This window comes from Ruegeria sp. H6 (assembly GCF_056532975.1).
Map to the genome: position 1 here is coordinate 338,555 of NZ_JBQFOA010000002.1, position 55,630 is coordinate 394,184.

Consider the following 55,630-nt stretch of genomic DNA (forward strand, 5'->3'; position numbering starts at 1 on the left):
AGCTCACCGCCCGAGGCGATCTTGTTCAGCGGCCCTGCTGGGGCGCCCGGGTTCGTTGCCACGGTGAACGCAACCGTCTCGGTGCCTTCGGGGCCCGGGTCGCCGGGTTCCAATGTGGTTGTGAAAACCGCGCGCTCCATCTTCAATGGGGCAAGCTCTGCCATCACCGCGCTATCCAGCAGGGTTGCCGCCTTGCGACGTAATGCGCCAAGGGAACGCGCCGCCTCGTCATAGGCCTGTTGCGCCGCGTCCACAGCGGCGCGCTTATCGGCGATATCCGCGTCTCCTGCATCTAGCTGGCCCAAACGGTCCCGCAAGGTCTGCGCGAAACTGCCCAGCTCATCCGGGGTAACATCATGCTTTCTGGCAAGCGCGCGTATCGCGAACAATCGCTCTTCCGCGGCCTCAAGTTCAGCCGGGTTGAATTCCAGCGCCTCAAGACAGGCGCCTACACCATCCTGCGCCTCGCCCAGCTCGATCAGGGCACGACCCAGAGCCGCAATAGGTTCTTCAAGCTGGCCACCTGCGCTTTCGCTCACGCCTTCAAGCCACCGGACCGCATCAGACATTGCACCCTCGGCGCCATCTCCGCCCAAAAGGGCAAAGGCACGGTCAACGTCATCGCGAATGCGCTCGGCGCTTTGCATCATGCGACGGCGGGCATCCAGTTCGGCGTCTTCGCCGGGTTGTGGATCAAGCTTGTCCAACTCGTCCACTGCATGGCGCAGGAATTCCTCTTCACTGCGCATCGCATCCAGCGCAGCTTGCGCTTCGGCCAGTGACTTTTGCGCTTTGGAAACCGCTGACCAGGCGGCCCGTGTCTTGGCAACATGCGGCTCTGCGCCCGCATAGGCATCCAGCATCGCGCGATGCCCGCGCGGGTTCAACAGCCCCCGGTCATCATGCTGGCCATGCAGTTCGATCAGCGTCTCGGAAAGGGCGCGCAGCACCTCGCCCGAGCAGCGCCGGTCATTAACCCACGCGGTCTTGCGCCCTTCGGCTGTGTTCACCCGCCGCAGGATCAGCTCATCCCCGCCGGGCAGGCCAGCCTCGTCCAGTATCGCACGGGCCGGGTGGCTTTGGGGCAGTTCGAACTCGGCCACAACCTCGCCCTGTGCCGCGCCCTGCCGAACCAGTTCCGCTCGACCGCGCCATCCCAGAACGAACCCAAGCGAATCCAGCAAAATGGACTTGCCCGCCCCGGTTTCCCCCGTCAGCGCGTTCAATCCCGGTTGGAAGGTCAATTCCAACCGGTCAATGATCAGCATGTCGCGAATATCGAGGGAACGCAGCATCGGGTCGTCAGCACCCCAAGCCAGTTACAGCCATTCACCCTTGACCGTCTGGCGGTAGATCGTTGAAAGCCAGTTGTTTCCTCGGCTCTTCAGATCAAGGCCACGGGACGTCAGCAAGGTATAGCTGGCATCGTACCACTCGGTCGATTGGTAGTTATAGCCCAGAATCGCACCGGCGGACTGGGCCTCATCAAAAAGGCCAAGGGACAGGTACGCCTCAACCAGACGGTGCAAAGCCTCGGCGGTGTGTGACGTGGTCTGGAAATCTTCGACCACAACCCGGAACCGGTTGATCGCGGCGGTGTAGTGATCCTGACGCAGGTAATAGCGCCCGATCTCCATCTCTTTGCCCGCCAGATGGTCAAAGGCCAGATCGAACTTGAGCACCGCCGACGTCGTATATTCGCTGTCGGGATAAACTTCGATCACTGTCCGCAGCGCCTGCAGCGCCTGAAAGGTCAGCCCCTGATCGCGGCCCACTTCGTCAATCTGATCATAGTAGCTGAGCGCCAGCAGATACTGGGCATAGGCTGCGTCTTCATCCGTTGGATAGAAGTCAATATACCGCTGCGCGGCGGCGCGGCTTTCGGCATAGTTCTTGTCGGAATGGAACGAGAAGGCCTGCATGATCAAGGCCCGCTTGGCCCAATCGGAATAGGGATAAAGGCGTTCCACCTCTGAAAAATACCATGCCGCGTCGTCTGATCGATTCTGCGACAGTTCGTATTCCCCGCGCGTGTAAATCTGCTCCGGCGTGAACCCTTCAAGGTTCTGGGAACGATCCGCGCCTGTGCGGCCAAAAAGGCCACCAGCGTTGCCACACGCCGTCAAAGTTGCCGCCAGAAGAATCGCACCTGCGAGTCTGACTGCCTCTTTGCTGCCAACCATTCCGCCCATCCTTGTCGATTTACTTAACGGGGAACGCCCCGGATCGGAGCTTGGTTTAGCACATAAAATTGCAGTGCAAAACGCCTTATGCGCTCTCTGTCGGAAATGTCGCCAGAGTTGATCAGGTTACGCGACCTGAGGGATTTCGCTGCGGATCAGGCCCTGGCCCGGCAGACGCTCGGCTTGTTCAGCGGTGCACAGGACGGGACGCACGGCGCCCGGCGTTTCGAACAGCTTGCGCAGCAAGGTGTTCGTCATCGAATGGCCGGACTTGTCGCCGGTGAAATGACCAAGGATCGGCCCGCCCGCCAGATACAGATCGCCCAACGCGTCCAGCATCTTGTGGCGCACGGCTTCGTCCGCGTGACGGAACCCACCCGGCGTCAGCACTTCGTCACCCTGAACCACGACAGCGTTGTCCAGTGTCCCACCCAGGGCAAGACCGTTTTCGCGCATCGCCTCGACATCAATACGACGGCAGAACGTGCGGCTGTCGCAAAGCTCGCGCGCGAAGGATCCATTGCGCATGTCCAGGGTCTTGGTCTGGCTGCCAATGGCACTGTCTTCAAAGTCGATATGGAATTCGATTTTCAGGCCATCGCAGGGTGCAATCGACGCCTGCGCGCCTTCACGCTCGACGGTGATTGGTTTGAGCACCTCATAGGCCAGCACCGGGCTGGCCTGACGGCGTACGCCTTTGGCCATGATGCCACGCACAAATTCCACGGACGAGCCATCCATGATCGGTACTTCGGGGCCATCAATTTCGATCAGCGCATTGTGGACACCGCAACCGGCCAAGGCTGCCATGATGTGTTCGACAGTCGACACAGAAACGCCCGCGTCATTGACCAGACGCGTGCACAGCTGCGTGCGTTCAACCACGTCATAGATCGCAGGGATCAGCGCATTGCCCAGCTCAATATCCGTCCGCTTGAACCAGATGCCATGCCCCGCCGCAGCAGGTTTCAGCACCATGCTCGCCGGTTTACCGCTATGCAGTCCGGTACCCGAAAACGTGACTGAAGATTTGAGCGTATTTTGCAATTTGGGCCTCAGAGAGTGGTGTCCAGCCTACGTCTGGCTGTGTTGCCCCATGAATTAAGGAAGCGTTAGTCAAGGCTCAACTCACTCTTTGCAACCGAATGAAACATGAATGTGACATTTCGGCAGAACCCTGCTTACCATTAATTAAACCATTGTTTTACAAATGAAAAGAGCCGCAGCATGGCGGCTCTTCAAGATCATTTTGTTATCGGAATCAGTTGGCCTGACGCCGCAAAAAGGCGGGTATTTCGATACGTTCCTGATCCGGATCGACATCATCCGCCGCAGGTGCCGTAGCGTCAGTTGCCCGCAATTCCGGCTGCTGACGGACAGGCTGCGCCGGTGTATCGGCGGCGTGGCCGGTCATCCGGTCGATCAGACGGTTGAACCCAAAGCGGGGCCGTTCCTCTTCGACTTGTGGCTGTGGCGCGGGTTCCTGCGGTCTCTCCGCAGCCAAACGTTGGCGGGCGTTGGGCACATTCTGGACCGCCGCCTGCAAGCGCTGCATCGCCGCCGGAGAGGGCGTACCCGGTGCCGGTGAACGCGGCGCTACATATTCTTCTGCCGCAGGCTCAACCGCCTCGGGCTGAGGTTCAAATTCGGCCACTTGCGGCTGATACGCCGGTGGAGGCAAGCCGTCATCGTCCTGCTCAGCTACAGCTGGCTGTTCGAACCGCGCATCCTGACGCTCTCGATCTTCCATCGATTCAAACAGGGTCGGCGCAATTGTGTCCTCCTGCTCGGCCTCGGGCGCATCAGGCGCCTCTGCGGCGGGCGCTTCCTCGGCGGAAACCGTGTTGGTCAGCGGGGCCGCCATGGAACGACGCGCAACCGGCACATCGGTCTGGACGTCGCTGGCATCGATGCCCGTTGCCACGACTGATACCCGCATTCCGCCTTCCATGGCGGTATCCAGCGTCGAACCGACGATGATATTCGCCTCTGGGTCGACCTCTTCGCGGATACGGTTGGCTGCCTCGTCCAGTTCGAACAGGGTCAGATCGTCGCTGCCGGTGATGTTGATCAGAACGCCCTTGGCGCCTTTCAGGCTGATTTCGTCCAGCAGCGGGTTGGCGATTGCCTTCTCGGCCGCCTGGATGGCGCGGTCTTCGCCGGTCGCCTCGCCGGTGCCCATCATCGCCTTGCCCATCTCGTCCATCACGGCGCGTACATCGGCAAAGTCGAGGTTGATCAGGCCGGGACGCACCATCAGATCGGTCACGCCTTTGACACCCTGATAGAGGACGTCATCCGCCATCGAGAACGCCTCGGTAAAGGTGGTCTTTTCATTGGCCAGACGGAACAGGTTCTGGTTTGGGATGATGATCAGCGTGTCGACAACCTTTTGCAGCGCATCAACACCGTCCTCGGCCTGACGCATGCGCTTGGCCCCTTCGAACTGGAAGGGTTTGGTGACCACGCCAACAGTCAGAACACCCAATTCACGCGCGGCCTGCGCGATGATCGGCGCAGCGCCGGTGCCGGTGCCACCGCCCATGCCGGCGGTAATAAAGCACATATGTGCGCCCGCCAGATGATCCACGATCTGTTCAATGCTTTCTTCGGCCGCTGCGGCACCAACGGTTGGGCGGGCCCCTGCGCCCAGACCTTCGGTCACCTTCACACCCAGTTGCACCCGCGCGGATGAGCGGCTTTGCTGCAGCGCCTGAGCGTCAGTGTTTGCAACGACAAATTCGACCCCGTCGAGTTGCTTTTCAATCATGTTATCGACAGCATTGCCGCCCGCGCCGCCAACGCCAAATACGGTAATCCGAGGCTTGAGTTCATCATGCCCGGGCATCGAAAGATTCAATGTCATGCTCTGTCCGCCTGTTTATAAGTTGCCGCAAAATGCGGTGTTTTTTGACCTATCCACATATGATTTTACCCAGCCTATCGCCAAACGTCACGCCAAAAATCACCAGATTCCACAAAATGTGGAGGAAATAAGGCGGAAAATCACGTCATTTCGCAGCAGGCGCGAAATCTAGCGGCCAAGCGCCGAGACGACACAACACACAAGCACCCACCTCAGCCTTTCAGAGGGTGAGTCGCGGTGTTTCTTCATTTTGTTTCACTGGCGGAAAACTGCTCGGGTCCTGCCGCCGGGCCTCTGTCGGGCCTTGTGGATATCTTTAGGGATAAATTCTTAACCTGCAACCCAGTATTCATCCGATCGGGGCGGCAGGACAATTCAGACCGTCCTCGGTAATGCTCTCAACCCGTTGGATTTCGGTATAGGCAAAGGTTGCCAGCCAGACCACCAAACTGTCCTCATAGATGTACGGCCACCAGCAGGCCTCTTCCCCTTCGGATTCATTTTCGTACAAAAAGCAAACCTGGCCGTTCGGCGTTGTAATCTGACCATAGACGCATCCCTCGCCCGCCTGTCGCCAGACTGACAGGGTCTTGCTGAGGAATTCTTCCGTCCCCACCAACTGACCGTCGGGGTAGCTGTGAAAGGATACTGTCTTTCCTTCGACCGCGCTCAGGAAGGCTTCGGGCGTGATGCGTGTCTGGCCGAAAGCCGCGGCTGCACACAAGCTGAAGGCAGCCGCAAGGATCGCTTTACCAATTGTCACGGAACCAACGCACCGCACGTTTGAAGGGGCGCGCCGAATAGGTATCGACGGGAATTTCGAAATCCCACCACTCATCCTGCGGATGCGCCGCGAACAGGCTGAGCCCAACGGCAGATGAAAAACCCGGCCCCGTGGCAGATTGCGGCAAGCCATGCACGCGCAGTGGACGGCCCAGGCGCACACGCTGGCCCAGAATGCGAGTGGCCAGCCCGTCCAGTCCCATGATCTGACTGCCACCGCCGGTCAAAACGATCTGTTGACTGGGCAAATGGTCAAACCCTGCTGCGTCCAAACGAGCACGCACCTCTTCCAGAATCTCTTCCACCCTTGGCCGCATGATCCCAATCAATTCGGCACGGCTGACAGTGCGACGGTCGTGTTCCCAATCACCGGTATCGCCACCGATATCGATCAGGTCGCGGTCGTCAGCCCCGGTGGCGTGTACCCCGCCATTGAAGGTCTTGATCCGTTCCGCCACGGCAGCCGGAACCCCAAGCCCCATCGAAATGTCCGAGGTCACATGGTCGCCGCCCATCTTGACACAATCGGCGTAGATCATGTGTTTCTTCATGAAGATCGACACGCTGGTCGTGCCGCCGCCCATGTCGATACAGGCGGCGCCCAGTTCCTGCTCGTCCTCGACCAGCGCGGAAATGCCCGACACATAGGCCGAGTTTGCAATGCCCGCCAGTTCCAGATCGCAGCGCTTGATGCAACGCACGATGTTCTGGATCGCCACCGCATCGACCGTCAGCATGTGCATATCCACGGCAAGGCTTTGACCCAACTGCCCGCGCGGATCAATCAGGCCCGAGCGGTTGTCGAGCGCGAAGTTCACCGGCTGCGCGTGCAGAACATCACGGCCCGCGCCATAGTCGGGCACATCACAAGCGTTCAGGACACGGCCAACCTCGGCCTCGGTGACAAGCTGCCCCTCCAGATCGACCTGCGCATCAAGGCCATAAGACCGGGGATTTGCGCCCGAGAAACACGCGATTACGTGATCGACGCGAATATCGGCCATCTTCTGTGCGGCTTGCAGAGCGGTGCGGATGGCGCGTTCGGTTTCCTGCATGGCGGTGACTTCGCCGAATTGCACCCCGCGCGAGCGCGTGGTGGCCGCCCCGATCACCCGGAACCCGGTCTGACCGGCCATCGACCCGATCGAGCTATCCTCGCTCAACCGCCCAGTGCCGTCGAAACGCAAAACAAGGCAGGCAATTTTGGAACTGCCAACATCCAAAATGGCCACAACACCGCGTTGCATTGCCTGTCTGCGCATTTGGCGCATTGCCCTTTGGGACTGATAAAGATCGGTCATCATGGTCTTACTGCTCGTCACTCACTGTCACTTTGGTATTCCACCACTCTTCGCTGGCGGTTTTGTTCATTCTGATGGTTGGCCTTGATCCGATGCGCATGTCGACTGCGGCGACATCACGCTCCAGCAGGTCCTGCACCTCGTTCACGGCCAACACACGTTCTAGCGCGCGCACCGGGCGCTCGGTCGGCAGCATGATGCGCTGTTTGCGGTCCAGAACCAGATCCCAGCGCCGCTCGCCCACGCGCACAAGGCCGCGGACCCGGTCGCCAAGGCTGCGCGCGGTGGTCAGGATTTCGATGGCTTCGGGAACATGCTTGTCGGCGCCCTTGCCTGCGATCAGCGGCAGATGCCCGTGATCGGCCCGCGCCGTCACACGTTCGACATGCGCACCGGTTTCATCCAGCAACTCAATCCCGTCGCGCGTCCGCCAGAGGATGACCGGCTGACGTTCGACCACATCGACCTGCAAGATGCCCCCAGGGCGGATGCGCACGGTGGCCGTTTTTACAGGGTCCAGCCCGGTGATCGTGTCGCGGATCTGTTCCACATCCAGATCCCAGGAACTGAGCGGGAAATCCAACGGCACAACTTCGCGAATATCTTCGGACAAACCCGACCCGGCGCCATCGATGGCCATCAGATTGACCATGAATTCGGGCCGTTCCTGAATCGATGTCTTGATGCCTGCGACATAGGTCGAAACCGCTTCGCGACGGTCCTCCGAGCCAAACCAGATCGCCACGGCCCCCATGATTGCGCAGATCGGCAGACCCAGTCTGACCCCCCTGCGAAATCCGGGCGTCAGCATCAGGCGCTGGAACCGGTAGCTCAGGCGTGACGGAGTTGGGTCGCTGCGCCCGGCAGAGCGACCAAACAGCTTCAGGCGGAGTTTGGGCTGCGAACCAGATACTTCTACGGTGGCCGACTGAAATTCAGCATCCTGCCCGGCCACAGATTTGGACCGGTGAATGACCGGAGCGCGGGTGGCGGTCAACGGTCGCATGAGGCGTCCTCCACCATCCAGGCGCAAAGCCGGCCGAATGTCATACCACAATGCGCCGCTTGTTCGGGTGCAAGCGAGGTTGGTGTCATACCGGGCTGGGTGTTGGTTTCCAGCAGGAACAGCCCGTCGGCCCCCAGCGCATCATCCCAGCGATAATCCGTGCGGCTGACACCACGACAGCCCAACGCGTTATGCGCCTTCACCGCATAGTCCATGCAGCGGTCAAAGATTTCCTGCGGAATGTTTGCAGGCAGCACATGCCAGGACCCGCCCGGCTTGTACTTGGCGTCATAGTCGTACCAGCCGCCATCGGTCATGATCTCGGTCACCGTCAAAGCTCGGTCGCCCATGACAGTCACGGTCAGTTCGCGGCCTGCTACATATTTCTCGACCATGACATGTTCGGGCATGTCATCGGACAGTTGCGGCGGGCCGTTGGCGTTTTCATGCACAATATAGATGCCGACGCTCGAGCCTTCGTTGTTGGGCTTGGCCACGTAAGGCGGCTCCATCACATGGGCCTCGACCACCTCAACCTTTGGGGCGATCACGCTGGGAACGACCGGCAGACCTTCGGCCTGATAGACCTCTTTGCTGCGCTGTTTGTCCATCGCAAGGGCCGAGGCCAGAACGCCGGAATGCGTATAGGGGATGCGCATCCATTCCAGCAAACCCTGCACGCAGCCATCTTCACCCCAGCGGCCATGCAGGGCGTTGAAAACCACATCCGGCTTGATGTCCAATAGGCGCGCATAGAGGTCGGGACCTGCGTCCAGCTCGACCACTTCAAAGCCTTCTCCCACAAGGGCGGCTGCGCATTCGCGCCCGCTGCTGAGTGACACCTCGCGTTCCGACGAGGGGCCGCCCATCAATACCGCCACTTTGGGGCTTGTCCTGCTCGACATACCCAACGTGCGCCTCAATGTCCCCGGACCTTATGTGGTGGTCCGTACTGCGTTTATGCCTTTGATCCGTCGCCGTTAATTGCCTGATTTTGGTCTGACGGTTGGGGCTTTATTCTGTCAACGGATCACCGACCCGCATGATTTCCCACTCTAGCGTGATGCCGCTTGTTTCGTAAACCTTTTTTCTGACCTCTTCGCCCAGACCTTCTAGGTCTGCAGCGGTTGCGTCACCGGTGTTGATCAGAAAATTCGAATGCTTTGGGCTCATCTGCGCGCCGCCTTTACTGGCCCCGCGCATGCCCGCGTCGTCAATCACTTTCCACGCCTTGAGATCATGAACATCATCGGCGCGCCCGGTCGAGGAAAACCCGGCCGGGTTACGAAACGTCGATCCAGCGCTTCGATCCCTGGTGGGCTGCGTCTCGTCGCGCTTCTTCAGCTGGGCGTCCATACGGGCGTTCAGTTCGGTCGGATCGCCGCTTGGTCCTTCGAAAGTGGCCGAAACCAGCACCGCGCCAGGGGGCAGATCGGATTGGCGATAGCGAAAGTTGAGGTCTTTGGGCGTCAGGTCCAATACCTCACCTTGCCGCGTGACGATGGTGGCCTTTTGCAGAACGTCTGCGGTGTAGCTGCCATAGCAGCCTGCGTTCATCCGTACCGCCCCGCCGATGGAGCCGGGGATGGTGCGCAGGAAGGTCAGATCAACCCCCGCATCCGCTGCCTTGCGCGCCACATGCGCGTCCAGCGCGGCGGCCCCGGCGGTGACGGTGGTACCGTCGATGGCGATAGTGTTGAACCCGCGCCCCAGCCGGATCACCACGGCGCGCAGACCGCCGTCGCGGACGATGAGGTTTGAGCCGACGCCCATTGGGAAGACCGGGATATCTGAGGGCAGATCGCGCAGAAACGCCTGCAGGTCTTGCGCATCGGCGGGCTGAAACAGATAATCCGCAGGTCCACCAACGCGCAGCCATGTCAGATCGTTAAGCGCACGGTTTTCAGTCAGTTTGCCGCGTGGGGTCGGAAGCTTCGTCATTCCGGTTAGATCGCGGATTTGGCACGGCATGGCAAGCCGTATCGGTCAGGACGCCGGGTGGAAAAATTTGCGCACCCAACGCCCCAGATAGATCATCGGCCAGCGCAGAACCGACATGCCTGCGGCCAGAACAACCAGACCGATCCACGGGCCGTTCTCATAGGTGACATAGCCCAGAATTGGGATGCCCACTGCAATCAGGAAATAGGCGCGTTTCCAGTGGTTGTCTTTGCTGGGGATCATCGCCAGCACATTGGCGGTCAGCCCCCAGAGACCAGCAAGAACGATGGACCAGCTCATTCCGGGATCTCCTTGCCTGTCCATTTACGCCAGTAATAACGGATCGGATTTCGATACATCGACGCAAAGCCTGCAAGGGCCAGTATTCCGATAAGCCAGCCAAAGTCGTATCCGATCCAGATGATCAGTGCCGGAGCGCTGGCAAATAGCACCACGCCCGGCGGAAATTGCAGACGCATCGGCAGCATCGCAACGATGGTCGAGGCGAACACCCAGCCGCAAGCGATTATGAGCGACCACGCCACCGGTCTAACTTGCCTTGGCCATCAAACGGTCGGGCAGCCCATTGGCCCAGGCGCTGATCGTACCGGCGCCGAGGCAAACGACCATGTCGCCGGGCCGGGCCTGTTCCCGCACCAACCGTTCCAGATCGGCCTCGTCCAGCAGGGCGCGCGCATGGCGGTGACCGTGGCGGATCAGGCCTTGCACCAGCGAATCCCGGTCTGCGCCTTCGATCGGGTCTTCTCCGGCGGCGAAAACATCGGCAATGGCAACCACATCGGCATCGTTGAAACAGGTGCAGAAATCATCGAACAAGTCCGACAGACGTGAATATCTGTGCGGCTGATGCACCGCGATCACCCGGCCCTCGCTGGCCTGACGCGCGGCTTTGAGCACTGCGGTGATTTCGACCGGGTGGTGACCATAATCGTCGATGATGGTGACGCCGCCCACTTCTCCGACCTTGGTGAACCGCCGGTTCACGCCGCCAAAATTGGCCAGCGCCTCGCGAATTTCCGAGGCCTTCATCCCCAGATGCCGCGCCACTGCAACCGCCGACAACGCGTTCGAGACATTGTGGTCGCCGGGCATCGGCAAGGTGCAGCCTTCGATCATTTTGTCTTCGTATTGAAGATGGATGTCGAAATGCGCCACACCGCCTTTGTAGGTCAGGTTCACCGCCCGCACGTCGGCCTGTGCGTTGAACCCATAGGTGCGCACGCGGCGGTCGGTGATCCGGCCCACCAGCGTCTGAACTTCGGCGTGATCGGTGCAGCAAACGGCAAGCCCGTAGAAGGGTAGGTTCGAGACGAACTCGTAAAACCCATCCCGCAAGGTGTCGAAATCGCCCCAATGCTCCATATGCTCGGGGTCGATATTGGTGACTACGGCGATGGTCGCGGGCAGGCGGTTGAACGAGCCATCGGATTCGTCAGCCTCAACCACCATCCACTCCCCCTGCCCCATCCGGGCATTCGAGCCATAGGCGTGTATGATACCGCCATTGATGACGGTCGGGTCGAAATCGCCCGCCACCATCAGTTCGGCCATCATGGTGGTGGTGGTGGTTTTGCCATGCGTTCCGGCGATGGCGATGTTTGACCGCAGGCGCATCAGTTCCGCCAACATGTCGGCGCGCCGCACCACGGGCAGGCCCTGCGCGCGCGCCTCATCCAGTTCCGGATTGCCCGGCTTGATCGCGGTCGAGACCACAACCACTGCGGCGTCCTGCAGGTTCTCGGCGCGTTGGCCTTCGAAAATCTCGGCCCCCAGCGCGGCAAGACGGTCGGTGATTTTGGACGCTTTCAAATCCGAGCCCTGAACCTGATAGCCAAGGTTCAGCAGCACCTCGGCAATCCCCGACATCCCAATCCCGCCGATGCCAACAAAGTGGATCGGTCCGACATCCTGCGGCAGTTTGGTTGCTGGGTTCATTGGATCTCCTTCTGCGCCAGTTGCTCGACCAGCGTCACCAGACGCTCGGTCGCGTCCGGGGCACCGACCGAAAGCGCGGCATGGGCCATTTTCTGTGCGGCTTCGAGGTTGGTGAGAACCGTGGTCATTTGCTCTGACAATGCGGCAACGTCAAGGACGTTTTCAGGGATCATGATTGCGCCACCCGCCTGCACCAGACCACGCGCATTTGCTGTCTGATGATCCCCCGCTGCTGCCGCGAACGGGATCAGGATCGACGGCCGACCAATTACCGAGATATCGGCGACCGATGACGCGCCGGACCGCGAGACAACCAGTTGCGCCTCGGACATGCGACGCGGCACGTCATCAAAGAAAGGCTGCACATCCGCGGCAATACCATGTTCCGAATAAAAGGCTTTGACCCGTTCGCCATCCTCATCCCGTGCCTGATGCGACACGCGGAGGAAACCGCGCATCAGCTCGGGCAGCGCAGCAATCGCACCCGGCACAACATCGCTGAGGATACGTGCGCCTTGCGATCCCCCCATCACCAAAACGGACATCGGGTAATCCCCGGGCGGGATATAAGGCGCAGCGGCGCGTTCCAGAACTGACTCGCGCACCGGGTTGCCTGTGTGGACACCTTTGGCTCCGTCCGGCAGGTCTGTGGGCCAGACGCCGCAGGCCACTTGCGCGACGCGGGTGGCGAACAGCTTGTTCACGCGGCCCAAAACGCCGTTTTGTTCATGGATCATGCGTGGGATTTTCAATAGCGTCGCCGCGCCCAGCGCAGGGATCGAAGGGTAGCCCCCAAACCCCACAACCACATCCGGCTTGTCGCGCACCATCTGCATGGCCATTCCAGTGACACCCGCCGCAATCTTGGGCCCGGCCATCGCCTTGGCTGCCAAGCCGCCGCGGGCGAAGGTGGCAGACGACGCCTCGATGATTTCAACGCCTTCGGGGAAGGCCCCGGTATAACGCGCACCGCGCGGGTCCGTCGACAGGCGCACGCGCCATCCCTTTTGCAGCATGGCCTCGGCCAGGGCCTGCGCAGGGAACATGTGCCCCCCGGTGCCCCCCGCTGCGATCAGAAGATACGGCATCAACCCCGTCCGCGCAGAATATCGCCCAATTCGCCCTGCGGGCGCGAGCGTGTGAAGGCCAGCAGCATCCCAACAGCGATGCCCCCGGCAATCAGGGACGAGCCACCATAGCTGACAAATGGCAATGTCATGCCCTTGGCAGGAAGCAGACGCACGGCAACACCCATATTGATCATCGCCTGAACACCGAACATGCAGGCCAGACCGGTCCCTGCCAAGCGGATGAACATGTCACGTTCCCGCATCAACCGCATCAGCGAACGCACGACGATCAGCGAATAAAGCGCGATGATGATCAAGACCAGAATCAGGCCGTATTCCTCGGCCGCGACCGCAATAATGAAATCCGTATGCGCATCTGGCAGGGACCATTTCACCTGCCCCTCACCCACGCCCACACCAAAGAGACCGCCCTCGCGGATTGCGTTGGTCGCATAACCAAGCTGTGTTGTCGGGTCGAGGTCCTGGTTCAGAAAGCCATCGATGCGGCGGGCGAAATGCTCAGAATTGGTATAAGCGAACATTCCCCCCAGCACCACGGCACCCGCCATGGTCACAAGCAACAGCATCGGCGCGCCAGCCACAAAATACATCACGCCCCAGCCGAACAAGATCAGGCAGGCCTGACCAAAATCGGGCTGCATCACAAGCATTGCCACAATGGCCATGCACAGGGCAAAGGACCACAGGCGACCCGGCGGGCCGTTGATCTCTTGCGACGCGGCCAGCAGCCAGGCTGCGACAACCACGAAGCCTGGCTTTAGAAATTCTGATGGTTGAAGCGAGGCAAACCCGAGCGAATACCAGCGCACCGCCCCTTTGCCGAAATCCGTGCCGAAGACCGGCAGAAAGGCCAGTGCAACAAACGCGCCCATAAATCCCAAAACGGCCAGCCGCCGCACCAAAATGGGCGACATCATCGAGGTCAGCAGCATCGCCACCAGAGCCAGCCCGCCAAAAAGTGCCTGACGCTCGACATAGTGGAAAGGATCGAACCCGTTGCGCCCTGCCAAAGGCGGCGACGAGGCCAGACCAAGCAGCAGGCCAATCACGAACAGGATCAAAACACAGGACATCGTCCAGCGATCAATCGTCCGCCACCACTTTGGAAGAATCGGTTCGCCGCGCTGGTCCTGGACCGCGCCATACACCATCTCAGTCATGAGATACCGCCACTATCTGCCTCGTTCACGCCCCGTTTTCGGGGTCTGATTGAGACTCTACAGCGATTTTGGCGTTTGGGCTAGGGAAATAAGGGCAAAATCGGAAATTCTACGCTGTCGCGCGTGCGCCGATCAAAGCCGCGGCTTTGCCGCCGGTTCGCGACCTGCGTCTCCGGAATTCGGCTCTCCTTTGGGTTCGATCAACAGCACTTTGACCTCGTGCTCGGCCCGTGGGCGGTGCACAATACCCTTTGGCACCACAAACAACTCTCCGGCCCTGACGGTTTTTGAGGGTTCGCCTTCGATATCCATTGTCATCTCGCCTTCGATGACAAAAAAGAAATCATCCGTCGTGTCGTGCTTGTGAAAAGGAAACTCCCCTGAGAATTTCACAACCATCACGTCGTTCTGATTGTAGTCGGCCACCACATGCGGGTCCCAATGCGTCGAAAACAGGGACAGTTTTTCTTGTAGATTCACGGGTTTCATATTCTCTCTCCAAATTGCCTGTTCTGCCTCAACTCGGGCCCGGCACGCGGCTGGCCTTGAAACAACCTCTGACCTTGGGCGACCGGCCCTTTGCAGCATACTGCCCTTGCGTTGGCAACCAATCCACGTCATGCGCATCTGATGAGCTATGACACGATCATCCTTGGGGCCGGTGCCGCCGGCATGATGTGCGCCGCCCATTGCTGCGGGCGTGTTCTGGTGATTGATCATGCAAAAGCCCCGGGGGAGAAAATCCGTATCTCGGGCGGCGGGCGCTGTAATTTTACCAATTTATATGCCGAACCCGGCAATTTCCTGTCACAAAACCCGCATTTCTGCAAATCAGCGCTGGCGCGCTATACGCAATGGGATTTCATTGAACTGGTTGGGCGGCACGGTATCGCCTGGCATGAAAAGACGCTGGGGCAACTTTTCTGCGATGGGTCCTCGAAACAGATTGTCCGGATGCTGCTGGACGAGATGGAGCGTTCAGGCGCCGCGCTTTGGCTGCAGACCAGCCTGCGCGACCTGCGAAAAACCGATAATGGCTTTGCGCTAGAGGTTGAACGCGATGGGAAACGTATTGACCTGACCTGCGAAAACCTTGTGCTGGCGACCGGCGGCAAATCCATCCCGAAGATGGGTGCAACCGGGCTGGCTTATGACATTGCGCAGCAATTTGGGCTGCAGGTCACTGAAACGCGTGCAGCACTGGTGCCTTTCACCTTTTCAGATGGTAAATTCAGCCCCCTGTCTGGCGTTTCGCTGCCCGCTCGCCTGTCAAATGCCCGCACCAGTTTTGACGAGGCCCTGCTGTTCACCCACCGCGGCCTCAGCGGCCCATCGGTGTTGCAGCTGTCATCCTATTGGCGCGAAGGCGAAGAGATCCGGGTCAACCTGATACCCGACCTGCCCCTGTTCGATCTGCTGCGAAACCAGCGCCAGCAAGGCGGCCGCAAGGCACTGACGACGGAACTGGCCAATCATCTGCCCGCGCGATTGGTCGATTATCTGAAGCGCCACATCCCGATGTCCGGCAACCTCGCCGACCAATCCGATGCGGCCCTGACCGAGCTGGTCACAGCCCTGTCCGAATGGCAGCTTACCCCATCGGGCACCGAAGGCTATCGCACCGCCGAGGTGACGCTGGGCGGGATCGACACTGATGGCCTGTCGTCAAAAACGATGGAGGCCAAGGATATCCCTGGCCTCTATGCAATTGGTGAAGCGGTGGATGTCACCGGCTGGCTGGGTGGCTACAACTTTCAGTGGGCCTGGTCCTCGGGCTATGCCGCCGGAACCGCCATTGCCGCCCGTTAACCTACGACGTTGTAACCGCGCCCACGCATACAATTGCGCACGATGACTTCCTGGTTCTGGGTGTTCTGCAGCGCGCTTGCGCCCGCCCCCACCAATGCACCGGCCACGGCTGTGCGGCCCAGATCGCTGGCACTGTCGTCGATGATCGCCTTGGTCCCGGCTGCGCCAACCGCACCGATTGCTGCGGCACCCGCAGTGCGTTCATTCACAACCCCCTGCGACTGCGCCAAAGCCTGACACTGCGCCAGATCGGCGTTGTAGTTGGGTCCGACCGGACCATCGATAACCGGCTGATAATTCGCACCCACGCTGCCGCAGGCACCAACCGCCAGCACGGCGGGCAGGATCAAAGAGAGTTTACGATATGGCATATCCATGACCTCATGTTGAATTTCCGAAAAACAAAACCAATAATTCTGTAGCGTCAAGCTGATAGGGTGTCAGCTTTGCTGAACCGGCGGTCAATTGCAACCGGGCGCTTGTCCCAGACGTCTTTGCACTTCGGCGACAAAGTCATCGCCGCGCTTTTCGAAATTGTCGTACTGGTCAAAACTTGCCGCCGCCGGGGCCAGCAGGATCGTGTCCCCTGGCTGGGCATCGGCCATAGCCTGCTCGACCGCCGTGGCCATGGTAGTACAGACCCTTGCGTCCATATCCAACTGCATGGCAAATCCCGCGGCCTCTCGCCCGATGACATATGCGGTCAGAACGTTTTCGGCTGCGTCATTGAGGGCGGCCAGACCGCCCTCTTTCTCCAACCCGCCGCAAATCCAGCGTATACTGCGAAACGCCCCCAATGCTTTGGCGGCGCTGTCCACGTTGGTGGCCTTGGAATCGTTCACGAACATGATGCCATCGGCTTCGGCGATGATCTGGCTGCGATGCGGCAGGCCGGGATAGCTGTCCAACGCGTTCTCGATCACACGCGGCGCAATTCCCAAAGCGCGACAGGCCCCATAGGCCGCGCCGGCGTTCTGGTGGTTATGTGTGCCGGGCAGACCTTTGATCTGGCGCAGGTCAATTGACCCGGTCTGCCGCCCCTTGCGGTATTCCGACAAGTACCCCTTGCGCGCAAAGACCTGCCATCCCGGGCCGGCCAGTTTGCGATCCACCGACAGACGGATCACCCGGTCATCCGCGGGCCCCTCGGACAGTTGATCTGCCAAAAACAACCCTTCGGTTTCATCCACGCCGATGATCGCCCGATCCGGGCCACCTTCGACAAACAACCTGCGCTTTGCCGCGAAATATCCACCCATCCCCCCATGCCGATCCAAATGATCGGGGGACAGGTTGGTGAAAACAGCAATGTCCGGCGTCAATGCGCGGGCCAGCTCGGTCTGGTAACTGCTCAGCTCCAGCACAACGACCGAGCCATCCTCGCCGGGCTCAATATCCAGCACTCCGCGCCCGATGTTGCCAGCCAGTTGCGAGGGCCGCCCAGCCTCGGTCAGGATATGATGGATCAACGCCGCTGTGGTCGATTTACCGTTCGACCCGGTGACCGCGATGATCCGGGGCGGAGTTTCCAGCATGTTCCATTCCGGCCCGGCAAACGACCGAAAGAACAAGCCGATATCGTTGTCCACGGGCACCCCGGCTTGCAGCGCGGCCAGAACAACCGGATTCGGGTCCGGGTAAAGATGCGGAATTCCGGGCGAGACAATCAAAGATGCGATGTCATCGAACATCCCGTTTCGCCGCAGGTCAGCGCAGGTGAACCCCTCGGCCTCGGCGGTCTCTCGCGCGGCTGGGTTGTCATCCCAGCATATCGCCTCGGCACCGCCTGCACGCAATGCCCGCGCGGTTGCAAGGCCCGACCGGCCCAATCCCAGAACCGCAACCTTGTGCCCTGAAAACCCTTTGACCGGGATCATCTTGCGTACCTTCCTGTCTTGATCTTGGAATGCACACTGCACCGAAGAAATTGACGATGGCAAGGGCGAGATCAGGCTCGCGCCGTGGCGCGAGCCGGGCCCAACAGGTGGCAGGCGGGCCGCAGGCCAGCCGAACCTGGCGGGAGCGCTAGCGAACCTTCAGCGTCGCCAGCCCGATCATCGCCAGGATCAGCGAAATGATCCAAAACCGGATTACAATGGTGGGCTCTGCCCAACCTTTTTGCTCATAGTGGTGATGGATCGGCGCCATCAGGAACACACGCTTTCCTGTTCGTTTGAAGTACAGCACCTGAATGATCACACTCAGCGCTTCGACCACGAACAGGCCCCCCACAATGGCCAAAACCAGCTCGTGCTTGGTGGCCACCGCGATGGCGCCCAATGCGCCGCCCAAAGCCAACGATCCGGTATCGCCCATGAACACCGCCGCCGGAGGGGCGTTGTACCACAAAAAGCCCAGCCCCGCGCCGAAAAGCGCGGAAGTGAAAATAAAGATTTCGCCGGTCCCCGGCACGTAATGCACATCCAGGTATTCGGTAAAGTCCACGCGCCCGACCGCATAGGCGATCACACCCAGAGTAGACGCTGCGATCATCGCTGGCATGATGGCCAACCCATCCAACCCGTCCGTCAGGTTCACCGCGTTTGCAGCCCCCACGATCACGACAATCGAGAACGGGACATAGAACAGCCCCAGATTGATCAGTGTATCCTTGAACACCGGCAGCGCCAGCTGGTTCTGCAAAGCCTCAGGGTGGTGCAGCGTGGCCCAGAACGCCGCCAGAACAGCGATCAGAATACCAAGTGCAAGGCGCATTTTTCCCGAAACGCCCTTGGTGTTCTGTTTGGACACCTTGGCGTAGTCATCCGCAAACCCAATCGCCGCATAGCCCAGCGTGACGAACAGAACCATCCAGACAAAGGGATTATCCCACCGCGCCCAGATCAGGGTCGAGGTCACCAGCGCCCCAACGATCAGCAGCCCGCCCATCGTAGGCGTGCCCGCCTTGGACAGGTGCCCTTCGGGGCCGTCATCGCGAATTGGTTGTCCTTTGCCCTGCTTTCTGCGCAGCACGTTGATCAGCGGTTTTCCGAACAGAAAGCCAAAGATCAAAGCCGTCAAAAAGGCGCCGCCCGCGCGGAACGTGATATAGCGGAAGAGGTTCCAAAAATCCCCTCCGTCCGACAAGGCGGTCAACCAATACAGCATTACAAAACCTTTCTCACACGGGCTCTTGGGGGGCGGGCGCGTCCCCTTGCCTCAATTTGCGCAGGCCGTCAACAATATGGGCCAGCGCCATGCTCAGCGAGCCTTTGGCCAGCACGATATCGCCTGCGCGCACCAATTGCGGCAGGTGTTTGGCCATCTCTTCGCTGCTTTCGAACCACATCCCGCGTCTTGTGTCGGGCAGCGCATCGTGCAGCGATTTCATCAACGGTCCGATGCAATGCACCTGATCGATCCGCTTGATGGCATCGATGCCCGCAAGGTCCGAATGCATCGCGTGTTCCTGCACACCCAACTCTTTCATGTCACCAAGGAACGCCACGCGCCGCTGGCCCTTGGCTGCGGCCAGCACGTCCATCGCAGCCTGCATCGAGGTCGGATTGGCGTTATAGCTGTCATCCAAAAGCTCGATCCGGCCCCCATCCGCCAAAGTCAAAGTCTCGCGCACGCCCCGCCCGGTGACCGGAGACCACTGCGCAAGGCCCGGAATTGACCGCTCTGGCGGCACGCCCAGTTCTGCGCAAGCCGCAATCGCGCCCAGCGCATTCATTGCGAAATGGGTCCCAGCCGACTGCACGTCAAAGGTAATGCGAACGCCCTCATGCTCGGCGACGGCTTGCAGGGCGGTGCCGGATTGCGCCACGTCTGTCAGAACGAAATCCTTGGCGGTGCGGCCAAAATCCACGATCCGCGCGCCTTTGGCTGTCGCGGTCTGACGCAAAATATCGGCGTGCTGCGTATCCGCGTTGACGATGGCAACGCCGTTCTCAACCAACCCGTCGAACAGGGCGGCCTTTTCATGCGCAATCCCCGCGACGGACTCAAACGCCTCAAGATGAACGGCGGCAACAGTGGTGATCAGAGCCACATGCGGGCACGCCTGCTGCGCCAGAGGAGAGATCTCGCCGGGGTGGTTCATCCCGATCTCGATCACTGCAAATTGCGTGTCATGCGGCATACGCGCCAGGGTCAAGGGAACTCCCCAATGGTTGTTATAGCTGGCCACGCTGGCATGGGTTTTGCCTTGGGTGGCCAGGATCGTGGCCAACATCTCTTTGGTGGAGGTTTTGCCGACACTGCCCGTCACGCCGATTACGCGGGCGTCAGCGCGCGCCCGCGCAGCCCGACCCATCGCCTCAAGCCCGGTCAGAACATCATCTACAACTAATAGCGGCGCATCCTCGGGCACGCCGTCCGGAATGTATGCGACCAGCGCAGCCCCGGCCCCTTTTTCCAACGCCTGCGCCACAAAATCGTGCCCATCCCGCGCGGCCTTGAGCGCCACGAACAGGTCGCCCGGTTCAATGGTCCGCGTATCGATGGACACTCCATCAACTTGCCAATCCGATGTTGCGCGGCCACCAGTCGCTGCCGCGGCCTCCTGCGCGGACCAAAGCGTCATGCGACCCTCCCGTCCAGCGCGGCCACGGCGATACTTGCCTGTTCGGCGTCGTCAAAGGGCAAAACCTGATCACCGACAATCTGCCCGCTTTCATGGCCCTTACCAGCAATCAACAAGGCATCGCCGGGCTCCAGAGCATCTATGCCGCGCAGGATGGCTTCGGCCCGATCACCCACTTCGGTGGCCTCGGGCGCGCCCTCCATCACCGCGGCACGAATGGTGGCCGGATCCTCGCTACGCGGGTTGTCGTCAGTGACGAAAACGATATCCGCGTTCTTTGCGGCGGCCTGCCCCATCAATGGGCGCTTGGTGGCATCGCGGTCGCCGCCCGCACCCACGATGGCAATCAGACGCCCCATCACATGTGGGCGCATCGCCTTGAGCGCGGTGGCCACGGCGTCAGGCGTATGCGCGTAGTCCACAAAAACCGCAGCCCCATTGTCCCGCGTGGCGGCAAGCTGCATCCGACCACGTACAGTGGTCAGATGCGGCAAAGTCTCGAACACATGCTCGGGATCATCCCCGGCGGCAATGACAAGGCCACAGGCCAGCAGGATGTTTTCAGCCTGAAACCCTCCGATCAAGTTCAGACGGGTTTGGAAGGTTTTGTCCCTCCATGAGAACCTAAGATCCTGACCCGTTGCATCAAACCGTTGATTCAACAGGCACAAATCAGCGGCTCCCAGCCCGACAGTCAAAACCAACTGACCCCGGGCTTCTGCGATCCTGCGCACTTCGGCCCCTTTAGGATCGCTGAGGTTGACGACTGCGGTCCCATCCTCGGGCAGGACCCGATCGAACAGGCCCGCTTTGGCCGCAAAATACGCCTCGAACGTTTCGTGGTAATCCAGATGATCCTGCGTGAAATTCGAAAACCCGGCCGCTGTCAGGTGCACACCATCAAGACGCCGTTGCTCCAACCCGTGCGAGGATGCCTCCATCGCCGCATGGGTCACGCCATTCTCTGCCGCTTCTGCCAGACATCTGTGCAGTGTTATCGGCTCGGGCGTCGTATGAGCCAAAGGCGCGGTCCATGCGCCTTCGACACCGGTTGTGCCCAGATTGACAGCTGCATGCCCCAGTTCGGTCCAGATCTGACGGACGAAAGTGGCAACCGAGGTCTTTCCATTGGTGCCTGTGACGGCCACGATGGTTTGCGGTTGTGCCCCGAACCAAAGCGCGGCAGCCCCGGCAAGCGCTTGTCTCGGGTCTTCGACAACAACCAGTGCCACGTCAGAGGCATTCAATTCCTGCGCCGCGATATCGGCCCCTTCGGCATCGGTCAAAATCGCCGCCGCGCCCATGCGCAACGCATATTGAATGAACTCGCCCCCATGCACCCGCGTGCCCGGCAAGGCCGCGAACAGGAACCCGTCCTGAACCTCTCGGCTGTCAATTGCGACGCCTGCGATCTCGGGGTTCGCACCCCCGCGCGCGGTCAGGGCCAGTTGGCTAAGTTTCTTTGACCGATTGCCCATGACCCACCTCTTGTCTGACGGCCTAATTCGAAGTCAGCGTTATAGCAGCGCCCGCTTCAGGCTCAAGCCGGGGGCGCAGGCCCAGCAAGGGGGCAACGCGCCCGATCAGCTCGGCCGCAACTGGCACCGCCGTCCAACCCGCCGTTCTGCGCTTTTCGCCGTATGCAACAATCGACGGCTCATCCAAAGTCACGATCAGAACGTATTTTGGATCCGACGCCGGAAAGAGCGTCGCGAAAGTAGCAATAACCTTGTCGTCGTAATAGCCGCCGCGCGGTTTGGGCTTGTCCGCCGTGCCTGTTTTGCCAGCCACTTCATATCCGGCAACCTCGCCAAAGCTCGCGGTGCCGTCGGTGACCACCTTGCGCAGCATCCTCTGTGCCTGACGCGCTGTGTTTTCCGACATCACGCGGGGGCCATATTGAGGCCCGTTCCGGCGCAGGATCGTGGGGCTGACATAATGTCCGCCATTGGCAATTGCGGCATAACCCGCCGCCAGATGCATCGGACTGGTCGACAGACCATGGCCATACGAGATCGTAACAGTGCTGAGCTCGCCCCATTTCTTGGGTTTCAGCGGCTCACCCCCTGCAGCTTCGACAATTTCGAAAGGCGTGCGTTCGAACATACCAAGGGATTCAAGGAAATCCTGCTGCCGCTGCGCGCCGATCTGCAAGGCCAACCGCCCCGTTCCCCGGTTCGAGCTGTGGACAATCACATCCGCAACACTGATCTTGCCGTAGTTCTTGTTGTTAAACTCGCCAATCGGAAAGCGCCCGATTTTCATCGGACCGGTCGTGTCGATAATCGTCTCGGAGTTGACCAATCCCAGTTGAACGGCCTGCGCTGCGGTGAAGATCTTGAACACCGATCCCAATTCGTAAACGCCCTGAACATAGCGGTTGAACAGCGGGCTGTCCGACGGATCAAAGCCCGAAGTGGGCGGGCGCGGGCGGTCATTGGGATCAAAGGACGGCAAGGAAGCGGCCGAGATGACCTCGCCCGTGTGCGCGTTCATCAAAACGGCTGAGGCACCCTTGGCGTTCATGATGTTCATGCCGCCGAAAAGCACCTGTTCCACTGCGGCCTGAATTGTCAGGTCCAGCGACAATTGCAGCGGCTTGTTGCCATTGGCCGGGTCGCGCAAATAGTCATCGAACTGCTTTTCAACCCCGGCCACGCCGATCACCTCGGCAGCACTTACGCCTTCACGGCCAAAGCCCGAACCGCCCAGAATATGCGCGGCCAAACGACCATTGGGATAAAGGCGCATTTCACGCGGGCCAAACAGGATACCCGGATCACCGATGTCATGGACGGCCTGCTTTTGTTCAGGCGATATCCGTTTCTTAATCCACAAGAACTTGCGTCCACCGGTGAAGTCCTTGATCAGGCGCTCTTTTTCCAGGTCCGGGAAGATTGCCACCAACTGATCCGCCGCCGCGACCGGGTCGATCATCAATGGCGGCTGGGCATAGACCGAATAGGTTTCCAGATTGGTGGCCAGAATGCGCCCTTCTCGATCCACGATATTGGCGCGCTGCATGGCGATGGCTGCTCCTTGGGCGCTGGCCAGCGGTTCCTGTGCCTCAGATGTGGCAAGCATTCCCATGCGCACGCCCACCACGGCAAAAGCGCAGAAGAAAAACAGCCCCAGCACCAAAAGCCGCCCTTCGGCGCGGGCCCGAGCGCGGTCTTTCATATCTTCATGGCGTTGGCGGATATTCTCACGCTCAATCGCCTTAGGGTTTTCACCCTTGGCGCGGGCGTCCAATATCCGGGCCAGAGGTCTGAGCGGTGTGCGTGTCATGGAACTTGCACCTCGATCACGGCCTGTGCGTCGGTGATGGATTGCAGCTCCAACGGATCAACGATCGGCAGATCTGGGTCTTCGCCATAGGAAATCCGATCCGCGCGCCCGAATTGTTCGGCCCGCAGGGGCAGCAGGCCCAGACGTTCGAAATTCAAATCAGCCAGCTCCCGCAGTCGGTCAGGCCGGTTAAGATAGGCCCATTCGGCGTTCAAGACAGCAAGCCGCGCCTGCGCCGCGCCGATGCTTTGCTGCAGGGATTGCGTTTCCTTAACGACCTGCTGCGTGCGATAATTTTCCTGATAGGCCCACAGCGCCAGCCCGAATACGGACAGTGCGGTCAACACATACAAAACACTCTTCATCTGGACCTTTCCCCCACTTGCGGCATCCCTATGGCGCGGGCATCAATCTCGCCCGCCGGGGCATCTGTACGAATGGCAACACGCAATTTGGCCGAACGCGCGCGCGGGTTTTCCTGCAACTCCTGCTCATCCGGGCCAACAGCCTTGCGTGTCTTTAGTGTGAATTGCGGTTCGTCCTGCTGCGTCTCAGGCGCATAGCGATTGGCGCGCCCGGTTTTCCCGGCCCGGGACTGCAGGAACCGCTTGACCATGCGATCCTCGATGGAATGAAAGGTCACCACTGCCAATTGCCCGCCAGGCTTAAGCGCGCGTTCTGCGGCCATAAGACCCTGAAACAACTCTTCATATTCCGCATTCACCGCGATACGCAGCCCTTGGAAACTGCGCGTCGCCGGGTGTGACTGACCGGGCTTCGGGCGCGGCAGGCAGGATTCAATGATGTCGACCAATTGCAATGTGGTCTCAATCGGTGCCTCAGCGCGCGCCTTCAGGATCGCCTTGGCAATGCGTCGGCTGGCCCGTTCTTCGCCAAAATGAAACAAGATGTCGGCCAGTTGCACCTCGGTCGCGGTGTTGACCAAATCTGCGGCGCTTTGCCCCTGCTGGCTCATCCGCATGTCCAGAGGGCCGTCTTTCATAAAGGAAAAACCACGCTCGGCCTGATCCAGCTGCATGGACGAGACGCCCAAGTCCAGGACAACGCCGTCCAGGTCCTGCGCATATTCATCCATCCGGGAAAAGACACCCGGCTGCATCACCAGACGGTCGCCATAGCCTTTGGCCCAATCCGCAGCCATCTCAAAAGCCAACGGGTCGCGATCCACACCGATGACGCGATCCGCCCCAGCGGCCAGCAATGCGCGTGTATATCCGCCCGCACCAAACGTGCCATCCAGCCAGGTCCCGGACACAGGGTCGACCGCTGCCAAAAGCGGGCGCAGCAAGACAGGGATGTGGGGTTTATCTGAGGACGCGCCGGACATGCCGTCACGCATCTCCGATGCCATCGAGGAATTCCATCGGGTCAACGCCCTTTGGGTATTCCTCGTTCCATTCTTCTTCTTCCATCAGGGCCTGAGCATCGTAGGTCTCAGGCTTCCAGATCTGGAATGTATCACCGGCGGCAATAAAGAAGGCCTCACCCTCCAGCCCGATCTTGTCACGCAGCTTGGCTGGCAGAACAAGACGACCGGTCTCATCTACGGTTGTCGGGAAAGATTGCCCGTGAAACATGCGCTGCAACATCTTGCGCTGGGTCGATGCCCTGGGCAGCGCATCAATCTTGGCGTCGACCTCATCGATCGCCTCCATCGAGTAACACTCGAGGAAGTTCCGGTCGGGCCCGCCATAAACGATCACAAGTTCCGGCGTGCCACCGGATTGCCAATTGGGGTCAGAGGCCTCAAGCACACGGCGAAACAGGGCCGGGATAGACACCCTGCCCTTTGTATCCACCTTATGGCGGCTTTCACCTCTGAACCTGCGCGCCAAAACGACTGTCCCTTTCGCTTGCGCCCCACCTTGAATTCACGTTCCCCCCCGGAAGAAAAACGGCGGGTTGATCTGCTGCCACTGATCAACCCGCCGCATTGGCCCGCTATGCGGGATGTCCAGCTGCGCGCGCCACCTGGGGGGATGTCTGCTCGCCCGCGCGCCGGATCTGTTGATTGATGAAAGCGAGATGCCTGTATGAAACCTGTACTTGTATTCTTGGTTTGGGGTCGTTTGGTGCCCCGTCTGCCTCGTCCTCATCGGATGAACAAGGGATGCCATGGGAAATTATGGAAATCAAGGGAATTTTTGGGAACACGACGAATGTCAGCTGCTCGCAAATAATAATACCACAGTGAGATTCAACGCAAAAAGGGGCACAAATAGGTTCAGCGTGAGAATGAAGCACAATATATGCCAATCAGCCGACCATCCCACGGTTTCCCAGATGAATGAAATTTTTTTACTGCGCATGCCAATCAACAGCCGAGTTTCCCGCAAAATCACCACGAATCGCGTATTCTGAAAATATGTGCGCGCGCGGAATGAGGCTCTTCCCATGCTTTCCCATACGCCGCCTCGATCGCGTCCAGCATCGCAATTCGTTGACTGATTCACCGGTTCCGACCGAACCGCGCGATCTCAATCCGCTCAAATAATACGCGAATCCGCGTAAATGGTCGGCATTGGATCTATTGTGTGAAAACGCCCACGAACCCGGCTGCGCCAAAAGCGCTCTGAAAACCTGTATTTTCAAGGCAAATTTGGCCTTTGGGAAAAAATCCCGTCAATCCATGCGCTTGCTGCATAGCAGCATTGACGACACGAGCCATTGTGCATTCGCAGCATTTGCCTATCTTCAGTCTCAAGCAAACGCCGCAACACTTTGGCTGCGGCTGGAATGGATGAACAAGATGGCAATGGTACAAACACAATCCGCAATCAAAAACGCACCGGCGTTCAAGTTTGCGTCGATGATCGAAAACGTCAAAACCCGCTATGTGCGCCACCGCGTCTACCGTCAGACAGTGAACGAACTGTCGGCCCTGTCGAGCCGCGATCTGGCGGACCTGGGGCTGCACCGGTCGATGATCCGCCGCGTCGCCAAACAAGCGGCCGAGGACTTCAGCGCACAATAAGCGCACGAAACACCGAGATCAGGTCCTACTCCTCCCTTTGGATCTGAAATCAGCGACAACGTCTCTCCTCCTCCCTGACGTTGTCGCACCCAATACCGGCCAAATCACGCCGGATCTGCATACATCGGGGCTCTCCTCCTCCCGGCTCCGATGTTGAAAGAGCGCGGCGACGTCTCCTCCTCCCTGACGTCGCCGCGTCTTCCCCATACCGGGCTCAAACCCGGGTTCAGATACTTCGGGGCTCTCCTCCTCCCTGCCTCGGAGTTGAAAAGAACGGCGGTTCCCCTCCTCCCTTGGAACCGCCGTTTTTCGTTTTCCTGCACCGAATGTAAGCTATGCTTGTGAACGATTGCTCAGGAGACCGTCATGCCCGCTTATTTCGTCGCCCAAATCACCATCCACGACCCGGATGGGTATCAGGCTTATCTTGAAGGGTTCATGCCGATCTTTGTCCGGCATGGTGGCCGGCTGCTGACGGTTTCTTCGAAACCTGTTGAAGTGATCGAAGGCACGTGGGCCGAGGACGGCATTGTTTTGATGGAATTTCCGGACATCACCGCGGCTCGGGCCTGGAAAGACGACCCCGATTATGTCGAACTGGCCAAGATCAGGCAAAAGACGGCCACAGCCAATCTTGTGCTGGTCGAAGGACTTTAGCGCCTAGAACGGCACATCGTCCTTGTTGGTCAAGAACCGCGAGACAACCTTTTTCGTCCCCGCCTTGTCAAAATCAACCTCGACCTTGTCGCCCTCGATCCCGATCACGGCGCCATAGCCGAATTTCTGATGAAACACCCGCTCGCCCAAGGTGAAGCTGGCCAATGCGGTGGCGTCGATTACGGTATTGCGGGATTCGCGGGGTTGCGACATGCCATATTGGCCCTGCCGGGCCTGCATGCGCTTCCAACCCGGCGAGTTATAGACATTCGCCTCGGCCGCACGGGTTTCAATACCGGCGGTGGTCTGCCCGCCGCCATAAAGACCCGGAGGCGTCAAGACCTCCACATGATCCTCGGGCAATTCGTCTATGAAACGCGACGGCATCGAATTTTGCCACTGGCCGAACACGCGCCGATTGGCGGCAAAAGATATCGTACAGACCTCTTCCGCCCGCGTGATGCCGACATAGGCCAGCCGCCGCTCTTCTTCGAGGCCCTTGAGCCCGGATTCATCCATCGACCGCTGCGAGGGGAACAATCCGTCCTCCCAGCCCGGCAGGAACACGGCGGGAAACTCCAGCCCCTTGGCCGCGTGCAGGGTCATGATCGAGACTTTGGCCCCATCGCCATCCTGCTCATTGTCCATCACCAGACTGACATGTTCCAGAAACCCCTGCAGGTTCTCGAAATTGTCCAACTGGTTGACCAGTTCCTTAAGGTTCTCCAAACGCCCCGGCGCCTCGGGCGTCTTTTCATTCTGCCAATGGGCGGTATAGCCGGATTCGTCCAACACGATCTGCGCCAGTTCGATGTGGCTGTGCTCGGGTTCGCCATAGCGGATGGGCGATACGCCATTGTCGATCACCGTATCATCATCCACCTCGATCCGAGGCCCGCGCGTCATCGCGTTCCAGCGCGCCAAACCGTCGATCAACTCGCGCAGAGCCTTGCCGCCCTTACCCTTGATCAAACCGTTTTCGACCGCGATCCGCGCCCCTTCGACCAGAGACACTCCGTTTTCGCGCGCGACCACCTGAATCGTCTGTTGCGCCTTGTCGCCCAGACCGCGTTTGGGCGTGTTCACGATCCGCTCGAACGCCAGATCATCCTCGGGGCTGACCACGAGCCGGAAATAGGCCATGGCATCGCGAATCTCCATCCGCTCATAGAACCGAGGGCCTCCGATCACCTTATAAGGCAGACCGATGGTCAGAAACCGATCCTCGAACGCGCGCATCTGGTGCGAGGCGCGCACGAGAATGGCGATTTCGTTGAATGAATAACTCTCAACAGGGCTAGCCAGTACTGACTTGTACATGTTGGAAGCATTTGGATCGTCTCTTAACAAACGTTTCACAAGGTTTTGGACCTTAAGCTCGGAATAGGCAGACCCTGTCTCAAAAGCTTGGCGTACAAATTCTTGGCGTGTTAATCTTCCCAAACCGGCTTTTGCGCGCCGGTCCAACTCTTGCTGAAAAGTTTGCGAACGTGGGTTGTTTCTTCTCTTTGCCTCTGGTGCTCGACCAGAAATTAGATCTTCAATTTTTTCACCAATACAACGGGCTTCTTCCTCACCGTCCCAACGCCCCGCTAATTGGACTTTCTCCCCCCATTCTTCCGCCGTCCAAAGTTCCTTGCCCAGGCGGCTTTCATTGCCGCGAATGACATTGGAGGCAGCGGCCAAAATATGCGGGGTCGAGCGGTAGTTCTGCTCAAGCCGGACCACATGCGCACCGGGGAAATCCTTTTCGAAGCGCAGGATGTTGCCCACCTCGGCCCCGCGCCAGCCATAGATCGACTGATCGTCATCGCCCACGCAGCAGATATTCTTGTGCCCCCCGGCCAGCAGACGCAGCCAGAGATATTGCGCAACGTTGGTATCCTGATATTCATCCACAAGGATATAGCGGAACCAGCGTTGGTATTGCTCCAGGACGTCCGGGTGGGCTTGGAAAATCGTGACCATGTGCAGCAGCAGGTCGCCGAAATCCACCGCGTTCAGTTCTCGCAGGCGGGTCTGGTATTGGGCATAGAGCTCAATACCCTTGTGATTGAAAGCCCCCGCGTCAGCTGCGGGCACCTTGTCGGGTGTCAGGGCCCGGTTCTTCCAATCGTCAATGATCCCCGCCAACATCCGCGCGGGCCAGCGTTTGTCGTCGATGTTCGCGGCCTGCGTCAATTGTTTCAGCAGCCGTTTCTGATCATCCGTATCCAAAATGGTGAAGTTCGACTTCAACCCCACCAGTTCCGCGTGACGGCGCAGCAGCTTGACGCAGATCGCATGGAACGTGCCCAGCCACGGCATCCCTTCGGCGGGGCGGCCCAGCATGCGGCCCACACGCTCCTTCATTTCGCGCGCGGCCTTGTTTGTGAAGGTCACCGCCAGAATCTCGTTCTCACGCGCCTTGTGGGTTCTGAGCAGATGGGTGATCCGCGCGGTCAGTGCTTTGGTCTTGCCGGTCCCTGCCCCTGCTAGCATCAGCACCGGTCCATCCAGCCGTTTGACCGCTTCGCGCTGCGCCGGATTGAGGTCGTTCAGATACTCGGCGGGTCGCGCGGCCATTGCTTGCGCCGATAGCGATGCGCCTTCGAAGGCGTCTGATTCATCGAAACTGCTCATGCGGTCAAACTATTCCCAACGCGCGCGGAGGGAAAGGGTTTGTTCACGACTTGTTCGCTCAATCACCAAGAAAATTAAGGATTGCCCCCGCGCGCACGCGCGGTTTTTGGCAGGCTGCAGCCCTCAAATCCCGGAATTTGCCGGAAAACCAGCAGCGTTTCCCTGATAAATTCGTTCAAATCTCGAATTTATCGCAAAATTCCTTCGAAAACCCGCTGAAACTACTCCAAACATTGATGCTGCACTGCCGCATTGCTACAAGGTGGCACGAATGGGGGCGTTTGCGAGCGTTAACATGCCGGTTCTACCCAGAAGAACCGATATGTCTGCGTTTATATATGCGCTATCCACACGGCCACACCAATAAGACCGGGACCTGAAATGACCGACTTCAAGAAAATCCTGATCGCCAACCGCGGCGAAATTGCCATCCGCGTGATGCGGGCCGCCAACGAGATGGGAAAGAAAACCGTCGCGGTTTTTGCCGAAGAAGACAAGCTCGGCTTGCATCGATTTAAGGCGGATGAAGCCTATCGCATTGGCGAAGGGATGGGCCCGGTGGCCGCGTATCTTTCGATTGACGAAATCATCCGTGTGGCCAAGGAATGTGGCGCGGACGCGATCCATCCCGGCTATGGCCTGCTGTCAGAGAATCCGGATTTTGTGGATGCCTGCGTGCAGAACGGCATCACCTTCATCGGCCCCAAGGCCGAAACCATGCGCGCGTTGGGCGACAAAGCCAGCGCGCGGAAGGTGGCGATTGCGGCGGACGTGCCGGTGATCCCCGCCACCGAGGTGTTGGGCGACGATATGACCGCCATCAAGGCCGAGGCGGCTGAGATCGGCTATCCGCTGATGCTGAAAGCCAGCTGGGGCGGCGGTGGGCGCGGCATGCGTCCGATCCTGTCCGAAGATGAGTTGGAAGAGAAAGTTCTGGAGGGCCGCCGCGAGGCCGAGGCCGCGTTTGGCAATGGCGAGGGCTATCTGGAAAAGATGATCACCCGCGCCCGCCATGTTGAGGTGCAGATTCTGGGCGACAAGCATGGTGAGATTTATCATCTCTACGAACGCGACTGCTCGGTCCAGCGGCGGAATCAGAAAGTGGTGGAACGCGCGCCAGCGCCGTATCTGACCGAAGAACAACGCGCCGAGATTTGCGAACTTGGCCGCCGCATCTGCGCCCATGTGAACTATGAATGCGCGGGCACGGTCGAATTCCTGATGGATATGAACACCGGCAAGTTCTATTTCATCGAGGTCAACCCGCGTGTTCAGGTGGAACACACCGTCACCGAAGAAGTGACCGGCATAGACATCGTGCAGGCGCAGATCCTGATCGCCGAGGGCAAGACGCTGTCTGAAGCCACCGGCAAGGCCAGCCAGGGTGACATCCATTTGAACGGTCACGCCCTGCAAACGCGCGTGACGACCGAGGACCCGCTGAACAACTTTATCCCCGATTATGGCCGCATCACCGCCTATCGCTCGGCCACGGGTATGGGCATCCGTTTGGATGGCGGCACAGCCTATGCGGGCGGGGTAATCACGCGGTATTATGACTCGCTGCTGACCAAGGTTACGGCCTGGGCGCCCACGCCCGAAAAGGCAATCGCCCGGATGGACCGTGCGCTGCGGGAATTCCGTGTGCGGGGTGTTTCAACCAACATTGCGTTTGTTGAAAACCTGCTGAAACACCCGACTTTCCTGTCGAACGAATACACCACTAAATTCATCGATGAGACCGCAGATCTGTTCCAGTTCAAAAAGCGCCGCGACCGGGGCACCAAGGTTCTGAACTATATCGCCGATATCACGGTGAACGGCCATCCCGAGACCAAGGATCGCCCAACACCGCGGGCTGATCTGAAAGAGGCCAAGCCCCCCGCGTTGAAGGCCGAGCCGCAGATGGGCACGCGCAATCTGTTGGAACAGAAAGGCCCGCAAGCGGTCGCCGACTGGATGAAGGCGCAGCGGCAATTGCTGATCACCGACACCACCATGCGCGACGGGCACCAGTCGTTGCTGGCGACGCGGATGCGGTCGATCGACATGATCAAGGTGGCGCCGAGCTATGCAGCCAACCTGCCGCAATTGTTCTCGGTCGAGTGCTGGGGCGGCGCGACCTTCGATGTGGCCTATCGGTTCTTGCAGGAATGCCCGTGGCAGCGCCTGCGCGAATTGCGCGGCGCCATGCCAAATCTGATGACGCAGATGCTGCTGCGCGGCGCAAACGGGGTTGGATATACCAACTACCCCGACAACGTGGTTCAGGAATTTGTGCGTCAAGCGTCCAAAGGCATCGACGTGTTCCGCGTCTTCGATTCGCTGAACTGGGTCGAGAACATGCGCGTCGCGATGGACGCGGTGGTCGAGAACGGCAAGATCTGCGAGGGCACCGTGTGCTATACCGGCGACATCCTCGACCCCGACCGCGCCAAGTATGACCTGAAGTACTATGTGGGCATGGCGAAAGAGTTGCGCGATGCAGGGGCTCATATACTTGGGCTGAAAGACATGGCGGGCCTGCTGAAACCCGCCTCGGCCCGCATCCTGATCCGCGCACTGAAGGAAGAGGTCGGGTTGCCGATCCACTTCCATACTCACGACACGGCCGGCATCGCCAGCGCCACCATCCTGGCCGCGTCCGAGGCGGGTGTGGACGCAGTAGATTGCGCGATGGACAGCTTTTCAGGCAACACCAGCCAGGCAACGCTGGGCACAGTGGTCGAAGCGCTGCGCCACACGGATCGCGATACCGGTCTGAACATCAAAGCCATCCGCGAGATCAGCGACTATTTCGAGGCCGTGCGCGGCCAATACGCGGCATTCGAATCCAGCCTGCAAGCACCGGCGTCCGAGGTTTACCTGCACGAGATGCCCGGTGGCCAGTTCACCAACCTCAAGGCCCAGGCGCGCAGCCTGGGGCTGGAAGAGCGTTGGCACGAAGTGGCGCAGATGTATGCGGATGTGAACCAGATGTTCGGCGACATCGTGAAGGTGACGCCCTCGTCCAAAGTGGTGGGTGACATGGCGCTGATGATGGTCAGCCAGGGCCTGACCCGTGACGATGTCGAAAATCCCGATACGGATGTGGCCTTCCCCGACTCGGTCGTGGATATGATGCGCGGCAATCTGGGCCAGCCTCCGGGCGGGTTCCCTGAGACGATCATCCACAAAGTGCTGAAAGATGAAGCCCCCAACACCGAACGGCCCGGAAAGCATGTGGAACCGGTCGATCTGGAGGCCACACGCGCCGATCTGTCCAAGCAGTTGGATGGCAAAGAGGTCGATGACGAGGATCTGAACGGCTATCTGATGTATCCCAAGGTCTTCCTTGACTACATGGGGCGCCACCGGAGCTATGGCCCGGTGCGCACGCTACCGACCCGCACGTTCTTTTACGGCATGGAACCGGGGGAAGAGATCACTGCCGAGATCGACCCGGGCAAAACGCTGGAAATCCGCTGCCAGGCGGTGGGCGAAACCGACGAGAATGGCGAGGTGAAGGTGTTCTTTGAACTCAACGGCCAGCCCCGCGTGATCCGGGTGCCCAACCGTTTGGTCAAAGCCTCGACCACGCAACGCCCAAAGGCCGAAGCCGGCAATCCCAACCACATCGGCGCGCCGATGCCGGGTGTTGTCGCCACAATCGCCGTCTCGCCGGGTCAAGAGGTGCATGAAGGCGATCTGCTGCTGACCATCGAAGCGATGAAGATGGAAACCGGCATCCATGCGGAACGCGATGCGGTTGTCACGGCTGTACATGTGCAACCGGGCGGTCAGATTGACGCAAAGGACCTGTTGGTCGAACTGGAATAAGCTGCAATAAATTGTGCAGTCAGGCCGCGCGGGATCTGCGCGGCCTTTTTTGTTTCTGCCAACGGAGCATGCGGATGCTGACAGTCACACCGATCTACGCCGCTTTGATTGCCTTCCTTTACATCGCGCTCAGCGTGAACGTTATCCGGGTCCGCCGTAATGGGCGAATCTCGGTTGGGGACGCCGGCGACAAAGCGATGATCAAAGCCATGCGCACCCATTCCAACTGCGCCGAATACGCCCCTTTTGGGCTGTTGCTGATCGCATTGGTCGAAGCGCAGGGCGCAGGCGTGCTTTTGGTAAATCTGTTGGGTCTAAGCCTGCTGGCCGGGCGGCTGCTGCACGCCTATGGGTTCGGGCGCACACCTCAGATCATCATTCTGCGCCAGATCGGCATGGGTCTAACATTTCTTGCCCTGTTGCTGGCCGCGCTTGCCAACTTGGTTCTGGCGATGTGACCCAGAGCCAAGATTACCCTTCGAGCAGCGAAACCTCGACATGAGGGGCAATCAGGAATGCCGATTGTGATCGCGCCTCAGGATGTTGTGCCGACAAAGGCACCATCCAGGCCACCATGATCACGATGGCCAACAAAACCAATTTCAAGTCTCCTGCCCAGGACATATCCACCTCTCAACCCTCACCTTCTGTGTTCCAGTGTTGATTCAACGTGTGAACAGAAGGTTTCCGTCGGAAAAAGATTTTTCGGATTTCTGCGTTTTTCCCCTTGCAGCTTTGCGCCAGAAATTTTACTTCACGCCTCACTCAACGGCGCGGGCGTAGCTCAGGGGTAGAGCATAACCTTGCCAAGGTTAGGGTCGGGCGTTCGAATCGCCTCGCCCGCTCCATTGAGAGGTCTTTGGACCACATATGTATCTGATGCGGGCGTAGCTCAGGGGTAGAGCATAACCTTGCCAAGGTTAGGGTCGGGCGTTCGAATCGCCTCGCCCGCTCCAGATACAAACCACTCTCTCAGAACGCCTTGAACGTCATCGTGGTCAGCGAGCGTTCGATATCAGAGATCACCAGCAGGTTTTCGTTGATATAGTGCCCCACATCTTCGGTTTCGGGGATGTAGAGCTTCAACAGCAGGTCGTATTCGCCGCTGGTCGAATAAAGCTCGGAATGAATTTCGCGCAGCGCAATATCTTCGGCGACCTTGTAGGTCGTGCCAGGTTTGCAGCGGATCTGGATAAAAACGCAGGTGGACATGGGCTGTGCTTTCTTTCTTGGTGTTGCCCGCAGGCTGGCACGGGGGACGAGCCGGTGCAATCCCCTGCAACAGATTGAAGCGATTGGCGCGCCCGGTCTTTCAAACCTCGGCCAACCCCGTCTATAAGCGCGCCTGTAGAAAAAGGAATTCGCCTATGCGCAGCGCAATGATCAGCCGCAAGACCGCCGAGACCGAGATTTCGGTTGAGGTCAATCTGGACGGGACCGGCCGGTATGACAACCAGACCGGTGTCGGCTTTTTTGATCACATGCTGGACCAGTTGGCGCGCCATTCGCTGATTGACATGACGATCCGCGCCAAGGGCGATTATCACATCGACGATCACCACACGGTCGAAGACACCGGTATTGCACTGGGTCAGGCGCTGGTGCAGGCCCTGGGCGACAAGAAAGGTATCCGGCGGTATGGCGAGTGCCACCTGCCCATGGACGACGCGCAGGTTCGCTGTGCGTTGGATCTTTCGGCCCGCCCGTTTCTGATCTGGAACGTGGACCTACCCACCCCCAAGATCGGCAGTTTCGATACCGAGCTGGTGCGCGAGTTCTTTCAGGCGCTCAGCACCCATGGCGGCATTACGCTGCATATCGACCAGTTGCACGGGTTCAACAGTCACCACATTGCCGAGGCCGCGTTCAAGGCCGTCGCGCGCGCGTTGCGTGATGCCGTGGAAACCGACCCGCGCAAGGCGGACGCGATTCCGTCAACCAAGGGCGCTTTGTAGGTAGACGTCGAAAGGGGCGCTGCCCCTCTTGGCTTGCAGCCAATTCACCCCGCCGTATTTGGAACAAGAAGAAGAACAGGGCCGTACCCATGCTGACTGCAATCATTGATTATGAGTCGGGAAACCTGCACTCGGCAGAGAAGGCGTTTCAGCGGATGGCGCGCGAGATGGATGCCGGTGAGGTCGTTGTGACCTCGGACGCCGAGGTTGTTGCCCGCGCGGATCGTCTGGTTTTGCCCGGCGACGGCGCTTTTCCGGCCTGTGCTGCCGAATTGCGCGGCCATAAGGGCATTTATGACGCGATGGTTGAGGCGGTTGAACAGAAAGCCCGCCCGTTTTTGGGCATTTGTGTGGGCATGCAGTTGATGGCCTCGAAAGGCCATGAATATGTGGAAACCGATGGCTTGGGCTGGGTCGCGGGTGATGTGGTTCGAATCGACCCCTCGGACACTTCGCTGAAGGTACCCCATATGGGTTGGAACGATCTTGTTATCGAACATGAGCACCCGATTTTTGACGGCGTTAAGACGGGTGATCATGTGTATTTTGTCCATTCCTACCATTTCCGCGTCCACACTGCCGCCGAACGGCTGGCCTATGTCGGATATGGGCAGGAGGTCACGGCCGTGATTGGCCGCGACACGATGGTCGGCATGCAATTCCACCCCGAAAAGAGTCAGGATGTCGGTCTGCGCATGATCGGCAACTTCCTGACCTGGGCCCCCTGAACGGCTACTGAACCCGTGTCCAGGTTTGGCCTCGGCAGACCAGACCACCAGCGACGCACCCTTTGACGGTCAGGCTGTTCTGGCTGTCCAGCGTCATTTTTGACCGATAGGTCTTGTCGCTTTCCGGGTCCCAAATTTTTCCGTTGGCATAGGCACCGTCGCCCTCGGGCACCATGTCCCAGATAATTTGCTTGCCCAGGTTCTCGTATTCCAGGCTTTGATCGCCATTCGCGCTGAAGGCGCTGTCGATCGTGCCACAGATCGCACTGCCGCATTCCGAGATCGAAACATGCAGGTAGCCACCGGAATCGCCCGGCTGCGTCTTCCACAGGCCGTCAACCGGGTCTTCGGCCAGCGCGCTTGTAGCCAATATTGCAAAGCCCGCGGTCAAAAGTGCTTTTCTCATGGTTTATCTCCCTGTTTGTGCCCCAGTGTTACGCGCGGCCTGCAGTCGGGCAAGGCTGACTTTGCGTCGCGTTGCGCCCCTGCCCCTGCTGTGCGATATCCCGCGCGTGTAACAGTGATATAGGGCCGCCCGACATGATCCTCTACCCCGCCATCGACCTAAAAGACGGCCAGGCCGTGCGCCTGCTGCGTGGTGAAATGGACAAGGCCACCGTGTTCAATGACGACCCGGCAGCGCAGGCGCGCGCTTTTGTTGAGGCGGGATGCGAATGGCTGCATCTGGTAGATCTGAACGGAGCCTTTGCGGGTGAACCGGTCAACGCTGCCCCGGTCGAGGCGATCCTGAAAGCCTGCGATGTCCCCGCCCAACTGGGCGGTGGGATCCGCGACATGGCGACAATCGAGGCGTGGATCGACAAGGGGCTGGCACGGGTTATTTTGGGCACCGTCGCGGTCGAGAACCCCGATCTGGTGCGTGAGGCGGCCCGCGCGTTTCCGGGCAAAATCGCGGTTGGCATTGACGCGCGCAACGGCATGGTCGCGACCAAAGGCTGGGCCAAGGAAACCGACGTTCAGGTCACCGATCTAGCCCGCAGTTTTGAGGACGCGGGCGTTGCGGCGATCATCTATACCGATATCAATCGGGACGGGGCGATGCAGGGCCCGAATGTCGAGGCAACCGCCGCGCTGGCGCAGGCTGTTTCGATCCCGGTGATCGCCTCGGGCGGGGTCAGCTCGGTCGCTGACCTGATCGCCCTGCGCGATTGCGGTGTCGCGCTCAATGGCGCAATCTCGGGCCGGGCGCTCTATGATGGCGCGATTGACCTTGCAGAAGCCATTCGCGCCCTGAGCTGATTTATTGCGCGGCAGCGGCGGTCAGTTTCGCCAAGGCGCCGCGCATTTTCTCGATGACGGGCGATTTCTCGACCTCGTCCAGTTCATCCATCGTTTCTTTCGGGTCCTCATAGGCCAGCCAGACCTGCCCGTTTGCATCCTCATAGGCCTGCACCTTTAGGGGCAGGAACAATCCGGCCCGCGGATCGATCTGCATCGCGGGTGTACCCAAAGCGGGGTTTCCGAAAATCAGAACCTGATTGGCCGGGATAGGCGTGCCGACTTTTTCGGCCCCTGCCGCGTGATCGACGCGGGCAAAAACGGTTGCACCTGCATTGCCAACAGCAGCCTCAAGTGCGTCCAGAGCCTCGGTCACAGATTTATCGGTTTGAACTTTGATGATGTCGTCAGCCATGGCGGACAGTGCCCCTCCGAACGTCAGAATTGTTGTCAGTATCAGTTTACGCATATCGGTTATCCTCTCGTGAAATTCACCCCAGTTTTCACAGGTTTGCGCCCGATCGCAATCACAAGTCTGGCATCGGCGGGGCTTTGCCGCTATGGGTGCCTGCGGTAAAGGAAAGCCCATGCTCAAAACCCGTATCATTCCCTGTCTGGACGTCGCTGATGGCCGCGTGGTCAAGGGCGTCAACTTTGTGGGCCTGCGCGATGCGGGCGACCCGGTGGAATCGGCCAAAGCCTATGATGCCGCCGGAGCGGATGAGATTTGCTTTTTGGATATTCACGCCACCCATGAAAATCGCGGCACCATGTTTGACGTGGTTCAACGCACGGCAGAGCAATGCTTTGTTCCATTGACCGTGGGCGGTGGCGTGCGCACCAAAGATGACGTGCGCGCCCTGCTGCTGGCGGGGGCCGACAAGGTCAGTTTCAACTCGGCAGCCGTGGCCAACCCCGATGTCATCGCCGAGGCCGCTGACCAGTTTGGCAGCCAGTGCATCGTCTGCGCCATCGACGCCAAAACCGTCGGCCCCGGCAAATGGGAGATTTTCACCCATGGCGGGCGCAAACCGACTGGGATCGACGCGGTAGAATTTGCCAAAACCGTCGTCGCCAAGGGAGCAGGGGAAATCCTGCTGACCTCGATGGATCGCGATGGGACCAAAGCGGGTTTCAACCTGCCGCTGACCCGAGCCATCAGCGACGCAGTTGACGTGCCGGTAATCGCCTCGGGTGGCGTCGGCACCCTGGATCATCTGGTCGAAGGCGTCACCGAAGGCGGTGCAAGCGCTGTGCTGGCCGCGTCGATTTTTCACTTTGGCGAATACACCATCCGCGAGGCCAAGGAACATATGGCCGCTGCGGGCATTCCGATGAGGCTGGCATGAGCATCTTGCACGAACTGGCGGCAACGATCGAGGCCCGCAAAACGGCTGATCCGGAGTCCAGCTGGACAGCGAAGCTGCTGGCGAAAGGCCCCGAGAAATGTGCCGAGAAATTCGGAGAAGAGGCCATCGAGGCCATCATCGAAGCGGTCAAAGGGGACCGTGAAAAGCTGACGACCGAGGCGGCAGATGTGCTCTATCACCTGCTGGTGATGCTGGCTGCACGGGACGTGGCGCTGGAGGATGTTCTGAACGAATTGGCCCGTCGTCAGGGGCTGAGCGGCATTGCGGAAAAAGCGGCACGCCCCAAAGCCTGAGTCGAAGGGTTTCTTTGACGGATATCTGCCCCTATGATCGCACCTCAGGGCACGCGGATCAAAGGACAACAGAATGATCAGGACTTTGGCAATTGTTCTGGCCTTTGTGACACTTGGCGCGTGTTCCACCCCTCCGCCATCTACCGGGGACGAGGTGCAAAGGCTGGCGACCGAAATCCGCAACCTGGGCCCCGACATCGACCCCGCAGAGGCTGATCGCGCAGCGCAGATCGCTTATTCCTACACCGCGCAGTTGGTGCAGGAATACCAGATCACCGACCCTCCGTTGATCCACAATGCAAAGGTCAACAAGGGCACACGGCCTCGCGGACTGTGTTGGCATTGGGCGGAAGACATCGAGCGCCGTTTGAAGCAAGAAAACTTTAAAACCCTGACCCTGCACCGCGCCATCGCCAATGCCGACAACCCGATCCGAATAGACCACAGTACGGCGATTATTAGCCGGCGCGGCGAAACGATGTATGAGGGCGTCGTGCTGGATCCCTGGCGCTATGGCGGCACCTTGTTCTGGGCCCCGCTTGTGGAAGACACCCGCTATGACTGGGTGCCGCGCGACGTGGTTCTGGAAAAACGCAGACAGGAACAGGCTGCCAGGCTAAAACCCTATGTCGCGCAATAAGATTAGAGCTTTGACGAAATAATCCCGGTGCTGAAACCGCCCATACGCAATTCGCCAAACAGGCGCTGATATTCGATCTTGGGGCATCGGTTCATGATGACATCCACGCCACGTGCCTGTGCCCTGGCGGCCGCCTCGGGGTGTTCCACACCGATCTGCATCCAGATTGTGCTCAGCGTCGGGAAGGCCTGCAAAGCCTCATCCACAATCGGGGGCACCGCCTCGGACCGGCGAAAAATCTCGACCATATCCACAGGTTCGGAAATGTCCGACAACGTGGCGCGAATCTTTTGCCCGAACAGCTCTTTCCCCGCGTGACCGGGGCTCACCGGGATAATCTTGAACCCTTTGAGCGACAAATATCGCGCAACATAGTAGCTGGGCCGCACCGGGTTCATCGACACTCCGGTCACGGCAATCACTTTGGTTCGGGTGAGAATCTGCTTGAGAAGATCATCGGAATAGTCTGTCATTCCGGCACCTTATTCGCAGTGTAGAAAAGAAAAAAGCGCCCAGGTGATACCTGAGCGCCAGTTGTTGGAACGAGGGACAGTGAAATGACCCGCGGCAGTTCCGTTCCGCGGTCACTGTGACATTTAAGCATGAGTTGAGATAAAAAAAGAGGGGGCACTCATTTTTGTGATGACAGATCACGAAAAGCGGAGATCCGCCGATCAGTCGTACAGAACAGCCGGCCAGTGCGTCTCTGCCAAGGCTATGTTTTCGGCCTCATTTTCTGCCCAAACCGCCTCGATCCGGGGGGAATGGGTCAGGTACAGCCGGTTGTCGACAATTTTCCAGGCATCCGGGTCGGTGCTGCTAAGCTGGCCCATCGCCATGCCATAGGCGCAATAACCGCCAAACTGCGGCGCAAAGGCCCTTGGGTTGCGTTCGAACAGGTCCAGATTCTCAGCGGTGGCAAAGTGCCAGATCGTCCCTTTCCACATCAGGGAATGCTCCGCGCTCCCAAGGCGGGGCTCCGCTTCGTTGAAGTAAGACACCGCATCATAGCCGGATACAGCCACACCGCCGGTCGAATAGTACATCGGCACGGATTGCGCCTGAGCACCCGTGGCGCAGGCAAAAGCAGTCAAAGCGGACAAAAACAGACGACGGGTCAACATCAGGGAATCACATACTCCGGTTCAGGCTTAGCTAATTTGCATATTCGCTATCGCCGTCGGAACCCCAATGACAGGCTTGTGAACACCTGCGCGCACTCGGTCAGTCAAAAACGTCTTCGATCACGTCCCAAGCTTCGTCCAGAACCCGGGAAAACAAACTTTTGTTCTTTTTCTTCTTGCCCTGCTTCCTGGTCTTTTCACCAGTGCGCATCGTTTGCTTGGATGCCTTGGCTTTGGGCATCATCTTGAGGTTATGAAGCGGCGCGCCACAGCTTGAACAGCTCAGCTCGTGCTGCTGTCGGCCTTTCAGAACCAAAGCGGCGCGCGTGCCGCAATAGCAGCAGGTTGCAATCTTGGGTGGGGCGGAAATGGCGGCCTCCTGTTATCTGCCTATGGATGCATATAGGGCAATTGCCGCAGCATTTGAGACATTGAGTGACCCAAAACCACCCGCCGCGTCAATCTTGACCAGACAATCCACTGTTTCTTTTGTTTTTTGACGCAGACCCGGGCCTTCGGCACCAAGCACCAGCGCGACGGGCTGTTGGCGCTTTCCGTCCAGTGTGGTTTCGATGGTATGGTCTGCCTCACCGTCCAGACCCAGCACCAGAAAACCCATATCCTGCAACTCGACTATCGTGTCGGCCAGATTGCGCACGCGCAGATAGGGTTGGCGTTCCAGCGCGCCGCTGGCCGTTTTTGCCAAAGCCCCGGTTTCAGGGGCCGAGTGATGGCGTGTTCCGATCACTGCACTGGCCCCCAGAACTTCGGCTGAGCGCAGGATTGCACCCACGTTATGCGGGTCGGTCAGCCGATCCAGCAGCAGAACACGCGGGTTTTCCCGCCCGATACAGTTCTCTGCCAGCCCGCCCCAGTCCAGCGGCTTGACCTCAAGCGCGGCACCCTGATGCACTGAACCCGGATCAATCGGAGCGGTGAATTTCCGCGGATCAACCATCTCGGCGTCGATGCCCGCAAACTCAATGGCCTCGGCCAGTTTGCCCTGCGCATTTCGCGTCACGATCAGGCGCAATTTCTGCCGGTTCGGGTTCATCAGCGCATCCCGAACAGCGTGCAGACCGAACAACCAAACAGTTTCCGCGGCAGCCGCTTTGCGGGCCTGTTCCTTCTCGACGACCCATTTGGGTTTCTTCATGTTACGGGCCTCCGGGCCGGAAATACGTTTCCTGCGTCAAAGCGGTATTTTCCTGTTGACGCTTCTTGGGTGCGCTTGTAATCACGCCTCCACGTCAGGTGCAACGCCTGACAGTGGGCGACAGGCCGCAAGGTGTGGCAGGGGACTGTAACTCCCTCGCGGAGACGCACGCCTGGTTCGATTCCAGGGTCGCCCACCATTTCTTTCCCAACCGGAACAGACTTGGTGAACCCCGTTCAGGCGGCTGCAGAACGCGCGGCGGTGATGCGGTTGAACCAATCGATGATGCCATCTAGATCAGGCTGCAACTCTTCGGCGGCACCATCTGAAAAGGCCAGGAATTTCTCAGCGTTCAGGCCGTTTACACCCAGCAAAACAGGGATATCCTGCGCGATGGCATCGCCAATCACGGGGCGAAATCCGCGACCGTCCGCCTCGTGTTTGCCGAATTTGTTGATGATCAGCAGTTGTGGGGCTTCGGCCAGAGACGCAGTGACATAGCCAACCGCCTCTTCCAGAGCAGCCGGATCCAGGCGACATCCGCGCGACATCGTTCCCAGGGACTGAGAGATGCGGATCGTGGCCCCGTCCGGCAGCACACGCAGGTCCATGTCGCACTTGGCGTCGTCGGCGCATTCGGTGTTGGTTTGCACCACGCCGGACAAGCGTGCGCCGTCTTGCAAAAGCCGTTCGGCAACCGCGCTCAGCAGGCGGTCTGTGGCACCGCGATCCTTTGTTTTGACGTAAGCCAGATGCATCTGTCGACCTCTTCTATTCGTACCGTGCCGTTTCAGATAGCACGCAAGGCGGGGCTTCGCCACTCTGCCGCGCTCCGGGCGCCTGCACAGCGCTTCAAAAGCGCGTTCGCAGAGGTGCAGGCACAGCGCAGGGGCAACTCAACGCCCCTGCCCGGTGTTACAACCCAAGCGCTTTGCGGCGTTCTTCGGCAAAACCCTGAACGATCCGGTCGGCGATCAGGGCCAGAATGGCCATAGCTGCACCGGCCGAGATACCAAGGCCAACATCCGCCTGCCCCAGCGCCAGATAGATCGATTGGCCCAGACCGGTCGTGCCGATCAGCGCCGCGATCACCAGCATCGCAAAGGCATAGAGAATGGTCTGGTTCAGCCCCAGCAGAATGGTCGGCGCCGCATAGGGTGCGCGCACATCGCGCATGATCTGCCATTCGGTCGCGCCACTTGAAATGGCGGCCTCCATCATCTCATCCGGCGTGTTGACCAGCCCATGCCGCGTGTAGCGGATCATCGGAACAATCGCATAGGCGCAGATCGCCAGAAAGGCCGAGAACTCACCGATCTGAAACACCATCAGCACCGGGATCAGGAACACGAACAACGGGATGGTCTGCAGCATGTCGCAGATCGGGCGGACCACTTTCCAGACCGGTGCCCAAACGGCGCTGGCCAGTCCGATCAACCCGCCCGTCACCGCGCAGAAGAACACTGCGGCCCCACTGAGGTAGAGCGACAGCAAAGCACGCTCCCACAGGCCAGAGACCAGAATGGTGCACAAAAGACCAACGACCAGAGCGGCCAGACGCCACCCGCCAGCCACCCAGGCCAACGCCCCAGCGCCGGTCAGCACAAAAGGCCAGGGCAGATTGGACACGCCGGTTTCCAGCATCCCGATCAGGATCAAGGCCACGAGGCCACCGGTCAGATGCCCCCGCCACGCCATCAGCAAGGCAATCGCCGCACCAAATGCAAAGAGGCCAAAGCTCATGGCCGGGTTCCACTGAAAGCCCCAGGTAAAGGGCAGCACGGCTTGATCCAGCCCGATCCGTAGCGGCAAAAGCACATAGAACAGTGCATTGTTCTTGAGCGCGTCCAGCCATGGCCCGTTCGCCTGGGTAAAGGCCGTCAATCCACGATCTACCGCCCCTGCCATCGGGTCGAGCAGAGTCAGTTCCGACGGGTTGGGCAGCCAGACCCAGAAGGCCGCAGTAAAGACCACGGCAAAGGCCAGAACGGCCCAGAACACGCGGCGGTCATAGTGTTTGCGATCAGCGGCCAAAGTCCCGCTCATCCGGTCGATCACGACGGCGAACACGACAATCACCAAGCCTGCCATCAGAGATTCGCCAAACTGCGCCTTGCGCATGGTCAAAAGGACTTCCCACCCGATGTCGTTGAACCCGCCGATAACCGCAGCGATGATCACCATCGAAAGTGCGGCCATCAGGCATTGGTTGAAGCCCACCATGATCTGCGTCGCCGCAGCGGGTATCTCGACCTGAAACAGCTGCTGGAACCGGGTGCCACCGGACATGATCGCAGCCTCTTTGATCTCGGGCTCGACGCGTTCGAGACCCAGCATCACGTTGCGCGCCATTGGCGGCGCGGCGTAGATGGCCGATGCGATCAGTCCCACGACCGGACCAAACCCGAACAGCAGCAAAAGTGGCGTGAGGTACGCAAAGGTCGGCACGGTCTGCATGACATCCAGCACGGCCTGCAAGGCAGATTTCACCCGTGGCACTTCGTTGGCCAGAATACCAATGGCGCCTCCGACCGTAACCGCAACCGGTACGGACACGGCGACCAAGGCCAGAGTGTTCATGCTTTCGGCCCAATAGCCCGATGCCAGCACGAAGCTGAGGCCCAGAAACCCGAGCGCGGCCATGGGCAGCCCACCCAGATACCAGCCCAGCGCGGTCACCAGCCCGATCAGGATGGGCCAGGGCGTATTGCCAAGCACAAAATTGGCCCAGTTCATCGGATAGGCCATGATATCGGAAAACAGCCGCGCAACCGGTTTGATACCGTTCAGGAACCAATCCAGAAAGGTCCCGACCCATTGAGTCGCGGGCAGCTCCCACGCGGCGGGCCATTTGACCAGCCAAGGGGCAACGCCCTCAAGCGCAAGGCAAACAGCGCCCACAATCAGGGTGATCAGGGCCGCCTGCGCTCCGGCGGTCAGACGTGCGATGTGCTGCGCCGGGATGTCCGTCGCAACCGTCATGCCTCATCCACCTGCAGCGCCGCGGCCAGGTCCGACGGGTGTACGGTGCCCACGACAGCGCCGTTCGCGTCGCGCACGGGCACGGGCTCATACAGCTCCATACATTGCGCCAGCGCGGCATCCAGTGTCATCGCGGTTGTCAGGCCGGGATCATCGGGGCCACATTCGGACGCATCATCCTGCATGACAGAGGCCACCCTGGCGTGCTGACCCTTGGCCACGTCCTTCGAGAACTCGCGCACATAATCGTCCACCGGCCGCAATACGATATCCGAGGGCGTGCCGATCTGAACAATCTTGCCATCACGCATGATGGCAATCCGATCCGCCAGTTTCAGCGCCTCCTGGATGTCATGGGTGATGAATACGATCGATTTGTTCAGTGTCGCCTGAATGCGCAGGAACTCATCCTGCAACTGGCGGCGGATCAGGGGGTCGAGGGCCGAGAACGGCTCGTCCAGAAACCAGATATCAGGGTTCACGGCCAGAGACCGCGCGATCCCAACGCGCTGGCGTTGCCCGCCAGAAAGCTGGCGCGGAAAGCTGCTTTCGCGCCCGTCCAGCCCGACAAGCGAGATCACCTCTTGCGCGCGGGCCAGCCGTTCCTTTTTTCCAACTCCCTGCACGCGTAGCGGATAGGCCACGTTTTCGGCAACGGTCATATGCGGAAACAGGCCAAAATGCTGGAACACCATGCCCAGCTTTTTGCGGCGCAGTTCGGTCAGGTGTTTCTTGGACGCCCCGATGACATTTTCGCCCTCGATCCTGATCTCACCCCCGGTGCCTGGCAGCAGTTGCGAGATGCAGCGGATCAGCGTGGACTTGCCAGATCCTGACAAGCCCATGATGACGAAAAGCTCGCCATGTTTGACCTCGAAATTCGCGTCTTGCACGGCAGGTATTAGCCCGGCTTCACGCAGATCGCTGGCGGCTTTGTCGGCGTCTCCGCCTGACCGGGCCAAAGCGTCGGTCAGGGCATTTTCAGCGCCATCGCCAAAGACCTGCCAGAGGTTCTGGCAGGCGATGGCTGGCGTTCCTTGATCATTCACGAATGTCGGCTCACTGGGTTGCAGCGTCGACAACCGGACGCCATTTGCCTTCGTTTTCCGACATCCAGGCCGCAACGACTTCTTCAACCGCGCCGCCATCGACATCAATCGCACCCATCATCGGCTGCTGATCTTCGACTGCCAATTGATAGTTCGACAGGATTTCATAGGCCGCAGGCCATTTGTCTTCCATACCGCTCCAGCTTGCCTTGAAGATACGCGAGGGCGAGAAGTCACAGTCATTGACGGCATTGGGGTTCGGGCCCCAAGCTGGATCGTTAAAGCACGCCTCTTCACCTGCAGGCAGTTCGACGAACTGAACGTCATAGGCCGACATCGCCCAGTGTGGCTGCCAGAAGGTGATCAGCAGTGGAGATTTACGCTCGGTCGACGCGCGCAATTCAGCGATCAATGCGCCTTCGGATCCTGCAGGAACCGCCTTGAACGGCAGTTCAAGCCCGGTCATCCGGTCCGCGCCGGGTGTGCCCCAATCGGCAGGATAGTCGACCAGACGACCGCCGGGCAGTGTTTCCGCAGTTGCAAAAACCTGCGCGCATTCCTTCAAGGCTTCCCATGCGGGCAAGCCCGGGCACAGCTCGGCCACATGCGCGGGATAGGCAATGCCTTCCTTGGCATCCAGACCCAGATCACCGATTTCGACAACGGTGCCTTCACCAACCTTCTTGGCATATTCATCCGACACGTTGGACGACCAGATTTCCAGTGTCGCGGTAATGTCGCCATCCGCCAGAGCCTGGAACTGGTTCATCATGCCTGCAGTGACGTATTCGACGTCATAGCCCGCAGCCTTGAGCATTTCACCCGCGACATGCGTGGTCACGTGCTGACCGGTCCATTCGTTGATGGCCAATTTGATCGGCTCATCCACCGCGCCCATGTCTGCCGCCTGAGCCGCACCGGCAACTGTGAGCGCCAAAAGGCTTACTGTCAGCTTTTTCATGGATATTCTCCCTGTTATTTTTTGCCCACAGCAGCCGATGGGCCACTGCAGTCTTTCCTGATTCAACACGTCCATGCCGCAACATGCACAATTCGGGCACTGAATTGAAAGGAAACTATTCAGCCTTGCCCGGAATTGTTTGATCCAACACGGAAACATTCCTGACCTGCAGCGATCATATCCATTCTTACGCCTCAGGTACCTGATCCTCAAAAACTGCGGTAAATTGATTGACCAGTCAATTATAAACTGAACCCAATTTCACTGCGATGGGACTCACGGCGGTCACATTCGCCTTGCGTGCCAGGAACAAAGCGGCAACACTTGGTGTGCAGGAGGGCCCATCGGATGCGCGACTTTGACGACATATTCACGCTGGCAGCGGATCGCCATGGCGGCACTGACGCGCTTGAGGCCAAGCTGACAAAGCCAAAGACCCCTGCTGAGCTGGCTGTCATGCCCGAGGACAGGTGGCTGTCGATTATCTGCAAATCCATCTTTCAGGCCGGTTTCAACTGGAAGGTCATCGACTCCAAATGGGAGGGGTTCGAGCTGGCCTTTGACGGCTTTGACGTCGGGCGGTGCGCGTTCATGGATGACGAAAAGTTCGATTCTCTGCTGCAAGACACACGAATCGTCCGCAACGGGACCAAGATCTCGGCGGTGCGCGACAACGCGGCGTTTTTTCTGGAACTGCGCAACGAAGGTGGCGCGGGCGAGGTTCTAGGCGGCTGGCCCTCGACCGATTTTTTCGGCTTGCTTGCGATGCTGGGCAAACGGGGATCCCGGCTTGGCGGCGCGACCGCGCAGTATTCGATGCGCTTTGCCGGACGTGACAGTTTCATTCTTTCGCAAGATGTCACGGCACGCCTGATTGCCGAGGGTGTGATCGACAAGCCTGCAACTTCGAAAAAAGCCATGGCTGCTGTGCAGGGCGCGTTCAACGAATGGATGGATCAATCCGGGCGGTCGCTGACAGAAATCAGTCGGGTTTTGGCCATGAGCGTGTAAATCGGCTTGCAGAGCGGTCCTTGCGCATTAGGCTTAAAGACATGGCGCGCCTTCTGTTTGTTTTGATCCTGATTTTTTTTGCATCCTGTGGTCGCCCCCTGACTGAACAGGAAAAGGCGTTCGCCGGTTCGATACAAGGCTCAACACTTGATCTTGACCGGGTGCGGCTGGTCGAGGGTGCCCCCGTTGCCGCCATCACATACAAGCGCAAGGCCCGGCCCCGTCTGGCCTGCCGCGAACGGATCCTGCCGCCGGTGAAAGAAGAGATCGTCACCGGCAAACCTGCCGCGGTGGCCCTGTTCAACCGCGTGTATTTCACCAGGGACTGGTATCTGGACGACTACATGTCGCAATACCCCGAGCGGGTCAGCCTGATCGCGGCAATGCTGCTGGCGCATGAGCTGACCCATGTCTGGCAGTGGCAAAATCGCGCGACCACCGGCTATCACCCCCTGCGTGCCGCTGCCGAACATGGCCGTCAGGACGATCCTTATCTGTTCGATCTAAGCACTTCGCCGGATTTTCTGGCCTACGGGTATGAACAGCAAGGGGCCATTGTTGAAGAATATGTCTGCTGCCGCGCCCTCGACCCCGACGCGCCGCGCACCAAACGGCTGCATGACATGCTCAGCGTCCATTTCGATGTGGAAACTCTGCCCGGTTCTCGGCGCGAACGGGATGTGCTCCTGCCCTGGGATGGCGCCGAGATCGAGGAGATCTGCCGCTGACCCCTATTCCTGCAGGGTTTTGAGGAATTCGACCAGATCGGCAATGGGCTGACTTGTCAGAATCGGCTGCCCGTCCGGGGTTTTGATCGCCGTGTCCTGACCTTCAAAATAGGGGCCATAGACCGGCATCGGGCTGCCGTGGCTGACCAATGGATCGCGCCCATCAATCCGTCCGACAACGCGCGCTGTCGGAAAAACACCGTTCTCATCCGCCAGAGTCTTGAGGTTGGTGGGCTGGATGACCAGAACTCCGGCCATTGGTCCATGCCCGGTGGCGTCCAGCCCGTGACATGTCGCGCAATAGTGCTGGTACAGTTCTGCCCCGGTTTGTGCATCCTGCGCCAAAGCAGGGCTTGCCACGGCCAAAACCGCCGCTGTTGAACACGCTTTGATGAACCAAGCTGTCATCGCATCCTCCGCTGAAATCAGACATTTGCAGGGTTGCCCGGCGGTTCACTTGGCGCAATGATCCAGATCAACGAGGTCAGTGCGGGGATCAGATCATGACTCAATACGCGGCAATAATGCTGGTCGCCGGCATCGGCATTCCCATTCTGGCCGCGTTGAACGCGGCATTGGGGCGCCTGATCGGATCCCCGAACACAGCCGCTGTCATTCTGTTCGCGATTGCCTTTGCGGCCTCAGCACTGGCCTTGCTTGTCTTGCCCGGTGGGCAGGCCTTTGCCAAAGCCGCCCAAGCCCCAAAACACTTGTTCCTGGCAGGGGTCCTGATCGCGTTCTACGTGCTGTCCATTACACATGTTGCACCGCATTTCGGCGTAGGCAATGCGGTCTTTTTCGTTCTGCTGGGTCAACTGATCAGCACCGCTGCGATTGATCATTTCGGCCTGTTCGGCGCGCAGGTCACACCGCTGACACTGATGCGCGCCGGGGGTATAACGGTGATGGCAATCGGCGTGGCGATCACTCAACTGGCTTGAGAACGCCCGCCTCCAGCCGCACCATCCTGTCCATACGCGCCGCCAGTTCAAGGTTGTGGGTGGCGATCAGCGCGGACAATTCGCCCTCACGCACCAGCGACATCAGGGCGGCAAACACCTGATCCGAGGTTTCGGGATCGAGGTTCCCCGTCGGTTCGTCCGCCAACAGAACACGCGGCGCATTGGCAAGGGCGCGACAGAACGCAACGCGCTGCTGTTCCCCCCCCGACAGGGCCGCCGGGCGGTGATCGGCGCGTTGGGCAACACCGACGCGTTCCAGCAACAGCATCGCACGATCCCTGGCCTGCCGTTCAGGCGTGCCGTTGGCCAGCTGTGGCAGCACGATATTCTCAAGGGCAGAAAACTCGGGCAGCAGGTGGTGGAATTGATAGACAAAGCCCACGTCCTGACGACGGATTGCTGTGCGCGTGCGGTTCCCTTTCTGGGTCACATCCACGCCCGCAATCTCGACAGTGCCTGCATCCGCCATGTCCAGCAAACCGGCAATATGCAGCAAGGTTGATTTCCCGGCCCCGGAGGGGGCAACCAGCGCGACAGCCTCACCCGCTTTCAGCGTCAGATCGGCACCGCGCAGAACCTGCACCTCGCCCGGCGCACCCGGCAAATAAGTCTTGCTGAGCCCGGTCAGCCGCATCGTCACATCATTCATAGCGCAGCGCCTCAACCGGGTTCAGCCGCGCAGCACGACGCGCCGGAAAGTAAGTCACAAGAAAGGACAGCCCCAGCGACAGCCCGATGGCCTTGAGCACATCGGACAAGTGTAGCTCGGCCGGAAGGGCATAGATCCCGCGAATAGCCGGGTCCCAGACGCCCCCGCCCATGACATAGTTCACGAACGAAAAAATCGGATCGATATAGAGCGCGAAAAGGCATCCCAATATCACGCCCATGGCCGTACCGATGATGCCGGTAAAGGCCCCGCAGATGAAAAACACGCGAAGGATCGACCCTTCGCTCAGCCCGATGGTGCGCAGGATACCGATATCTCGCCCCTTGTTTTTCACCAGCATGATCAGGCCGGACACAATGTTCATCGCTGCGATCAAAACCAGGATCGACAGGATGATGAACATCACGTTATCCTCAACCTCAAGCGCACGCAGAAAACCGCCCGAGGCATCCTGCCATGTCCAAAGCTGCGGGCGTCCACCGGCGGCCTCAAGAATAGGGATCAGCACCGGATTCATGTCTTCGGGGCGCTCGACCATCACCTCGATCTCGTCAGCCACGCCTTCACGGTTGAAGAAACTCTGCGCCTCGGCAAAAGGCATATAGACGCGGGTGCGGTCGATGTCATAGCGACCAGCGGAAAAGACGTAGACCACCTCATAGGCGTTCACACGCGGGGACGTACCGAAAGCAGTTTTTACGCCATTCGGGGAAGTGACCTTGACCCGGTCGCCCACCGTGGCCCCGATGGCGCGCGCGACACCTGAACCAATAGCAATCCCGTTTTCGAACTGGGACAGATCGCCATAGGCCTGATCGCTTTCGGCGATACCCGGCAGGCTGAACAGATCATCCGGGCGGATGCCAAACACCTCGACCCCGGTGCTGCGATCCCGGTTCGTCAGCAGAACCTGCCCTTTCACCAAAGGCGCCGCGCGTTCCACCCCCGGCACGCCGGCAATACGCTCGGCCATTTCGTCATAGTCGGCAATGGTGCGGTCAACCTGCCCCTGCGCGTTGATTTCACCCGTCGAGTACACGGTGGCATGCGCATTCGCCCCCAGGATCGTCCCGACAAATTCCGAGCGGAACCCGGACCGAACCGAAAGCGTCGCTATCAGGGCAAAAACCGCAAGCGTGATGCCGATCAGAGAGATCCACGTCATAACGCTCACACCGCCTTCGGCGCGGCGGGCACGCAGGTAACGCCATGCGATTTTCCATTCAAAAGGCGCAAAGGGTGGAGGTGTGCTGGCCATTCCTGCTCCGGCTGTCATTTTGCGGCGACCCTTTCGGCATTTGGCGAAATGGTCAACCGGCTTGTGTCAAATTGCGCGTTTTGGCGCAACGGTGGATCAGCTGGGCTGACAGGGATCGAATCAAACGCCACAACACCCGTCAATTAGGAGAGTCTCTGGGTGCTTGCTTCCCCACAGGTTGTGAAACCCTTCACAGACAAAGGCTTATTGTTTCAGTTATGAAGTCAATGCGCGCCGGGCGTGAAATACTGAATTCAAAATGCAACATATACCCGGCAATTTTATTTCGCTTTTTGCGTATTTTTGGAAACTTTGACACCCTATTTGCGGGGGAACACATTTTCAGAGCGGGGGTCGCTCATGAGTATTCAAGGAAGAATGGAAGGAACGGGTCTGATATCGACCCGAACAACATCAACGGAACTGGACTGCGAAACCGCTGCATTACTGCGCGCTGCAATCCTGCCCTTGTTCACCAGCGCCGCAAGCTGGGCCAATCTGGCGGAAATCCTCAAAGAAAAAGGGTATTGCCTGTCGTTTCGAAAAGGCAGCCTGTGCCTCACCGATCGAGAATCCGGTGACCGGGTGTGCGGCATGCGGTTTCTGGGTCTGGATTTCAAAGACCTGGTTCGGCGCATGGGTCGTCCGATTGTTGTCGCCCGCGGCAACGGCGCGGATGGCGATGTGCTGGCCGCACGGCCAACACAAGGCGTATCCTGACCTCAGGCGATACCTTCGTAGATCTGCGCGATCTTGGTGACCGCCGCTTCGGGGCTCAGCTCTTCGCTTTCGCCGGTGCGGCGGCTGGTCAGTTCGACCACACCGTTTTTCAGCCCACGCGGGCCAACCGTGATGCGCCAGGGTAAACCGATCAGGTCCATGGTGGCGAATTTGCCCCCTGCCCGCTCATTCCGGTCGTCATATAGCGGTTCAAGCCCAAGCGCGGTCAGCGCCTTGTAGATCTTGTCGCACGCCGCATCCGCCTCATCATCGCCCTGCTTTAGGTTGACGATGCCACAGTGGAACGGCGTGACACCTTCGGGCCAGATGATGCCTTTGTCGTCATGGCTTGCCTCGATGATCGCACCGATCAGACGGCTGACGCCGATGCCATGGCTGCCCATATGCACGGGAACAGGTTTGCCGTCCGGGCCCTGCACGGTCGCACCCAGAGGTTCCGAGTACTTGGTGCCGAAATAAAAGATCTGACCAACCTCGATCCCGCGCGCCACGCGGCGGCGGTCTTCGGGGATCTGGTTGAACAGAGCCTCGTCATGGGTCTCATCTGTGCGGGCATATTTGGTGGTGAATTCTTCCAAAATCGCCTGACACTGCGCCCGGTCGTCATAGTCAATTTCCCGATCGCCAAAGGTCAGATCGGTCACCGCGCTGTCATAGAACACTTCGGATTCGCCGGTATCGGCCAGCACGAGGAACTCATGCGTGTCATCGCCGCCAATGGGGCCGGAATCGGCCCGCATTGGGATGGCTTGCAGCCCCATACGCTCATAGGTGCGCAAGTAGCTGACCAAATGGCGGTTATAGGCGTGCAGCGCGTCTTCTTTGGTCAGGTCGAAATTGTATCCGTCCTTCATGTAGAACTCGCGCCCGCGCATCACGCCAAAACGCGGGCGGATTTCATCGCGGAATTTCCACTGGATTTGATAGAGCGTCAGCGGCAGGTCCTTGTAGCTGCTCACATGACCGCGAAAGATATCGGTCACCAGTTCCTCAGCCGTCGGCGTATAGAGCATATCGCGCCCGTGGCGGTCCTGCATGCGCAGCATTTCCTGCCCGTAATCATCATACCGCCCGGATTCGCGCCACAGGTCGGCCGATTGCAGGATCGGCATCTGGATCGCGATGTGGCCCGCCCGCGCCTGTTCCTCATGCACGATGTTTTCCAGCTTGCGCAGCACTTTGAACCCCAGCGGCAGCCACGAATAGATCCCGGCGGCGGCTTGTTTGATCATGCCTGCGCGCAGCATCAGCCGGTGGCTGACGATCTGAGCCTCGGACGGGGTTTCCTTGAGAACGGGCAGAAAGTAACGGCTCAGGCGCATTGTGTGACCTTTGGAGGTGAAAATTCAACAAACAGGTGATTATGCCAAACCCCCGCCGGGGGCAATCGCACAATGATGAATTTGCGACCAAGAGCCCGTCGGATTTTTGATTGACCCGCCGATCAGGAACTTCAAATGTACCGGAACTGTAAATTCTCGAGGCGCCAATGCTGACGATCCAAGAACCCGCGCGCGACATTCCTGTTGTCCACAAAACCGATATTCTGGTTGTGGGCTCTGGCCCTGCTGGATTAGCCGCAGCACTGGCGGCCGCCCGGGCAGGCGGCGAGGTGACGATCATGGATCGCTTTGGCTGCATGGGCGGTAACATCACTGCTGTGGGCGTCGAAGGATTTGCCTGGTACCGCCACGAACAAACCGTTGAGGCCGGTGGCATCGGCATGGAGTTCGAAACGCGTGCCAAAGACATGGGTGCCGCGGTACCCGAAAGCCAATCGCTGAGTTACGAGCTGGATAGCGAAGGGTTCAAGCTGGTGGCCGACCGTCTGATCGAAGAAGCTGGGGTTCACCCGATGCTTCACCGGCACTTCGTCGCTCCGATCATGGAGGGCGACAGGATCACCGGTGTCATCACCGAATCCAAAGCCGGGCGCGAAGCCATTCTGGCCCGCGTCGTGATCGACGCGACCGGTGACGCAGATGTCGCCCATCGGGCGGGCGCACCGACCCACAAGACCGCACCGGAGCAGATGATGGCGGCCTCGGTCATGTTTCATCTGGCGGGCGTCGACAAGCGCGCCTTTATGGAGGGTGTGAAAGCCGATCCGCAAACTTACAAGGATTGGGGCGGCGGTGGTGAGTGGAATATCGAGACCTCGGGCAAAGAGGACGACATGTTCTCACCCTTCGTGCACAAGCCCTTTCAGCAGGCCATTGATCAGGGCCTGATCCCGCCGCATCTGAACACCATCGCGGGCACTTGGGGCGCGATGCACGATACCGGAGAGCTGACCTATATGAACCTGATCCATCTGGATCAGATCGATGGTACCGATCCCGACAGTCTGACCAAAGGCGAGATCGAAGGCCGCCGCCAGACCATGCTGGCCATCGACGCCTTGCGCCGGTTCATGCCCGGCTGCGAAAACGCCCGGCTGCGGAATTTCGGCATGACCATTGGCATCCGCGACACGCGCAAGATCGACGCGGTCTACAACATGACCGAGGATGACGCCCGTCATCAGGGCCGGTTCGAGGATACGATTGGCATTTACCCCGAATTCATCGACGGCTACGGCATCCTGATCCTGCCGACGACGGGGCGTTACATGCAAATCCCCTATCGCTCGATGCTGCCGAAAGGGGTCAAAGGGTTGCTCGTTGCCGGACGCTCGCACGGGGCTGATCGCGTAGCCCACGCGGCGACACGGAACATGGCCTGCTGCGCGGTCATGGGTCAGGGGGCTGGCATCGCG

At 59.4% G+C, this 55,630-nt stretch carries 57 protein-coding genes and 3 tRNA genes (2 of these 60 cut by a window edge); 19 read left to right on the plus strand and 41 right to left on the minus strand.

The genetic code is table 11. The features are described 5' to 3' along the window. The 15 genes from recN to ACR0AG_RS06410 form a co-directional block, all read right to left on the minus strand. On the minus strand, positions 1 to 1,295 hold the 5' portion of the coding sequence (gene recN / locus ACR0AG_RS06340; RefSeq protein ID WP_480837432.1) for a DNA repair protein RecN. The gene continues 355 nt to the left of window position 1, outside the view; only the first 1,295 of its 1,650 coding nucleotides appear in the window; the start codon lies at positions 1,293 to 1,295; its stop codon lies off the left edge, out of view. 24 nt (positions 1,296 to 1,319) lie between these two features. Continuing rightward, positions 1,320 to 2,183, minus strand: coding sequence for an outer membrane protein assembly factor BamD (locus ACR0AG_RS06345; RefSeq protein ID WP_480837433.1), 864 nt, complete (start codon positions 2,181 to 2,183; stop codon positions 1,320 to 1,322). Positions 2,184 to 2,309: 126 nt separating this feature from the next. Further along, the gene (lpxC, locus tag ACR0AG_RS06350) at positions 2,310 to 3,230 is read right to left on the minus strand and encodes a UDP-3-O-acyl-N-acetylglucosamine deacetylase (protein ID WP_480837434.1); all 921 of its coding nucleotides are present in this window, start codon (positions 3,228 to 3,230) and stop codon (positions 2,310 to 2,312) included. 214 nt (positions 3,231 to 3,444) lie between these two features. Continuing rightward, entirely contained in the window at positions 3,445 to 5,049 is a 1,605-nt protein-coding gene (gene ftsZ, locus ACR0AG_RS06355; RefSeq protein ID WP_480837435.1) for a cell division protein FtsZ, read from the minus strand. 349 nt (positions 5,050 to 5,398) lie between these two features. Then, the gene (locus ACR0AG_RS06360) at positions 5,399 to 5,812 is read right to left on the minus strand and encodes a hypothetical protein (protein WP_480837436.1); all 414 of its coding nucleotides are present in this window, start codon (positions 5,810 to 5,812) and stop codon (positions 5,399 to 5,401) included. Beyond that, positions 5,799 to 7,133, minus strand: coding sequence for a cell division protein FtsA (ftsA, locus tag ACR0AG_RS06365; RefSeq protein WP_480837747.1), 1,335 nt, complete (start codon positions 7,131 to 7,133; stop codon positions 5,799 to 5,801). Before ftsA ends, ACR0AG_RS06360 begins: the two co-directional genes overlap by 14 nt. 7 nt (positions 7,134 to 7,140) lie before the next feature. After that, positions 7,141 to 8,139, minus strand: coding sequence for a cell division protein FtsQ/DivIB (locus ACR0AG_RS06370; RefSeq protein WP_480837437.1), 999 nt, complete (start codon positions 8,137 to 8,139; stop codon positions 7,141 to 7,143). Further along, positions 8,127 to 9,044 (minus strand): D-alanine--D-alanine ligase, encoded by a 918-nt coding sequence (locus ACR0AG_RS06375; protein ID WP_480837438.1) that lies wholly within the window; start codon positions 9,042 to 9,044, stop codon positions 8,127 to 8,129. The genes ACR0AG_RS06370 and ACR0AG_RS06375 overlap by 13 nt, the downstream gene beginning before the upstream one ends. A 109-nt stretch (positions 9,045 to 9,153) precedes the next feature. After that, positions 9,154 to 10,080, minus strand: a complete 927-nt coding sequence (gene murB / locus ACR0AG_RS06380) for a UDP-N-acetylmuramate dehydrogenase (RefSeq protein ID WP_480837439.1) — start codon at positions 10,078 to 10,080, stop codon at positions 9,154 to 9,156. Positions 10,081 to 10,125: 45 nt separating this feature from the next. Further along, entirely contained in the window at positions 10,126 to 10,380 is a 255-nt protein-coding gene (locus tag ACR0AG_RS06385) for a DUF2484 family protein (protein ID WP_480837440.1), read from the minus strand. Further along, positions 10,377 to 10,625, minus strand: coding sequence for a DUF2484 family protein (locus tag ACR0AG_RS06390; protein ID WP_480837441.1), 249 nt, complete (start codon positions 10,623 to 10,625; stop codon positions 10,377 to 10,379). The genes ACR0AG_RS06385 and ACR0AG_RS06390 overlap by 4 nt, the downstream gene beginning before the upstream one ends. 4 nt (positions 10,626 to 10,629) lie before the next feature. Then, entirely contained in the window at positions 10,630 to 12,036 is a 1,407-nt protein-coding gene (gene murC / locus ACR0AG_RS06395; protein ID WP_480837442.1) for a UDP-N-acetylmuramate--L-alanine ligase, read from the minus strand. Further along, on the minus strand, positions 12,033 to 13,124 hold the full coding sequence (locus tag ACR0AG_RS06400; RefSeq protein WP_480837443.1) for a UDP-N-acetylglucosamine--N-acetylmuramyl-(pentapeptide) pyrophosphoryl-undecaprenol N-acetylglucosamine transferase: 1,092 nt from the start codon (positions 13,122 to 13,124) through the stop codon (positions 12,033 to 12,035). The genes murC and ACR0AG_RS06400 overlap by 4 nt, the downstream gene beginning before the upstream one ends. Beyond that, positions 13,124 to 14,287 (minus strand): putative lipid II flippase FtsW, encoded by a 1,164-nt coding sequence (ftsW, locus tag ACR0AG_RS06405; protein WP_480837444.1) that lies wholly within the window; start codon positions 14,285 to 14,287, stop codon positions 13,124 to 13,126. The genes ACR0AG_RS06400 and ftsW overlap by 1 nt, the downstream gene beginning before the upstream one ends. 132 nt (positions 14,288 to 14,419) lie before the next feature. Further along, positions 14,420 to 14,776: a cupin domain-containing protein gene (locus ACR0AG_RS06410; protein ID WP_480837445.1), complete on the minus strand. Its 357-nt coding sequence runs from the start codon at positions 14,774 to 14,776 to the stop codon at positions 14,420 to 14,422. Between the two features lie 141 nt (positions 14,777 to 14,917). Here ACR0AG_RS06410 and ACR0AG_RS06415 point away from each other — a divergent pair, with 141 nt between their 5' ends. Continuing rightward, positions 14,918 to 16,096 (plus strand): BaiN/RdsA family NAD(P)/FAD-dependent oxidoreductase, encoded by a 1,179-nt coding sequence (locus ACR0AG_RS06415; protein WP_480837446.1) that lies wholly within the window; start codon positions 14,918 to 14,920, stop codon positions 16,094 to 16,096. Here the strand turns inward: ACR0AG_RS06415 and ACR0AG_RS06420 are convergent. From ACR0AG_RS06420 to mraZ, 9 genes are all read right to left on the minus strand, one after another. Further along, a complete protein-coding gene (locus ACR0AG_RS06420) occupies positions 16,093 to 16,467 on the minus strand; it encodes a glycine zipper family protein (protein WP_480837447.1) in 375 nt (124 codons plus the stop codon). The two genes, ACR0AG_RS06415 and ACR0AG_RS06420, sit on opposite strands and share 4 nt — an antisense overlap. Positions 16,468 to 16,557: 90 nt before the next feature. Next, positions 16,558 to 17,973 (minus strand): UDP-N-acetylmuramoyl-L-alanine--D-glutamate ligase, encoded by a 1,416-nt coding sequence (murD, locus tag ACR0AG_RS06425; RefSeq protein WP_480837448.1) that lies wholly within the window; start codon positions 17,971 to 17,973, stop codon positions 16,558 to 16,560. Positions 17,974 to 18,121: 148 nt separating this feature from the next. Further along, on the minus strand, positions 18,122 to 19,204 hold the full coding sequence (mraY, locus tag ACR0AG_RS06430) for a phospho-N-acetylmuramoyl-pentapeptide-transferase (protein WP_480837449.1): 1,083 nt from the start codon (positions 19,202 to 19,204) through the stop codon (positions 18,122 to 18,124). A gap of 13 nt (positions 19,205 to 19,217) precedes the next feature. Beyond that, entirely contained in the window at positions 19,218 to 20,624 is a 1,407-nt protein-coding gene (locus tag ACR0AG_RS06435) for a UDP-N-acetylmuramoyl-tripeptide--D-alanyl-D-alanine ligase (protein ID WP_480837450.1), read from the minus strand. Beyond that, on the minus strand, positions 20,621 to 22,102 hold the full coding sequence (locus tag ACR0AG_RS06440; RefSeq protein ID WP_480837451.1) for a UDP-N-acetylmuramoyl-L-alanyl-D-glutamate--2,6-diaminopimelate ligase: 1,482 nt from the start codon (positions 22,100 to 22,102) through the stop codon (positions 20,621 to 20,623). Before ACR0AG_RS06440 ends, ACR0AG_RS06435 begins: the two co-directional genes overlap by 4 nt. Positions 22,103 to 22,124: 22 nt before the next feature. After that, positions 22,125 to 23,912, minus strand: a complete 1,788-nt coding sequence (locus tag ACR0AG_RS06445) for a peptidoglycan D,D-transpeptidase FtsI family protein (RefSeq protein WP_480837452.1) — start codon at positions 23,910 to 23,912, stop codon at positions 22,125 to 22,127. After that, the gene (gene ftsL, locus ACR0AG_RS06450) at positions 23,909 to 24,277 is read right to left on the minus strand and encodes a cell division protein FtsL (RefSeq protein ID WP_480837453.1); all 369 of its coding nucleotides are present in this window, start codon (positions 24,275 to 24,277) and stop codon (positions 23,909 to 23,911) included. The genes ACR0AG_RS06445 and ftsL overlap by 4 nt, the downstream gene beginning before the upstream one ends. Further along, positions 24,274 to 25,260, minus strand: coding sequence for a 16S rRNA (cytosine(1402)-N(4))-methyltransferase RsmH (rsmH, locus tag ACR0AG_RS06455; RefSeq protein ID WP_480837748.1), 987 nt, complete (start codon positions 25,258 to 25,260; stop codon positions 24,274 to 24,276). The genes ftsL and rsmH overlap by 4 nt, the downstream gene beginning before the upstream one ends. Before the next feature lie 4 nt (positions 25,261 to 25,264). After that, positions 25,265 to 25,732 (minus strand): division/cell wall cluster transcriptional repressor MraZ, encoded by a 468-nt coding sequence (gene mraZ, locus ACR0AG_RS06460; protein ID WP_480837454.1) that lies wholly within the window; start codon positions 25,730 to 25,732, stop codon positions 25,265 to 25,267. Between the two features lie 830 nt (positions 25,733 to 26,562). Here mraZ and ACR0AG_RS06465 point away from each other — a divergent pair. Both ACR0AG_RS06465 and ACR0AG_RS06470 read left to right on the plus strand, forming a co-directional pair. After that, positions 26,563 to 26,907, plus strand: a complete 345-nt coding sequence (locus ACR0AG_RS06465; protein ID WP_480837455.1) for a DUF1127 domain-containing protein — start codon at positions 26,563 to 26,565, stop codon at positions 26,905 to 26,907. A gap of 366 nt (positions 26,908 to 27,273) precedes the next feature. Next, a complete protein-coding gene (locus ACR0AG_RS06470; protein ID WP_480837456.1) occupies positions 27,274 to 27,564 on the plus strand; it encodes a DUF1330 domain-containing protein in 291 nt (96 codons plus the stop codon). Positions 27,565 to 27,567: 3 nt separating this feature from the next. Here the strand turns inward: ACR0AG_RS06470 and ACR0AG_RS06475 are convergent, their stop codons facing one another. Then, positions 27,568 to 30,186, minus strand: a complete 2,619-nt coding sequence (locus ACR0AG_RS06475; protein ID WP_480837457.1) for an ATP-dependent helicase — start codon at positions 30,184 to 30,186, stop codon at positions 27,568 to 27,570. 381 nt (positions 30,187 to 30,567) lie between these two features. On the opposite strand from ACR0AG_RS06475, the gene ACR0AG_RS06480 reads away from it, so the two are divergent. Together ACR0AG_RS06480 and ACR0AG_RS06485 are read left to right on the plus strand one after the other, a co-directional pair. Next, a complete protein-coding gene (locus ACR0AG_RS06480) occupies positions 30,568 to 34,005 on the plus strand; it encodes a pyruvate carboxylase (RefSeq protein WP_480837458.1) in 3,438 nt (1,145 codons plus the stop codon). 74 nt (positions 34,006 to 34,079) lie between these two features. Next, on the plus strand, positions 34,080 to 34,463 hold the full coding sequence (locus ACR0AG_RS06485) for an MAPEG family protein (RefSeq protein ID WP_480837459.1): 384 nt from the start codon (positions 34,080 to 34,082) through the stop codon (positions 34,461 to 34,463). A 13-nt stretch (positions 34,464 to 34,476) separates the two neighbouring features. On the opposite strand, the gene ACR0AG_RS06490 is transcribed toward ACR0AG_RS06485, so the two are convergent. Next, positions 34,477 to 34,629, minus strand: coding sequence for a hypothetical protein (locus ACR0AG_RS06490; RefSeq protein WP_480837460.1), 153 nt, complete (start codon positions 34,627 to 34,629; stop codon positions 34,477 to 34,479). Between the two features lie 149 nt (positions 34,630 to 34,778). Between ACR0AG_RS06490 and ACR0AG_RS06495 the strand changes: the two genes are divergently transcribed. Both ACR0AG_RS06495 and ACR0AG_RS06500 read left to right on the plus strand, forming a co-directional pair. Continuing rightward, a tRNA-Gly gene (locus ACR0AG_RS06495) sits at positions 34,779 to 34,853 on the plus strand. Positions 34,854 to 34,886: 33 nt separating this feature from the next. Continuing rightward, a tRNA-Gly gene (locus ACR0AG_RS06500) sits at positions 34,887 to 34,961 on the plus strand. 16 nt (positions 34,962 to 34,977) lie between these two features. On the opposite strand, the gene ACR0AG_RS06505 is transcribed toward ACR0AG_RS06500, so the two are convergent. Next, a complete protein-coding gene (locus ACR0AG_RS06505; protein ID WP_480837461.1) occupies positions 34,978 to 35,217 on the minus strand; it encodes an Lrp/AsnC ligand binding domain-containing protein in 240 nt (79 codons plus the stop codon). Between the two features lie 155 nt (positions 35,218 to 35,372). On the opposite strand from ACR0AG_RS06505, the gene hisB reads away from it, so the two are divergent. Both hisB and hisH read left to right on the plus strand, forming a co-directional pair. Further along, positions 35,373 to 35,960 (plus strand): imidazoleglycerol-phosphate dehydratase HisB, encoded by a 588-nt coding sequence (gene hisB, locus ACR0AG_RS06510; protein ID WP_480837462.1) that lies wholly within the window; start codon positions 35,373 to 35,375, stop codon positions 35,958 to 35,960. A gap of 89 nt (positions 35,961 to 36,049) precedes the next feature. Further along, on the plus strand, positions 36,050 to 36,688 hold the full coding sequence (gene hisH / locus ACR0AG_RS06515; protein ID WP_480837463.1) for an imidazole glycerol phosphate synthase subunit HisH: 639 nt from the start codon (positions 36,050 to 36,052) through the stop codon (positions 36,686 to 36,688). 4 nt (positions 36,689 to 36,692) lie between these two features. Here the strand turns inward: hisH and ACR0AG_RS06520 are convergent, their stop codons facing one another. Continuing rightward, entirely contained in the window at positions 36,693 to 37,094 is a 402-nt protein-coding gene (locus ACR0AG_RS06520) for a DUF2147 domain-containing protein (RefSeq protein ID WP_480837464.1), read from the minus strand. A 134-nt stretch (positions 37,095 to 37,228) separates the two neighbouring features. Here ACR0AG_RS06520 and hisA point away from each other — a divergent pair, with 134 nt between their 5' ends. Continuing rightward, entirely contained in the window at positions 37,229 to 37,948 is a 720-nt protein-coding gene (hisA, locus tag ACR0AG_RS06525; protein WP_480837465.1) for a 1-(5-phosphoribosyl)-5-[(5-phosphoribosylamino)methylideneamino]imidazole-4-carboxamide isomerase, read from the plus strand. Between the two features lies 1 nt (position 37,949). Here hisA and ACR0AG_RS06530 read toward each other — a convergent pair whose 3' ends face one another. Next, on the minus strand, positions 37,950 to 38,396 hold the full coding sequence (locus tag ACR0AG_RS06530; protein WP_480837466.1) for a DUF302 domain-containing protein: 447 nt from the start codon (positions 38,394 to 38,396) through the stop codon (positions 37,950 to 37,952). Positions 38,397 to 38,514: 118 nt separating this feature from the next. Between ACR0AG_RS06530 and hisF the strand changes: the two genes are divergently transcribed. From hisF to ACR0AG_RS06545, 3 genes are all read left to right on the plus strand, one after another. After that, positions 38,515 to 39,276, plus strand: coding sequence for an imidazole glycerol phosphate synthase subunit HisF (gene hisF, locus ACR0AG_RS06535; protein ID WP_480837467.1), 762 nt, complete (start codon positions 38,515 to 38,517; stop codon positions 39,274 to 39,276). Then, positions 39,273 to 39,590: a phosphoribosyl-ATP diphosphatase gene (locus ACR0AG_RS06540; RefSeq protein WP_480837468.1), complete on the plus strand. Its 318-nt coding sequence runs from the start codon at positions 39,273 to 39,275 to the stop codon at positions 39,588 to 39,590. The genes hisF and ACR0AG_RS06540 overlap by 4 nt, the downstream gene beginning before the upstream one ends. A 73-nt stretch (positions 39,591 to 39,663) precedes the next feature. Next, entirely contained in the window at positions 39,664 to 40,230 is a 567-nt protein-coding gene (locus ACR0AG_RS06545; RefSeq protein ID WP_480837469.1) for a hypothetical protein, read from the plus strand. Between the two features lie 2 nt (positions 40,231 to 40,232). Here ACR0AG_RS06545 and ACR0AG_RS06550 read toward each other — a convergent pair whose 3' ends face one another. The 4 genes from ACR0AG_RS06550 to rlmB form a co-directional block, all read right to left on the minus strand. Further along, entirely contained in the window at positions 40,233 to 40,703 is a 471-nt protein-coding gene (locus ACR0AG_RS06550) for a CoA-binding protein (RefSeq protein WP_480837470.1), read from the minus strand. A gap of 201 nt (positions 40,704 to 40,904) precedes the next feature. Continuing rightward, positions 40,905 to 41,354 carry a YHS domain-containing (seleno)protein gene (locus tag ACR0AG_RS06555; RefSeq protein WP_480837471.1) on the minus strand — a complete coding sequence of 150 codons (450 nt, stop codon included), beginning with the start codon at positions 41,352 to 41,354 and terminating at the stop codon, positions 40,905 to 40,907. 100 nt (positions 41,355 to 41,454) lie between these two features. Then, positions 41,455 to 41,724 carry a hypothetical protein gene (locus ACR0AG_RS06560; RefSeq protein WP_480837749.1) on the minus strand — a complete coding sequence of 90 codons (270 nt, stop codon included), beginning with the start codon at positions 41,722 to 41,724 and terminating at the stop codon, positions 41,455 to 41,457. Positions 41,725 to 41,736: 12 nt separating this feature from the next. Beyond that, complete coding sequence (rlmB, locus tag ACR0AG_RS06565) at positions 41,737 to 42,510, minus strand: 23S rRNA (guanosine(2251)-2'-O)-methyltransferase RlmB (protein WP_480837472.1); 774 nt, start codon at positions 42,508 to 42,510, stop codon at positions 41,737 to 41,739. Positions 42,511 to 42,625: 115 nt separating this feature from the next. On the opposite strand from rlmB, the gene ACR0AG_RS06570 reads away from it, so the two are divergent. Further along, a tRNA-Tyr gene (locus ACR0AG_RS06570) sits at positions 42,626 to 42,709 on the plus strand. Positions 42,710 to 42,746: 37 nt separating this feature from the next. Here the strand turns inward: ACR0AG_RS06570 and ACR0AG_RS06575 are convergent. From ACR0AG_RS06575 to ACR0AG_RS06590, 4 genes are all read right to left on the minus strand, one after another. Then, on the minus strand, positions 42,747 to 43,268 hold the full coding sequence (locus tag ACR0AG_RS06575; protein WP_480837473.1) for a DUF2478 domain-containing protein: 522 nt from the start codon (positions 43,266 to 43,268) through the stop codon (positions 42,747 to 42,749). Positions 43,269 to 43,425: 157 nt separating this feature from the next. Next, on the minus strand, positions 43,426 to 45,492 hold the full coding sequence (locus tag ACR0AG_RS06580) for an ABC transporter permease (RefSeq protein WP_480837474.1): 2,067 nt from the start codon (positions 45,490 to 45,492) through the stop codon (positions 43,426 to 43,428). After that, the gene (locus ACR0AG_RS06585) at positions 45,489 to 46,541 is read right to left on the minus strand and encodes a quaternary amine ABC transporter ATP-binding protein (RefSeq protein ID WP_480837475.1); all 1,053 of its coding nucleotides are present in this window, start codon (positions 46,539 to 46,541) and stop codon (positions 45,489 to 45,491) included. The genes ACR0AG_RS06580 and ACR0AG_RS06585 overlap by 4 nt, the downstream gene beginning before the upstream one ends. 10 nt (positions 46,542 to 46,551) lie before the next feature. Then, positions 46,552 to 47,502, minus strand: coding sequence for an ABC transporter substrate-binding protein (locus tag ACR0AG_RS06590; RefSeq protein ID WP_480837476.1), 951 nt, complete (start codon positions 47,500 to 47,502; stop codon positions 46,552 to 46,554). 348 nt (positions 47,503 to 47,850) lie between these two features. Here ACR0AG_RS06590 and ACR0AG_RS06595 point away from each other — a divergent pair, with 348 nt between their 5' ends. Next, positions 47,851 to 48,513 (plus strand): DNA-3-methyladenine glycosylase I, encoded by a 663-nt coding sequence (locus ACR0AG_RS06595; protein ID WP_480837477.1) that lies wholly within the window; start codon positions 47,851 to 47,853, stop codon positions 48,511 to 48,513. A 41-nt stretch (positions 48,514 to 48,554) separates the two neighbouring features. Next, complete coding sequence (locus ACR0AG_RS06600) at positions 48,555 to 49,241, plus strand: hypothetical protein (RefSeq protein WP_480837478.1); 687 nt, start codon at positions 48,555 to 48,557, stop codon at positions 49,239 to 49,241. A 3-nt stretch (positions 49,242 to 49,244) separates the two neighbouring features. Here ACR0AG_RS06600 and ACR0AG_RS06605 read toward each other — a convergent pair whose 3' ends face one another. Then, positions 49,245 to 49,649: a cytochrome c gene (locus ACR0AG_RS06605; protein ID WP_480837479.1), complete on the minus strand. Its 405-nt coding sequence runs from the start codon at positions 49,647 to 49,649 to the stop codon at positions 49,245 to 49,247. A 95-nt stretch (positions 49,650 to 49,744) separates the two neighbouring features. On the opposite strand from ACR0AG_RS06605, the gene ACR0AG_RS06610 reads away from it, so the two are divergent. Then, positions 49,745 to 50,182 (plus strand): DMT family transporter, encoded by a 438-nt coding sequence (locus ACR0AG_RS06610; RefSeq protein WP_480837480.1) that lies wholly within the window; start codon positions 49,745 to 49,747, stop codon positions 50,180 to 50,182. On the opposite strand, the gene ACR0AG_RS06615 is transcribed toward ACR0AG_RS06610, so the two are convergent. Both ACR0AG_RS06615 and ACR0AG_RS06620 read right to left on the minus strand, forming a co-directional pair. After that, positions 50,166 to 50,852 carry an ABC transporter ATP-binding protein gene (locus ACR0AG_RS06615; protein WP_480837481.1) on the minus strand — a complete coding sequence of 229 codons (687 nt, stop codon included), beginning with the start codon at positions 50,850 to 50,852 and terminating at the stop codon, positions 50,166 to 50,168. The two genes, ACR0AG_RS06610 and ACR0AG_RS06615, sit on opposite strands and share 17 nt — an antisense overlap. After that, on the minus strand, positions 50,845 to 52,131 hold the full coding sequence (locus tag ACR0AG_RS06620; RefSeq protein ID WP_480837482.1) for a lipoprotein-releasing ABC transporter permease subunit: 1,287 nt from the start codon (positions 52,129 to 52,131) through the stop codon (positions 50,845 to 50,847). The genes ACR0AG_RS06615 and ACR0AG_RS06620 overlap by 8 nt, the downstream gene beginning before the upstream one ends. A gap of 360 nt (positions 52,132 to 52,491) precedes the next feature. Here ACR0AG_RS06620 and ACR0AG_RS06625 point away from each other — a divergent pair, with 360 nt between their 5' ends. After that, complete coding sequence (locus ACR0AG_RS06625) at positions 52,492 to 52,851, plus strand: hypothetical protein (protein WP_480837483.1); 360 nt, start codon at positions 52,492 to 52,494, stop codon at positions 52,849 to 52,851. A 2-nt stretch (positions 52,852 to 52,853) separates the two neighbouring features. Here ACR0AG_RS06625 and proS read toward each other — a convergent pair whose 3' ends face one another. Continuing rightward, a complete protein-coding gene (proS, locus tag ACR0AG_RS06630) occupies positions 52,854 to 54,194 on the minus strand; it encodes a proline--tRNA ligase (protein WP_480837484.1) in 1,341 nt (446 codons plus the stop codon). Positions 54,195 to 54,361: 167 nt separating this feature from the next. Here proS and ACR0AG_RS06635 point away from each other — a divergent pair, with 167 nt between their 5' ends. Then, positions 54,362 to 55,630 carry the 5' portion of an FAD-dependent oxidoreductase gene (locus tag ACR0AG_RS06635; RefSeq protein ID WP_480837485.1) on the plus strand. It continues 96 nt past the right edge of the window, so only the first 1,269 of its 1,365 coding nucleotides appear in the window; its start codon is at positions 54,362 to 54,364; its stop codon lies beyond the right edge, outside the window.

Coding starts and splice junctions, on each gene's coding strand:
- ACR0AG_RS06345 (WP_480837433.1), bottom strand. CDS start 2,183: ATGGTTGGCAGCAAAGAGGCAGTCAGACTCGCAGGTGCGATTCTTCTG.
- ftsZ (WP_480837435.1), bottom strand. CDS start 5,049: ATGACATTGAATCTTTCGATGCCCGGGCATGATGAACTCAAGCCTCGG.
- ftsA (WP_480837747.1), bottom strand. CDS start 7,133: ATGACCGATCTTTATCAGTCCCAAAGGGCAATGCGCCAAATGCGCAGA.
- ACR0AG_RS06370 (WP_480837437.1), bottom strand. CDS start 8,139: ATGCGACCGTTGACCGCCACCCGCGCTCCGGTCATTCACCGGTCCAAA.
- ACR0AG_RS06375 (WP_480837438.1), bottom strand. CDS start 9,044: ATGTCGAGCAGGACAAGCCCCAAAGTGGCGGTATTGATGGGCGGCCCC.
- murB (WP_480837439.1), bottom strand. CDS start 10,080: ATGACGAAGCTTCCGACCCCACGCGGCAAACTGACTGAAAACCGTGCG.
- ACR0AG_RS06385 (WP_480837440.1), bottom strand. CDS start 10,380: ATGAGCTGGTCCATCGTTCTTGCTGGTCTCTGGGGGCTGACCGCCAAT.
- murC (WP_480837442.1), bottom strand. CDS start 12,036: ATGAACCCAGCAACCAAACTGCCGCAGGATGTCGGACCGATCCACTTT.
- ACR0AG_RS06400 (WP_480837443.1), bottom strand. CDS start 13,124: ATGCCGTATCTTCTGATCGCAGCGGGGGGCACCGGGGGGCACATGTTC.
- ftsW (WP_480837444.1), bottom strand. CDS start 14,287: ATGACTGAGATGGTGTATGGCGCGGTCCAGGACCAGCGCGGCGAACCG.
- ACR0AG_RS06410 (WP_480837445.1), bottom strand. CDS start 14,776: ATGAAACCCGTGAATCTACAAGAAAAACTGTCCCTGTTTTCGACGCAT.
- ACR0AG_RS06415 (WP_480837446.1), top strand. CDS start 14,918: ATGAGCTATGACACGATCATCCTTGGGGCCGGTGCCGCCGGCATGATG.
- ACR0AG_RS06420 (WP_480837447.1), bottom strand. CDS start 16,467: ATGCCATATCGTAAACTCTCTTTGATCCTGCCCGCCGTGCTGGCGGTT.
- murD (WP_480837448.1), bottom strand. CDS start 17,973: ATGATCCCGGTCAAAGGGTTTTCAGGGCACAAGGTTGCGGTTCTGGGA.
- mraY (WP_480837449.1), bottom strand. CDS start 19,204: ATGCTGTATTGGTTGACCGCCTTGTCGGACGGAGGGGATTTTTGGAAC.
- ACR0AG_RS06435 (WP_480837450.1), bottom strand. CDS start 20,624: ATGACGCTTTGGTCCGCGCAGGAGGCCGCGGCAGCGACTGGTGGCCGC.
- ACR0AG_RS06440 (WP_480837451.1), bottom strand. CDS start 22,102: ATGGGCAATCGGTCAAAGAAACTTAGCCAACTGGCCCTGACCGCGCGC.
- ACR0AG_RS06445 (WP_480837452.1), bottom strand. CDS start 23,912: ATGACACGCACACCGCTCAGACCTCTGGCCCGGATATTGGACGCCCGC.
- ftsL (WP_480837453.1), bottom strand. CDS start 24,277: ATGAAGAGTGTTTTGTATGTGTTGACCGCACTGTCCGTATTCGGGCTG.
- rsmH (WP_480837748.1), bottom strand. CDS start 25,260: ATGTCCGGCGCGTCCTCAGATAAACCCCACATCCCTGTCTTGCTGCGC.
- ACR0AG_RS06465 (WP_480837455.1), top strand. CDS start 26,563: ATGCGCTTGCTGCATAGCAGCATTGACGACACGAGCCATTGTGCATTC.
- ACR0AG_RS06470 (WP_480837456.1), top strand. CDS start 27,274: ATGCCCGCTTATTTCGTCGCCCAAATCACCATCCACGACCCGGATGGG.
- ACR0AG_RS06475 (WP_480837457.1), bottom strand. CDS start 30,186: ATGAGCAGTTTCGATGAATCAGACGCCTTCGAAGGCGCATCGCTATCG.
- ACR0AG_RS06480 (WP_480837458.1), top strand. CDS start 30,568: ATGACCGACTTCAAGAAAATCCTGATCGCCAACCGCGGCGAAATTGCC.
- ACR0AG_RS06485 (WP_480837459.1), top strand. CDS start 34,080: ATGCTGACAGTCACACCGATCTACGCCGCTTTGATTGCCTTCCTTTAC.
- ACR0AG_RS06490 (WP_480837460.1), bottom strand. CDS start 34,629: ATGTCCTGGGCAGGAGACTTGAAATTGGTTTTGTTGGCCATCGTGATC.
- ACR0AG_RS06505 (WP_480837461.1), bottom strand. CDS start 35,217: ATGTCCACCTGCGTTTTTATCCAGATCCGCTGCAAACCTGGCACGACC.
- hisB (WP_480837462.1), top strand. CDS start 35,373: ATGCGCAGCGCAATGATCAGCCGCAAGACCGCCGAGACCGAGATTTCG.
- hisH (WP_480837463.1), top strand. CDS start 36,050: ATGCTGACTGCAATCATTGATTATGAGTCGGGAAACCTGCACTCGGCA.
- ACR0AG_RS06520 (WP_480837464.1), bottom strand. CDS start 37,094: ATGAGAAAAGCACTTTTGACCGCGGGCTTTGCAATATTGGCTACAAGC.
- hisA (WP_480837465.1), top strand. CDS start 37,229: ATGATCCTCTACCCCGCCATCGACCTAAAAGACGGCCAGGCCGTGCGC.
- ACR0AG_RS06530 (WP_480837466.1), bottom strand. CDS start 38,396: ATGCGTAAACTGATACTGACAACAATTCTGACGTTCGGAGGGGCACTG.
- hisF (WP_480837467.1), top strand. CDS start 38,515: ATGCTCAAAACCCGTATCATTCCCTGTCTGGACGTCGCTGATGGCCGC.
- ACR0AG_RS06540 (WP_480837468.1), top strand. CDS start 39,273: ATGAGCATCTTGCACGAACTGGCGGCAACGATCGAGGCCCGCAAAACG.
- ACR0AG_RS06545 (WP_480837469.1), top strand. CDS start 39,664: ATGATCAGGACTTTGGCAATTGTTCTGGCCTTTGTGACACTTGGCGCG.
- ACR0AG_RS06550 (WP_480837470.1), bottom strand. CDS start 40,703: ATGACAGACTATTCCGATGATCTTCTCAAGCAGATTCTCACCCGAACC.
- ACR0AG_RS06555 (WP_480837471.1), bottom strand. CDS start 41,354: ATGTTGACCCGTCGTCTGTTTTTGTCCGCTTTGACTGCTTTTGCCTGC.
- rlmB (WP_480837472.1), bottom strand. CDS start 42,510: ATGAAGAAACCCAAATGGGTCGTCGAGAAGGAACAGGCCCGCAAAGCG.
- ACR0AG_RS06575 (WP_480837473.1), bottom strand. CDS start 43,268: ATGCATCTGGCTTACGTCAAAACAAAGGATCGCGGTGCCACAGACCGC.
- ACR0AG_RS06580 (WP_480837474.1), bottom strand. CDS start 45,492: ATGACGGTTGCGACGGACATCCCGGCGCAGCACATCGCACGTCTGACC.
- ACR0AG_RS06590 (WP_480837476.1), bottom strand. CDS start 47,502: ATGAAAAAGCTGACAGTAAGCCTTTTGGCGCTCACAGTTGCCGGTGCG.
- ACR0AG_RS06595 (WP_480837477.1), top strand. CDS start 47,851: ATGCGCGACTTTGACGACATATTCACGCTGGCAGCGGATCGCCATGGC.
- ACR0AG_RS06600 (WP_480837478.1), top strand. CDS start 48,555: ATGGCGCGCCTTCTGTTTGTTTTGATCCTGATTTTTTTTGCATCCTGT.
- ACR0AG_RS06605 (WP_480837479.1), bottom strand. CDS start 49,649: ATGACAGCTTGGTTCATCAAAGCGTGTTCAACAGCGGCGGTTTTGGCC.
- ACR0AG_RS06610 (WP_480837480.1), top strand. CDS start 49,745: ATGACTCAATACGCGGCAATAATGCTGGTCGCCGGCATCGGCATTCCC.
- ACR0AG_RS06615 (WP_480837481.1), bottom strand. CDS start 50,852: ATGAATGATGTGACGATGCGGCTGACCGGGCTCAGCAAGACTTATTTG.
- ACR0AG_RS06620 (WP_480837482.1), bottom strand. CDS start 52,131: ATGGCCAGCACACCTCCACCCTTTGCGCCTTTTGAATGGAAAATCGCA.
- ACR0AG_RS06625 (WP_480837483.1), top strand. CDS start 52,492: ATGAGTATTCAAGGAAGAATGGAAGGAACGGGTCTGATATCGACCCGA.
- proS (WP_480837484.1), bottom strand. CDS start 54,194: ATGCGCCTGAGCCGTTACTTTCTGCCCGTTCTCAAGGAAACCCCGTCC.